Source organism: Psychrobacter sp. 1Y10 (assembly GCF_052259005.1).
Taxonomy (GTDB): Bacteria; Pseudomonadota; Gammaproteobacteria; order Pseudomonadales; family Moraxellaceae; genus Psychrobacter; species Psychrobacter saeujeotis.
Genome location: NZ_JBQQES010000012.1, coordinates 1 through 54,610 on the forward strand (window position 1 = coordinate 1; position 54,610 = coordinate 54,610).

45 protein-coding genes and 3 pseudogenes are annotated in these 54,610 nt (G+C 41.2%); 40 read left to right on the plus strand and 8 right to left on the minus strand.

Annotated elements, in window-relative coordinates; genetic code table 11:
* Positions 1 to 205: 205 nt before the first annotated feature.
* Positions 206 to 1,759 (minus strand): ATP-binding protein, encoded by a 1,554-nt coding sequence (locus ACTXGH_RS12895; protein WP_439296988.1) that lies wholly within the window; start codon positions 1,757 to 1,759, stop codon positions 206 to 208.
* Complete coding sequence (locus ACTXGH_RS12900) at positions 1,749 to 2,483, minus strand: heavy metal response regulator transcription factor (protein WP_025645672.1); 735 nt, start codon at positions 2,481 to 2,483, stop codon at positions 1,749 to 1,751. The genes ACTXGH_RS12895 and ACTXGH_RS12900 overlap by 11 nt, the downstream gene beginning before the upstream one ends.
* A gap of 227 nt (positions 2,484 to 2,710) precedes the next feature.
* On the opposite strand from ACTXGH_RS12900, the gene ACTXGH_RS12905 reads away from it, so the two are divergent.
* From ACTXGH_RS12905 to ACTXGH_RS12930, 6 genes are all read left to right on the plus strand, one after another.
* Positions 2,711 to 3,037, plus strand: a complete 327-nt coding sequence (locus ACTXGH_RS12905; protein ID WP_439296989.1) for a hypothetical protein — start codon at positions 2,711 to 2,713, stop codon at positions 3,035 to 3,037.
* 134 nt (positions 3,038 to 3,171) lie between these two features.
* Positions 3,172 to 3,450: a hypothetical protein gene (locus ACTXGH_RS12910; RefSeq protein ID WP_193006275.1), complete on the plus strand. Its 279-nt coding sequence runs from the start codon at positions 3,172 to 3,174 to the stop codon at positions 3,448 to 3,450.
* Positions 3,451 to 3,575: 125 nt separating this feature from the next.
* Positions 3,576 to 4,172: a c-type cytochrome gene (locus tag ACTXGH_RS12915; RefSeq protein WP_025645677.1), complete on the plus strand. Its 597-nt coding sequence runs from the start codon at positions 3,576 to 3,578 to the stop codon at positions 4,170 to 4,172.
* Between the two features lie 139 nt (positions 4,173 to 4,311).
* A complete protein-coding gene (locus tag ACTXGH_RS12920; RefSeq protein WP_025645678.1) occupies positions 4,312 to 4,941 on the plus strand; it encodes a DUF411 domain-containing protein in 630 nt (209 codons plus the stop codon).
* A gap of 67 nt (positions 4,942 to 5,008) precedes the next feature.
* Complete coding sequence (locus ACTXGH_RS12925) at positions 5,009 to 6,706, plus strand: copper resistance system multicopper oxidase (RefSeq protein WP_439260842.1); 1,698 nt, start codon at positions 5,009 to 5,011, stop codon at positions 6,704 to 6,706.
* A gap of 25 nt (positions 6,707 to 6,731) precedes the next feature.
* Complete coding sequence (locus ACTXGH_RS12930) at positions 6,732 to 7,733, plus strand: copper resistance protein B (RefSeq protein ID WP_443559230.1); 1,002 nt, start codon at positions 6,732 to 6,734, stop codon at positions 7,731 to 7,733.
* Between the two features lie 78 nt (positions 7,734 to 7,811).
* On the opposite strand, the pseudogene ACTXGH_RS12935 reads toward ACTXGH_RS12930, so the two are convergent.
* Both ACTXGH_RS12935 and ACTXGH_RS12940 read right to left on the minus strand, forming a co-directional pair.
* Positions 7,812 to 8,195: pseudogene (locus ACTXGH_RS12935) on the minus strand (transposase family protein); the annotation flags it as partial.
* An 8-nt stretch (positions 8,196 to 8,203) separates the two neighbouring features.
* Positions 8,204 to 8,644 (minus strand): helix-turn-helix domain-containing protein, encoded by a 441-nt coding sequence (locus tag ACTXGH_RS12940; RefSeq protein ID WP_439297437.1) that lies wholly within the window; start codon positions 8,642 to 8,644, stop codon positions 8,204 to 8,206.
* Between the two features lie 101 nt (positions 8,645 to 8,745).
* On the opposite strand from ACTXGH_RS12940, the gene ACTXGH_RS12945 reads away from it, so the two are divergent.
* The 27 genes from ACTXGH_RS12945 (at position 8,746) to ACTXGH_RS13075 (ending at position 42,259) form a co-directional block, all read left to right on the plus strand.
* The gene (locus ACTXGH_RS12945; protein WP_037059145.1) at positions 8,746 to 9,222 is read left to right on the plus strand and encodes a DUF305 domain-containing protein; all 477 of its coding nucleotides are present in this window, start codon (positions 8,746 to 8,748) and stop codon (positions 9,220 to 9,222) included.
* A 145-nt stretch (positions 9,223 to 9,367) separates the two neighbouring features.
* Complete coding sequence (locus ACTXGH_RS12950) at positions 9,368 to 10,711, plus strand: APC family permease (RefSeq protein WP_068037337.1); 1,344 nt, start codon at positions 9,368 to 9,370, stop codon at positions 10,709 to 10,711.
* A 129-nt stretch (positions 10,712 to 10,840) separates the two neighbouring features.
* The gene (locus ACTXGH_RS12955) at positions 10,841 to 11,494 is read left to right on the plus strand and encodes a methyltransferase family protein (protein WP_068037334.1); all 654 of its coding nucleotides are present in this window, start codon (positions 10,841 to 10,843) and stop codon (positions 11,492 to 11,494) included.
* Between the two features lie 112 nt (positions 11,495 to 11,606).
* Positions 11,607 to 11,885, plus strand: a complete 279-nt coding sequence (locus tag ACTXGH_RS12960; RefSeq protein WP_025645689.1) for a DUF5676 family membrane protein — start codon at positions 11,607 to 11,609, stop codon at positions 11,883 to 11,885.
* A 98-nt stretch (positions 11,886 to 11,983) separates the two neighbouring features.
* Positions 11,984 to 12,136 carry a hypothetical protein gene (locus ACTXGH_RS12965; protein WP_286708072.1) on the plus strand — a complete coding sequence of 51 codons (153 nt, stop codon included), beginning with the start codon at positions 11,984 to 11,986 and terminating at the stop codon, positions 12,134 to 12,136.
* A 115-nt stretch (positions 12,137 to 12,251) separates the two neighbouring features.
* Positions 12,252 to 14,870, plus strand: a complete 2,619-nt coding sequence (locus ACTXGH_RS12970; protein ID WP_439297046.1) for a copper-transporting P-type ATPase — start codon at positions 12,252 to 12,254, stop codon at positions 14,868 to 14,870.
* A gap of 80 nt (positions 14,871 to 14,950) precedes the next feature.
* The gene (gene tatA / locus ACTXGH_RS12975) at positions 14,951 to 15,235 is read left to right on the plus strand and encodes a Sec-independent protein translocase subunit TatA (RefSeq protein WP_011959992.1); all 285 of its coding nucleotides are present in this window, start codon (positions 14,951 to 14,953) and stop codon (positions 15,233 to 15,235) included.
* 55 nt (positions 15,236 to 15,290) lie between these two features.
* Positions 15,291 to 15,677, plus strand: a complete 387-nt coding sequence (gene tatB, locus ACTXGH_RS12980) for a Sec-independent protein translocase protein TatB (RefSeq protein WP_439261622.1) — start codon at positions 15,291 to 15,293, stop codon at positions 15,675 to 15,677.
* On the plus strand, positions 15,674 to 16,507 hold the full coding sequence (gene tatC, locus ACTXGH_RS12985; RefSeq protein ID WP_025645697.1) for a twin-arginine translocase subunit TatC: 834 nt from the start codon (positions 15,674 to 15,676) through the stop codon (positions 16,505 to 16,507). The genes tatB and tatC overlap by 4 nt, the downstream gene beginning before the upstream one ends.
* A gap of 175 nt (positions 16,508 to 16,682) precedes the next feature.
* On the plus strand, positions 16,683 to 17,975 hold the full coding sequence (locus ACTXGH_RS12990) for an ATP-grasp domain-containing protein (protein ID WP_071001775.1): 1,293 nt from the start codon (positions 16,683 to 16,685) through the stop codon (positions 17,973 to 17,975).
* A 101-nt stretch (positions 17,976 to 18,076) separates the two neighbouring features.
* Positions 18,077 to 18,406, plus strand: a complete 330-nt coding sequence (locus ACTXGH_RS12995; RefSeq protein ID WP_226945081.1) for a DUF6122 family protein — start codon at positions 18,077 to 18,079, stop codon at positions 18,404 to 18,406.
* 124 nt (positions 18,407 to 18,530) lie between these two features.
* Entirely contained in the window at positions 18,531 to 18,953 is a 423-nt protein-coding gene (locus ACTXGH_RS13000) for an ion channel (protein WP_201611663.1), read from the plus strand.
* A gap of 141 nt (positions 18,954 to 19,094) precedes the next feature.
* Positions 19,095 to 19,643 (plus strand): leucine-rich repeat domain-containing protein, encoded by a 549-nt coding sequence (locus tag ACTXGH_RS13005; protein ID WP_439297045.1) that lies wholly within the window; start codon positions 19,095 to 19,097, stop codon positions 19,641 to 19,643.
* Between the two features lie 701 nt (positions 19,644 to 20,344).
* Positions 20,345 to 21,052, plus strand: coding sequence for a hypothetical protein (locus ACTXGH_RS13010; protein WP_238038932.1), 708 nt, complete (start codon positions 20,345 to 20,347; stop codon positions 21,050 to 21,052).
* Positions 21,045 to 21,590, plus strand: a complete 546-nt coding sequence (locus tag ACTXGH_RS13015; protein ID WP_439297044.1) for a hypothetical protein — start codon at positions 21,045 to 21,047, stop codon at positions 21,588 to 21,590. Before ACTXGH_RS13010 ends, ACTXGH_RS13015 begins: the two co-directional genes overlap by 8 nt.
* Before the next feature lie 69 nt (positions 21,591 to 21,659).
* A complete protein-coding gene (gene brxC / locus ACTXGH_RS13020) occupies positions 21,660 to 25,124 on the plus strand; it encodes a BREX system P-loop protein BrxC (protein ID WP_439297043.1) in 3,465 nt (1,154 codons plus the stop codon).
* Positions 25,124 to 28,606: an Eco57I restriction-modification methylase domain-containing protein gene (locus tag ACTXGH_RS13025; RefSeq protein WP_439297042.1), complete on the plus strand. Its 3,483-nt coding sequence runs from the start codon at positions 25,124 to 25,126 to the stop codon at positions 28,604 to 28,606. Before brxC ends, ACTXGH_RS13025 begins: the two co-directional genes overlap by 1 nt.
* A 1-nt stretch (position 28,607) precedes the next feature.
* Positions 28,608 to 29,594, plus strand: a complete 987-nt coding sequence (locus ACTXGH_RS13030) for a DUF3644 domain-containing protein (protein ID WP_439297041.1) — start codon at positions 28,608 to 28,610, stop codon at positions 29,592 to 29,594.
* Positions 29,595 to 30,704 carry an AAA family ATPase gene (locus ACTXGH_RS13035; protein ID WP_427647597.1) on the plus strand — a complete coding sequence of 370 codons (1,110 nt, stop codon included), beginning with the start codon at positions 29,595 to 29,597 and terminating at the stop codon, positions 30,702 to 30,704. It abuts the gene before it with no gap.
* The gene (locus ACTXGH_RS13040) at positions 30,704 to 31,390 is read left to right on the plus strand and encodes a DUF4276 family protein (protein WP_439297040.1); all 687 of its coding nucleotides are present in this window, start codon (positions 30,704 to 30,706) and stop codon (positions 31,388 to 31,390) included. Before ACTXGH_RS13035 ends, ACTXGH_RS13040 begins: the two co-directional genes overlap by 1 nt.
* 134 nt (positions 31,391 to 31,524) lie before the next feature.
* On the plus strand, positions 31,525 to 32,415 hold the full coding sequence (locus ACTXGH_RS13045; protein ID WP_439297039.1) for a hypothetical protein: 891 nt from the start codon (positions 31,525 to 31,527) through the stop codon (positions 32,413 to 32,415).
* A gap of 70 nt (positions 32,416 to 32,485) precedes the next feature.
* Entirely contained in the window at positions 32,486 to 34,285 is a 1,800-nt protein-coding gene (locus tag ACTXGH_RS13050) for a DUF262 domain-containing protein (protein ID WP_439297038.1), read from the plus strand.
* Between the two features lie 42 nt (positions 34,286 to 34,327).
* Positions 34,328 to 36,652, plus strand: a complete 2,325-nt coding sequence (gene pglZ / locus ACTXGH_RS13055; RefSeq protein ID WP_439297037.1) for a BREX-1 system phosphatase PglZ type B — start codon at positions 34,328 to 34,330, stop codon at positions 36,650 to 36,652.
* Positions 36,653 to 38,701: a protease Lon-related BREX system protein BrxL gene (gene brxL / locus ACTXGH_RS13060; RefSeq protein ID WP_439297036.1), complete on the plus strand. Its 2,049-nt coding sequence runs from the start codon at positions 36,653 to 36,655 to the stop codon at positions 38,699 to 38,701. It abuts the gene before it with no gap.
* Between the two features lie 706 nt (positions 38,702 to 39,407).
* Positions 39,408 to 40,496 carry a helix-turn-helix transcriptional regulator gene (locus ACTXGH_RS13065; protein WP_439297035.1) on the plus strand — a complete coding sequence of 363 codons (1,089 nt, stop codon included), beginning with the start codon at positions 39,408 to 39,410 and terminating at the stop codon, positions 40,494 to 40,496.
* Between the two features lie 67 nt (positions 40,497 to 40,563).
* Positions 40,564 to 41,586: a PD-(D/E)XK nuclease family protein gene (locus ACTXGH_RS13070; protein ID WP_439297034.1), complete on the plus strand. Its 1,023-nt coding sequence runs from the start codon at positions 40,564 to 40,566 to the stop codon at positions 41,584 to 41,586.
* A gap of 43 nt (positions 41,587 to 41,629) precedes the next feature.
* Complete coding sequence (locus ACTXGH_RS13075; RefSeq protein ID WP_299329672.1) at positions 41,630 to 42,259, plus strand: hypothetical protein; 630 nt, start codon at positions 41,630 to 41,632, stop codon at positions 42,257 to 42,259.
* Between the two features lie 48 nt (positions 42,260 to 42,307).
* On the opposite strand, the gene ACTXGH_RS13080 is transcribed toward ACTXGH_RS13075, so the two are convergent.
* Complete coding sequence (locus ACTXGH_RS13080) at positions 42,308 to 42,634, minus strand: hypothetical protein (RefSeq protein WP_290190361.1); 327 nt, start codon at positions 42,632 to 42,634, stop codon at positions 42,308 to 42,310.
* A 250-nt stretch (positions 42,635 to 42,884) separates the two neighbouring features.
* Here ACTXGH_RS13080 and ACTXGH_RS13085 point away from each other — a divergent pair, with 250 nt between their 5' ends.
* The 6 genes and pseudogenes from ACTXGH_RS13085 (at position 42,885) to ACTXGH_RS13110 (ending at position 50,316) form a co-directional block, all read left to right on the plus strand.
* Positions 42,885 to 43,103, plus strand: a complete 219-nt coding sequence (locus ACTXGH_RS13085) for a helix-turn-helix domain-containing protein (protein WP_093071416.1) — start codon at positions 42,885 to 42,887, stop codon at positions 43,101 to 43,103.
* A 295-nt stretch (positions 43,104 to 43,398) separates the two neighbouring features.
* Positions 43,399 to 43,920 carry a hypothetical protein gene (locus ACTXGH_RS13090; protein ID WP_439297033.1) on the plus strand — a complete coding sequence of 174 codons (522 nt, stop codon included), beginning with the start codon at positions 43,399 to 43,401 and terminating at the stop codon, positions 43,918 to 43,920.
* Positions 43,913 to 46,222, plus strand: coding sequence for a hypothetical protein (locus tag ACTXGH_RS13095; RefSeq protein WP_439297032.1), 2,310 nt, complete (start codon positions 43,913 to 43,915; stop codon positions 46,220 to 46,222). Before ACTXGH_RS13090 ends, ACTXGH_RS13095 begins: the two co-directional genes overlap by 8 nt.
* The gene (locus tag ACTXGH_RS13100) at positions 46,215 to 49,361 is read left to right on the plus strand and encodes a tyrosine-type recombinase/integrase (RefSeq protein ID WP_439297031.1); all 3,147 of its coding nucleotides are present in this window, start codon (positions 46,215 to 46,217) and stop codon (positions 49,359 to 49,361) included. Before ACTXGH_RS13095 ends, ACTXGH_RS13100 begins: the two co-directional genes overlap by 8 nt.
* Positions 49,362 to 49,963: 602 nt before the next feature.
* Positions 49,964 to 50,161 (plus strand): annotated as a pseudogene (locus ACTXGH_RS13105) (IS630 family transposase); the annotation flags it as partial.
* Positions 50,162 to 50,262: 101 nt separating this feature from the next.
* Complete coding sequence (locus ACTXGH_RS13110) at positions 50,263 to 50,316, plus strand: hypothetical protein (RefSeq protein ID WP_439297048.1); 54 nt, start codon at positions 50,263 to 50,265, stop codon at positions 50,314 to 50,316.
* A 79-nt stretch (positions 50,317 to 50,395) separates the two neighbouring features.
* Here ACTXGH_RS13110 and ACTXGH_RS13115 read toward each other — a convergent pair whose 3' ends face one another.
* The 3 genes from ACTXGH_RS13115 to ACTXGH_RS13125 all read right to left on the minus strand — a co-directional run bounded on the left by ACTXGH_RS13115 (position 50,396) and on the right by ACTXGH_RS13125 (position 53,818).
* Positions 50,396 to 52,003, minus strand: a complete 1,608-nt coding sequence (locus ACTXGH_RS13115; RefSeq protein ID WP_439297030.1) for a hypothetical protein — start codon at positions 52,001 to 52,003, stop codon at positions 50,396 to 50,398.
* 46 nt (positions 52,004 to 52,049) lie between these two features.
* Positions 52,050 to 53,234, minus strand: coding sequence for a hypothetical protein (locus ACTXGH_RS13120; protein ID WP_439297029.1), 1,185 nt, complete (start codon positions 53,232 to 53,234; stop codon positions 52,050 to 52,052).
* A gap of 317 nt (positions 53,235 to 53,551) precedes the next feature.
* The gene (locus ACTXGH_RS13125; protein WP_443561760.1) at positions 53,552 to 53,818 is read right to left on the minus strand and encodes a hypothetical protein; all 267 of its coding nucleotides are present in this window, start codon (positions 53,816 to 53,818) and stop codon (positions 53,552 to 53,554) included.
* Between the two features lie 255 nt (positions 53,819 to 54,073).
* Between ACTXGH_RS13125 and ACTXGH_RS13130 the strand changes: the two are divergent.
* A pseudogene (locus ACTXGH_RS13130) lies at positions 54,074 to 54,352 on the plus strand (transposase); the annotation flags it as partial.
* Positions 54,353 to 54,610: the final 258 nt, after the last annotated feature.

The window sequence follows — 54,610 nt, forward strand, 5'->3', positions numbered from 1 at the left end:
TTTCTTGGTCATGGTAAACTCCTGTCAATACGCTTAGTTTACCAAGTTTAGTTGTACGGTTTCTTCAGCATAGCTCATCATAATCTAGCCTTATACACTATATGAATAATAGCATTCAGAGCCTTTCGACTTATCAAAATAAAATAGACCTATAGTAGGTCTACATATTATTAATATTTTGAACACTAGGATATTGAGGTGTATGCTACTTAGCAATCAATAATCCTACAGTAACTTCAAAACAATACTCATCTTTGTTAGTGATATTGACCGTCCCTTTATGAGCATTAGCAATAGCCTGAACGATAGATAAACCCAAACCTGATCCTGAATGGTGCTGGCTAGTTTTATCATGACGATAAAAGCGCTCAAACAATCGATCTGCTTCGCTTTGGTTTAGAGGTTTTTCTAGAAGGTTAGTAAAAGTTATCTCTAGCCAAGATTGCTTCGCGGTTTGAGTGTTACTTTGATCGTCTTCAAGCATCTTATAATTATTAACGGAAGTATTTGGAGTGTTGACAGTGGCTGATATTGTGACGACGCTATTACTAGCGGCGTAGTAGATCGCGTTTGATAGCAGATTAGCAAATAGCCTTTGTAATAAACCTTCATCGCCTAATACTGCCTTAAAATCTCCTAATTTTACAAAAGTTATTTTACGATCCTCGGCAATCATTTCAAAGTAATCTAACAGCTTATTGATTAGGACCTCAGTATCTACAGTAGTCACTTGCGAATCACTCAGTCCTTTTTGGGTTTTTGCTAGCAGTAGCATGTTGTTAATCATCGCCGATAATTGCTCTAAGGTGTCATGTTGCTGATGTAATTGTTCGACATATTCCTCTTCCTCTCTAGGCTTATTTAACATGACTTGCGTTTGCGTAATCAGCGTCGCTATTGGCGTGCGTAGCTCATGCGCGATATTGTCTGAAAATCGCGACAACGACTCAAAATTGCTTTCAAGCTTAGCCATCATCGAGTTATAGGATTCTGCTAAAGGTCTTAGCTCTAATGGCATATCACTAACTATTACTCTTTCGCTCAATTTTTCAGGATGAATACCTTTCATCCTTTGCACGATAGTGGATAAAGGGGCAAAACCCCAATACACGCTTAAGGCTGCTATTGAAACCAACAGTAGTGTGATGGCAAATAGGATCAGACTAAGTTGACGGTTAAACTGTAATAAATACTGATGATGCACGTCAATGGGTAAGGCGATAAGGGCAAGCATGTCATCGTCTCCAATAACCATAGCTCGATAACGTCTGTCTTTAATATTTATTACAAACTGTCTGTCATCATGATTTTGCTGTAATGATAATAGGTTAAAGTCGGCACTTAATTCATTAGCAAAGTTTTTGGGAGTACTAGATAGCAATCGCCCCTCTTTATCAGCAATGATAGTTTTTAGATCGTAATCTAGCGCTGATGAATGCAGGTGATCATCATTTTCTGTGGCTATTGTAGGAAGTAGATTTGAAGAAGCTTTCGAGCTTAGCGGTTGTTGAGTGTTTGATGGACTTTGAGGCTTAGGTAGTGTCTGAGAGGCTATTTGGTTATCCGCCTCTGTTACGCGCTTACGTAGATTAAAGGCTGCGTGGGTAATGATTTCAGCATCCATTTGCTCAAAATGGCCTTTAACAGAGTGCTGTACCCAGATATAGATTATCAACTGCGATAAAACGACAAACATCGTCAATAAAAACACAGTTCGCCATAGTAAGGGTAAGCGTCGATTGTCCAATCTATTTATCATATTGGCTATCTTCCGTTTCGCTGGCAGCTTTATTACTAGCTGAAACGTCGACAGCATCTAATCGGTAGCCCATGCCACGCACAGTATGAATTAGCTTGGTATCAAACTCATCGTCTATTTTTATACGCAGACGTCTTATTGCCACATCAATCACATTAGTATCGTTATCAAAGTTCATATCCCATACTTGTGAAGCAATGATTGAGCGTGGTAATACTTCACCGCGGCGCTCTAATAGAAACTGTAATAGGGAGAACTCTTTTGCGGTTAGTTTAATGGGCGTGTCTCCTCTATGTACAGTGCGCTTGGCAATGTCCATTTTGAGATCCGCTATTTGCATGAGCGTACTTTTATAGTCGGCTTGATTGGCGCGTCGTAATAAGCTTTTTATCCTGACTATTAACTCTGCAAAGGCAAAAGGTTTGGTCAGATAATCATCACCGCCAATCTCAATCCCCTTGATTTTGTCATCTAAATCATCTTTTGCGGTTAGAAATAACACTGGCGTATGCTTGCCAGCCGCTCGGTAATTACGTACTAGCTCAAAACCGCTAACATCAGGCAGCATAACATCCATGAGTATCACGCTAAACTCTTCAGTCATCATAGCATGGTAGCCATCTAAACCTGTCAGCTGATGATCAACAATGAAGCCTGCTTCACTTAAGCCTTTTTTTACATATTCGCCGAGTTTTAATTCATCTTCTACTAGTAGTACTTTCATAGTAATCCTTCAATATAATTATGATTTTATAATACCCAAATCAATATAAATGACAAAACGGACTGGTATCTGACAAAGATGTCATGCGCTCGTCATCAAATGGTCAGTCTTCGTTTGTTAATCTATACCTATAGTACATAGCGGCTCATTCTTGATACGAGTAGCTACTATGAATTATTACTACAGGTAATTAGTTTCAATATTTAATAATTTATTAAGGATGTTATATGAAAAGCTATCGTTCATTCAAAAAAGTGGTGCTGCTATCCGCTTCGATGCTTATCGGTATATCAGCAGCTAATGCGCATACTACCAATCTAAGCACTTCAATTATCGATAATTGCGATAACTTAACTACGTTTGCCAGAAATCTAGATCACAATAACGCGCAGATGTCTGATGCTCAAATGAAAAGCTATGTTGATGCACGAGTCGCTTGCGAAGTTCAGCATCAAGATCAACATCTGCAGTCTGAAAAGTATTTTATAAAAAAATATGGTAGCGATCGTGATAGAAATGCTGATGCCATACTAAATGAATACGTGCAGCATTAAAATATAAAAGTAGCAAGATGACAATATTGTCATCTTGCTGTCATCTCTCTGTCAGAATCAATAAGTTATGCTTTAGACTGAATTAATATCCTAAAGCTTTATGTACCCTCAACTAAATCAATTAAGGATTAACCATGTCACTCTTTAAATCAAAGTCTTTACCTAAAGCAATCGTAGCCACTGCCGTCGCTCTAGTCGTTTCAACCTCAGCTCTAGCACATGATCCTAAAATGCATGCTGAAAAAGATCAAATGAACTGTGAAAAAATGGAAAAGCATATGCAAATGATGCAAAAAATGGATCATAGCAAGATGGACATGAACGATCCCGCTATGAAATCAATGATGGCTAACATGGGTAAAATGAAACAAATGTATCAAAAGCACTGCGTAACAGATAAAAGTGACTCTTAAACATTGATTTTATAAATCCTTTATTACTGCTAGATAGTTTCATCAATCAGTAATAAGGGTTTGTAGGAAATATTTGTAGACGCTAAGAGTAGGGTATTAAAGAAAATGGATTTTAGGATAAACCCATGAAGTTTTTACTAGGAGTACTTTTCACTGTCGTGGTCGCTATTGTTGGTGTCTTTACTGTGGTTATGAGTGGTGTCATTAATATTGGCGCTGATCAAGGACATAGTCCATTGGTTTATAATTTCTTGGAGACGGCTCGTACCCGTTCAATAGCCTACGCTAGCAAGGACATTATTGTTCCAGATTTAGAAAAAGTAGAGATGATTAGCTCAGGCGGTGCCGATTACAAAGATATGTGCGCAGGCTGCCATTTGTCTCCTGGGGTAGAGAGCACTGATTTTAGTGAGAGCCTATACCCTAAGCCACCTAATTTCACTAATGCGCAAGTAGTTGATCGTTATAAAACGGATGCAGGAGCTCAGCAAAGTTTTTGGGCGATTAAGCACGGTATTATGGCATCAGGCATGCCAGCATGGGGTGCTTCTCATGACGACGATAGAATGTGGGCAATGGTCGCTTTTATTAGATCACTACCTGAGTTAAATGAGAATCAGTATACCATGCTAACCACTAGACTGGATGATGACATGATGGATATGTCACTGAATAGCGACATGATGGATATGTCAGAAGGTGGAGCTGGAATGCAGCATTAATTCTTCCATATTCCTTTATAAAAGCGCAGTGCTAAATAGTGCTGCCTTTTGGGATTTAAACTTTGCCTATACTACACTTAGTTATAGGGTATAAATCTTTAGAAGGTTCAACAGATAAGCAGACGCTTAGGAGTAAGTTATGAGACGCTATATAAATATAATGGGCAATGGACATAAAAAGGTATCAGCTTCTGCTCTTTTACTAGTAGCAACGTCAACAGTAATGGCTTGTAGTCAGCCCGATACTAGTGTTTCAAATTCTACTCAAACTGAGCCAACGCTTGCCACCAAAAGTGCTCAAATAGAGCAACCACAACCGCAAATGATGTCTGTCAGTGCTAATTCAGGTACTGGGTCGACAATTCTACAAAACGTCTCGGCTACAGTTTACAAAGATGCTAATTGTGGCTGCTGCAAAGAATGGGTAGGCTATGCCGAAGGTCATGGTCTAAGCGCAACTGCGCAAGACGTTACAGATTTATCTTTATTTAAAGAGCGTTACGGTGTCCCGCAGCAAATGCGCTCTTGTCATACCACCGTCACTACTAATGGTTATGTTTTTGAAGGTCACGTTCCTGCCAAATACATGGCACAGTTTCTAGCCAATCCGCCAACTGATTCCATCGGTCTTGCGGTACCGAGTATGCCAGTTGGTAGTCCGGGCATGGAATATCAAGATAAATTTATGCCCTATAAAGTCATGCAATTGAACAAGGATGGCAGCACTCAAGTGTATGCGGCTATTGAGTCGCCAGCGCAGCAGATGTAGTTCTATTAATAAGTTATCAGATATATAAGTTCAACTCTCATTTCATGGATTAACTTAGGTCAATATTATGAATAAAAACAGATTTAACCGCAGGCGTTTTTTGACAGGGTCATCCACCTTGCTCGGCGCGTCGATGCTATCCACACTACCGACGATGGCTAATAGTGCTTTAACTAAAAGCCAAAATGTCGTAGTCAATAGTGATAGAGCCGATCACATTGTACCTATACTAACGGGTAATGAATTTGATCTTTATGTCAGTGAGAAGATGATAACGGTCAACGGTAAGTCAAGCATGGCAACGCTGATAAATGACTCACTGCCTGCGCCAACGCTTAAGATGCAAGAAGGCGATACGGTCACCATTCGAGTCCATAATCAGCTGAATGAGTCGACCTCTATTCACTGGCATGGCCTCTTAGTGCCGTTTGAGATGGATGGCGTACCGGGTATCAGCTTTGATGGTATTCCTGCGGGTAGCACCTTCACGTACAAATTTAAACTGACACAGTCAGGCACTTATTGGTATCACTCGCATACTGGCTTCCAAGAGCAGACCGGTATGCGCGGGGCTATTGTGATTGAACCTAAAGGGCGCGAACGCTATCCTATCGAGGAAGACCATGTCATTTTGCTCAGTGATTGGACGCACCGTGACCCGCACAACTTGGTTAAACTATTAAAGCAACGCGCAGACTTTGATAATTATCATTTACCAGATTTTAAAAAGCTACTGTCCGATATTGCCGCAACAGATCTAAAAGCTGCTTTTGATAAGCGCAAAATGTGGAATCAGATGCGCATGATGCCGACAGACTTTACTGATCTGTCTGGTGAAAAAACCTTTACCTATCTGATGAATGGTAAAACCACAGCGGCTAACTGGACGCAACTTGTCAAGGCTGGACAGCCTGTCAAACTACGTTTTATTAATGGTTCAGCGCAGACGATATTTGATGTACGCATCCCCGGCCTAAAAATGAAAGTCGTCGCGACGGATGGGATTGATGTCAGTCCCGTCGATATCGATGATTTCCGTATTGGGGTGGCCGAGACTTATGATGTCATCGTGACGCCCACTAAAGACGCGCATACCATATTTGCTCAAAACATAGATCGGTCAGGCTATGTTGCGACAACGCTTGCTACCAAAAAAGGTGCTCGTCCTGCGATACCTGCTATGGACAAAATCGAATGGCTGACGATGGCCGACATGATGGGCGCCATGGGATCGAATGGCTATAACGCTAAACATGCCAAAACAGAATATGACTTTAAGTCCGATATGCGCGTTGATAGTCCGCGTATGAACCTTGATGACCCTGGTATTAATCTACGTAACATTGATAGAAAGGTTTTGAATTATAGTCAGTTGCGCTCTGTCGGCGATGAGATAATGGCAGAGCAGCGCAAACCCACCAGAGAGATTGAAATACATCTGACGGGAAACATGGAGCGCTATATTTGGGCTCTAGACGGGGTTATGTTCAAAGATGCCGCACCGGTCAATATTAAGCCCAACGAGCGCGTACGTATTACCTTAGTCAATGACACCATGATGAATCATCCCATGCATTTGCATGGTATGTGGAGCGATCTGCGGATGCCTTCAGGTGAGTTTCAAGTACGTAAGCATACGATAATGGTACAGCCTGCACAAAAGATAAGCTTTGATGTCACCGGAGAAGCTGGCAGATGGGCATGGCATTGCCACTTGCTCTATCACATGGAAGCAGGGATGTTTAGAGAAGTTGCCGTTGTTTAATAAACCTTCGAATATGAGCCTTATTATGAAAATATATAAAGTAGGTCTACCGTTTATTGGCATGTCATCTTTGATGCTACTAATGTCACCTTTAGCAAACGCTGCTGAGATGTCGAACATGGATCATGGCAGTATGGACATGTCTGGTATGGATATGTCAGATATGGATCACAGCAGCATGGATATGTCGGGCAATATGTCAGATATGGACCATAGTGGCATGGATATGTCGGGCGATATGTCAGGTATGGATCATAGTGGCATGGATATGTCGGGCATGGATCATGGCAGTATGGACATGTCAGGAATGCAAGGTGGCGAAGCACCAGCCGATGCTCGAAGCCCTGACTACTCGAACGGTGTTCCCTATGGTCGCTTTGGTAAGCCTGTGATGATGGGTAGCTTACCGTTATGGGGCGTATCAGTAGACGATTTGGGCTATCAATTTGACGATGATCAAATCAATTATGAGTTTGATACGTGGTACGGTACAGACAGCAACCGCGTAACGCTACGTAGCGAAGGTAGTATCCAAACTAAAGATGATAAAGAAATTGATAGCTTAACCTCACTATCTTACTGGAAGCCACTTAGTATTTTTTGGAATGGGGAAGCCGGTGTTGCTTATGATACCGAAAATGATAAATCTGCCGTGATGGCTGGTATTGCAGGCACTGCACCTTACTTCATCGAAACCGATGCTAGAGCTTATTTATATACTGATGGGCAAGTTCGTCTAGATCTAGGTGCGGAGTATGAGTGGCGCTTAGATCAACATTGGGTAGTGATTCCAGAAGTAGAGCTGACGGCATTTAGCAAAGATGATACAGATAACCATATTACTAAAGGCTTTAATGAGTTTGGGGCTGACGTTAGGCTTACTTACGAGATGTTAAGTCGTCAGCTCGCGCCTTATGTGGGTATCAGCTATGAGACCGCTTTAGGCAACGCAAGAGATTTGCGACGTCAAGAAGACGAAGCTGTTGATTCTAGTAGCGTTACAGCTGGTGTGAAATTTTGGTTCTAGTGTTAACCATGTAAGTAACAACAGTTTATAACACTAGCTCTAAAAAAAGGCACCTCTTTATTAGACCTCTTGCAAAAGTCATAGTTTAAGCTCGGAATTAATGATACCAGCAAATAGCTTCATTCTAAGATCGTAGCGCTGACGACGGTTGCGATATTTATGAGCCACGATTTTAAACAACTTGATTAAGCCTATTTTGTGCTCAACCACAATACGGAACTTTGCCAGATAGTGATTGGCCTGTTTGCATATCTCCAATAACTGACCACCACGAGGTTTCTTAAATGGTGTGAAAGTTTGCTTATGTAGATTTGCTATACCCTGATAACCACTGTCTGCTAGATAGTTAGTATTCTCAGGCAACCAATCAGGACAAGTATCTTTATACAGCTTAAAATCGTGGATTGACCCTTTACAGGTTTGCACATCGAGTATCAAACCAGTTTGCCAATGAACGATAACCTGCGCTTTTAAGGTGTGTTGTTTTTTCTTACCGCTGTAGTAGTCTCTTTGGTTTTTTTTGGACGCTCAATAGGGGTTTCGGTGGCATCGACAATGACGACTGACCAATTGATGTTCTCATCGACACGACTAGGCAGCTTTTTGGGCAATTCAAACTTACCTGAATCGATAAGTACGTCTTCTACTTTACGAATGATACGGCTAGCAGAAGACTCATGAATACCAAAGTCCATACTGATATGATAAAGCGTGCGGTATTCACGCCAATAAGTCAGGGCTAGTAGTATCTGCTCCTTAAGACTGAGCACACTTGGTCTACCTGATTTGGTCTTAGATGCTTCATGCTCTTGCATGGCCTCAAGCATGTTATAAAAGGTGGCTTTATGAATGCCAGTGTAGCGTTTAAAACCAGCGTCACTTTGTTTGAGTAGCTTATCTATGTTTGGCATATCTATTAAGTAAGTAGAGTTCAATAATATACGTTGTGTCTTATAATTACTTTTGCAAGAGGTCTATTTAGGTGCCTTTTTACTAAATTAAGGACAAGAATATGAATAACCATATGGATAATAAACAGAAGCAAATGAACCCTTATGTAAAGTTCACAATCATGATTTTAACATCGACAGTCGTGATGTTTATCATGATGTATTTTAATACTTATCAATGGGATCACGTTTATTTTAGCGAAACCAGAGCTTATATGGCGTTATATATGGGCGCTATGATGGCTATTATTATGCTCGCCTTTATGACCAATATGTATAAAAAGACTAAGGTCAATCTAATGGTTTATGGGATTAGTGTCGTGCTATTTGCCTTTGGTTTATGGGGCGTTAGATCACAACAAACGGTCGATCAAGTGGATTGGATGCAGGCGATGATACCGCATCACTCGATTGCTATTTTGACCAGTTCGCGTGCTGATATCGAAGATCCACGTGTACGTCAGCTTGCTGATGACATTATCGAAGCACAAAAGCGTGAAATCGGTGAGATGCAAGCACTTATTGATGAGTTGGAATAATATATTATGATACCAATAAGTAAGCTCTTCTTTAAAAACTATTTACTATATCGCGTCTTTTAATTCTAACTATACCTACTCCTTACTTCAAAAATAACCTGTAAAACTGAAGTTCTACGAAGAAATAGATTAAGGTCGAATAAGTATGAAGCAAGATAGAACGACTCGCTATCAGAAGGATAGTTTGACATTATCAGGAACAGTTATGCTAGGTACCGGTGTCATGATCGGTGCTGGTATTTTCGCTCTGACCGGTCAGATGGCTCAGATGACGGGTTCGCTTTTCCCACTTGCTTTTCTAGCCGCCGCAATCGTTGTTTCTTTTAGTGCCTATTCTTATATCAAAATCTCTAACGCTTACCCGTCGGCTGGCGGTGTTGCAATGTACCTGCATCAGGCATACGGAGATCGTTTACCGACTGGATTTAATGCCCTGCTGATGTATTTCTCCATGGTTATAGCGCAGAGCTTTTTGGCCCGGACGTTCGGGTCATACACTATGCAGTTATTCGGTGGCGATGACAGCGGTCGCATGGTATCCATCCTTGGCGCCGCGCTTATTCTTGCTGCGTTCTTTATCAATTTACTTGGTAATCGTTGGATTCAGGGGGTTGCATCGGTTATCGGTATTATAAAAATTGTCGGTATTCTTATATTCGGGTTGGTTGGTATCTGGCTAGCTGATAGCTTTGCAGTTGATTCTTCTACATTAGATGACACTAATACTGTTGGTGACTTTCTTGGCGCAACGGCGCTAGGCATACTGGCATTTAAAGGCTTTACCACGATTACCAACAGTGGCTCGGAAGTAAAAAATCCTCATCGCAACGTCGGCCGTGCCATTGTAATATCAATCGCAATATGCGTAGTTATTTACACTCTAGTCGGTTTCGCGGTGTCTAGTAATCTATCTCTTGCCGAAATCATCGAAACTAAAGATTACTCCTTGGCTGCCGCCGCACGCCCAGCACTTGGCGACTATGGTCTATGGTTCACAGTTGCAATCGCAATGGTAGCTACCGCTGGCGGCCTCCTTGCTAGCATCTTCGCAGTCTCTCGTATGCTTGCTATGTTGACTGAGATGAAGCTGGTGCCTCATCGTCATTTGGGAATGCCGGGAAGCGTTCAAAAACATACGTTGGTCTATACTGTGGTGTTGGGTTTAGCTTTTACGACGTTATTTGACTTATCACGAATTGCAGCGCTTGGCATTGTTTTCTATCTAATTATGGATATCGCCATTCATTGGGGTGTTTTGCGATACCTTCGTCAGGATATAAAGGCGGTGATGTGGGTGCCTATAGTGGCCATACTTCTTGACCTGTTGGTTCTCGGCGGTTTTGTCTGGATTAAACTAAACTCAGATCCATTCGTACTTGGCGTAGCAGTCGTCACTATTGTAGTGATTGCTGTGGCTGAGCAGGTTTACCTGAAATCTTCAGCGAGGAAAAAAGCTATCGAAAAAGATACGCTTGCAGACCATCATTGACAGTAACATCAAAGAGTTTACAGAAAATTGTTTGGTTAAAAATTGCATAGATTTAAGCGTCTGCTTACTATCTTCAAGAATTGATTTCATGCAATACGATATTCATAAAGACAACAGGGAAAGTAAGCTATGAATGAGTCATTTAATCACGCTGGAACTTGGGGTCTCGCACTAATTGTTATTGTTCTGATTTCTTGGTTCTTTTACCGTTATTTCGCACCAAAGAACTGGCGTGAATGGGCGGGTGCTGGTGTAGTTCAGGCTTTCATTATTGCACTTTACGCAGAAATGTATGGCTTTCCGCTCACTATATATTTATTAGTACGGTTTTTTGGTTTGGACAGCCAATATGTCAGCGCTAGCTTATGGTCGACCCTTGTTGGTTTAGGTGAGACAGGCATGATGATCTCAATGCTACTCGGCTATGCTATTGCATTTTTAGGAGTCGGTCTTTTTGCTCAAGGTTGGCGCCAAGTCCACAAAGCACGAGGGGAAAATCGTTTAGTAACTGATGGACTCTATGCCTACGTACGTCATCCTCAGTACACCGGGTTGTTTATTGCACTGTTCGGTGAGGGTGTGGTGCATTGGCCAACTCTGTTTTCAATCGGTCTGTTTCCAGTGATTGTGCTTGTATACACATGGTTAGCTCGACGTGAGGAACGGCATATGTTTGAAGAGTTTGGTAAAGACTACCTTGCTTACAAACAGCAAGTGCCAATGTTTATTCCTCAATGGGGTCAATGGCGTCAACTTGCCGCCGCCGCACGAGTTAAAAAGTAATATCAATACAGGATAAAGCTTTAATTCATACAAATCCTTAGAGTTAGCATGGTTAGATACGATTGGTTATCTTGAGCTTGAACCACATCATACAATAGTGAGGATTACTAAGATGGTCAAATCAAACTTAACAACAAGTACTTTAAGGATTGCCCCTGTTGGCAATAGTGTATCGTTGTTTCTACTTATTAGTTATCTATTATGCATAGGGTTTGGTTTACTCGCACCCGAACAGATAGCGATGCACGAAGCTTGGGCACCTCTACTACCTGGCTTTGAGTGGTTAACATGGACAGGTTTTCTAATTGGACTTGTAGAATCATATCTTTACGGTTGGTATTTCGCCATCTTGTTCGTGCCACTATATCGTTGGTTCGCCAAAGTGCGCTAAAGATATTGATATATTAACAGTCAGTAAACCTCTTCGGTTCGAGTAAAAATTAATTGAAGAGTTGGAGTGATCACAGTTTAGACTGAGGAGAAATCATAATGAATGGGTCAATGCACGGCATGATGAATGGATCGATGCACGGTATGGGTTGGGGAGAATCTATTGTCTCCTTATTGTTTACAGTACTGGTTTTTGCGGTACTGATATTGACTATTATGGCCTTACTCAAATATTTGCGTAATAAAGATTAAGTTCCAATTGAAACTTAATTTTCGAGATATCTAGATTAGTAATTAGATGAATAGCAATTAAAGGTTGATGATTGTGCTTTAAAAGCTTTATTTATTGTCTTCAAGGAGTGATTTTATGAAACATATTGCCGATGAAAAATCTATCAAAGGTGGTCAGTACGATAAAGTGCCAGAAAACTATAGTGGTACGGTTTATATCTGCCCGATGCATCCTGAGGTTAGAGATACTGAGAAGAGCGATTGTCCGATATGCGGCATGTTTCTCAAACCTGAAGACGAGGTTGCTGAATCCAACAGTAATGAGGGCAGTCATGCGCATTGTCATAAAGCGGATGCTAATAATAGTAATGAGTTAAAGTCTGTCGAAGGCAATAAGTACGACAAGATACCAGAAAATTATAACGGCACGATTTATATTTGTCCTATGCATCCAGAAGTAAGAGATGTTGAAAAAAGTGACTGCCCAATATGTGGCATGTTTCTTAAACCTGAAGACGAAGTTGCTAAAGATGATAGTCACGCTAGCTGTCATGGAAAGGATACTGATAGTAGCGGAGTAAAATCTGTTAAAGGCGGTAAATACGATAAAGTACCTGCTGATTACGATGGCACGGTATATACCTGTCCTATGCATCCTGAAGTGAGAGACGTTAGAAATAGCGGTTGTCCGATATGTGGTATGGCGCTTGAGCCCGAAACGCTTACTATCGGTGAAGAGGACACCTCAGAGCTTGACGACATGACTCGTCGTTTTTGGATATGTACCGTGTTGACTGTACCGCTATTAATATATGTGATGAGCGGTATGTTTGACTTAAACGTAGTTAATTTTAGTCAGTATGGTATCTCTTCAAAGATCTTACAATGGGCTGAGTTAGTGCTCGCGACCCCTGTAGTGCTTTGGGGCGCCGCCCCGTTTTTCGTCCGTGGCTGGCAGTCTATAAAAAGCCGCAATCTAAATATGTTTACCTTGATTGCGATAGGCGTAGGCGCTGCTTATATTTTTAGTATTGTCGCGACCTTTTTCCCCGATATTTTCCCAGACAGTTTCAGAGATGCCTCTGGTCAAGTCGGAGTCTACTATGAAGCGGCAGCGGTCATTGTGACCTTGGTGCTACTGGGTCAAGTATTAGAGCTCAAAGCTAGAAGTCAAACTTCAGGTGCGATTAGAGCTTTGCTTGAGCTCGCACCACCAACCGCAAGACGTGTCGATGAAAACGGTGAAGAAGTCGAAGTCTCGCTTGATGAGGTCGTCACTGGCGATAAGCTACGGGTTAAACCAGGTGAGAAACTACCCGTAGATGGTACAGTGATCGATGGTAATAGTAATGTTGATGAATCAATGGTGACGGGTGAGCCAATCCCTGTATCAAAAGTAGCAGGAGATACAGTGACTGGTGGTACGGTAAATGGCACCGGAACGCTATTAGTCGAAGCGGTCAATGTTGGAGCAGATTCAGTATTATCTAAAATTGTACAAATGGTTGCTGAAGCCCAGCGTAGCCGCGCGCCTATCCAGCGCTTGGTAGATCAAGTGGCGGGTTGGTTCGTACCTATTGTTATTGTCAGCTCTATCATAACCTTTATTGTCTGGGCGATATTCGGCCCTGAGCCCGCTATGACCTATGCTTTGGTTAACGCGATTGCGGTACTGATTATTGCTTGTCCTTGTGCCCTTGGTCTAGCGACGCCGATGTCCATTATGGTTGGTACCGGCAAAGGCGCGCAAAACGGCGTCCTCATCAAAAATGCTGAAGCGTTAGAGAGTATGGAAAAAGTCGATACCATTGTCGTCGACAAGACCGGAACACTGACCGCTGGTAAGCCCGAGCTTACCGCAATTGATGCGCAGGTAGGTCAAAATGAAGACGAGTTCCTCGCATTGGTAGCCTCAGTAGAAAGCGCTAGCGAGCATCCTTTAGCAGAAGCTATCGTTAGAGCAGCTCAAGAAAGATCACTCATTATTCCTAAAGCTACTGACTTTAATTCGACTACTGGCGAAGGCGTACAAGCCGTGGTCGATGGTAAGAAAGTCGCTATTGGTAACTCTAAGCTTATGGAAAGCCTAAATAGTTTTGATAATGAGCTGTCCACTAAAGCTGATGTCCGTAGAAAAGACGGAGAAACGGTAATGTTTGTGGCTATAGACGGTAAAGCTGCTGGTATTATTTCAGTTGCTGACCCTATTAAACCAAGCACTAAAGAGGCTATTTCACTGCTTCATGACGCAGGTTTAAAAGTTGTGATGCTAACCGGTGACAACGAAAAAACCGCGCAGGCAGTCGCCAATAAACTAGGTATTGATGAAGTTCATGCGGATGTCTCACCAGAGGATAAAAACCGTATCGTCAAAGAAATGCAAGACAGCGGTAAATTGGTCGCTATGGCGGGTGATGGTATCAACGACGCACCAGCGCTAGCGCAAGCTAATGTTGGTATCGCTATGGGAACCGGTACCGATGTGGCGATGGAGAGTGCGGGCATTACCCTGCTAAAAGGTGATTTAATGGGCATTGCCAAAGCTTATAAGCTTAGCCACGCCACCATGCGCAATATCAGACAGAATCTGTTTTTTGCCTTTATCTACAATGCACTTGGTGTTCCTATTGCCGCAGGTGTGCTCTATCCCATATTTGGGCTTCTGCTCAGTCCGATGATAGCAGCGGCAGCGATGAGCTTGTCGTCATTCTCGGTGATTGCTAACGCGCTGCGATTGCGCCGTTTGAAACTATAATTCTGGTACGGTAAAAAGTGTTCTAAAGCACACTGACACATACTGGTCTAAACAAGATCACAAAATATAAGGATACCGTTATGGGCAGCTTTTCTATTACACATTGGCTGATTTTATTGGTCGTAGTGGTGGTCGTATTTGGTACTGCCAAGCTTAAAAATGCAGGTAAAGATTTAGGCGGTGCGGTGAAGGGTTTTAAAGAAGCGGTCAAAGATGAAGAACCCGAGAATGCTCGCAAAAATCATGTGCTTAGCCATGAAAATAGTACGCCAGCTGCAAGTAATGATTTAAATACGCGTGTAGGTAATCAGGCTGATGATATGGAAATCAGCCCTATTTCCACTGATGACCAGCCTAAAGTATGAAGCGCGCCGCTTATAAATAGCGGCACTAAGTAGTCTATTAATATATGTGACTGTTATGTTTGATATTGGGTTTTCCGAATTACTCTTGTTTGGCGTCATTGCTTTAATCGTATTGGGCCCAGAAAAACTGCCGCAAGCCGCACGTACCGCTGGGCAATGGTATGCCAAACTGCGCCGTACAGTATCCACTCTACAATCTGAAATAGAAGCTGAGCTTGATCTAGCTGAGACACGAAAACAGATGCAAGATGAGCTGGCAAAGATTCGTCAGACCGAGTCGGATATGAAGCGCGAATTAGCAGAAATGCGTGGCAGTATGCAAAAGTTTGAGCAGTCACAGAACCAAAGCCTAGACGCTTCACATCAGTCAATCACCCCTTATGATAAAGACCATCAACAGAATACTACCTCTTCTTCAGCTATAGAGAAGGGGGATAAATGAGCTTATTTAAGCGCCAAAAAAGTCGCCAAAGAAAGTTAGCAAATACAGATGCTAAGGCGTCAGATGCTACCCATAATGTTGAGACTGATAATGTGCTGAATGTGCTTAGCGACATGCCTATTACTGAGCATTTGATTGAATTACGCAAGCATCTCATCAAAATATGCGTAGCCGTTTTGATCGTCTTCTTAGCATTGGTAGGGTTTTCGCGTGAGCTCTACAATCTTTTATCAGACCCTCTGGTTGCGCAGCTGCCTGCGAATTCGACTATGATTGCTACTGATATTACCTCGAACTTTATGGCACCTATTCGCTTGACGATTTTCGTTGCTGCCTTTGTAGTGATGCCGTATATTCTGTATCAAATTTGGTCATTTATAGCGCCTGGATTATATAAAAAAGAGAAAAAAATCACTATTCCAGTGCTGATATCTTCGATATTCCTATTTTATTCTGGTGTCGCTTTTGCCTACTTTGTGGTACTCAAAGGCGTATTGAAGTTCTTTATTTTATTCGCTCCGCAAAACGTTATACCTATGACCGATATCGACAGTTATCTGAGCTTTGCGCTAAAGTTATTTATGGTATTTGGACTCACTTTTGAGATTCCAGTGGTTACTTTATTATTGATAATGGTCGGTATCATATCCACTCAGAGTCTAGAGAGTAAGCGCCGATATATCATCGTCGGTTGTTTTGCTGTGTCAGCGGTAGTCACACCGCCCGATGGGGTGTCAATGCTATTGCTCGCGATTCCAATGTGGCTACTGTTCGAGTTAGGTTTGTTTTTAGCGAAAGTACTCATTAAAGAAGAGCGTAAAACCGTATAACCTTGCAAAGTAGCTAATTTATAAACTAGATATATTGCAAATTAAGTATCTTGCAAAATGACTATTTCGTAAAGTAACTATAAAAACAACCTTATCTTAAACATTTAAGACACTTTTTTTATTTTGGCTGTCCCCTAAACCCTATCAGTACATTCAACTTAGTAATGAGATTTAAATGGAATCCCTAATTAATAATAAAAACAAAACGAATGATAATCTGGCAAATCAGCTTAATCAAGAGTGCTATTGCCGTACTTTAGATCGTAAAGCGCTTAATAACAGCCTGCAAGATCAATTAGTAAACACAAGAGATAATCCACTAGGAGCCAATGAGCTTAATAAGCTGTTTTCAGCGACACCGGTGTTCGTCCCTAAGACAGAGATAGAAGCAATGGTGCGAATCATCGCAGCTATTGAGTCGACTGCTAGACTACCGTCATATCAACAGCAAGTACTGTCGTGGGCACCCAATATCGCGGCTTTCGATCCGGGGCCAATAGGGGCCTTTATGGGTTATGACTTTCACTTAGGGAGCGATGACCCCAAGCTTATTGAGATCAATACCAATGCTGGAGGCGCATTTTTAAACGTAGCACTTGCCCGCGCACAAAAACACTGCTGTCGCCCCTCAGAGCAAAGTGTTGCTACTACTAAAATGCTTGATGGGTTTGAAGAAGCGGTCGCTAATATGTTCATACAAGAATGGCAGCGACAATCGGCAACTAGCATGCCCAATCGCATTGCTATTGTGGATAATGAGCCCAAAAGCCAGTTCATGTATTTGGAGTTTCAGCTGGCCTGCCAACTACTTCAAGCTAAAGGCATTGATACCGTTATACTCGATCCGTCTGAGCTTAACTATGCTGATGGTGTACTGACAGCTCATAGCAAGCCCATTGATATGATCTATAATCGGTTAGTCGATTTCGCCTTTGAAAACCCCAACCACGCCGTGCTTAAAAGTGCCTATTTAGAGGGTGCGGTAGTAGTAACCCCCAATCCGCATGCCCATGCTATATTCGCTAATAAGCGCAACCTGACTTTACTATCCGATACGCAAACTTTGCAGTCGTGGGGACTAGGTGATGATGATGCAGAATATCTAAAAAAGTCAGTACCAACTACCAGAATGGTTACAAAAGAGGATGCAGCAGAATTATGGCGTACTCGGAGACAATTGTTTTTTAAGCCAGTAGCTGGTTATGGTAGTAAGGGCGTTTACCGTGGCAGCAAGATTACCCGCCGCGTATTCGAGACTATTTTAGATGAAAGCTATATTGCGCAGACCTTTATCCCTGCTACAGAGCGATCAATAAAGATTGATGATGTGGTGACGACTAGAAAGGTAGATATACGTCTTTATACCTATGCAGGACAGCTGCTACTAACTGCTGGGCGTATCTATCAAGGCCAAGCGACTAACTTTCGCACACCAGGGGGTGGCTTTGCGCCTGTTTTTCAAGTCTGAACATAGCATGAACATGTAGCTTTGGCTTCTTAAGTAACGTTTACTAGTTTAATTATTCTGCATACCAACTTATCAATAAAACATCATGCTGAATTGGAAAGATGATGATCCAAACCGTTATCCACTACTTCCTGCATTTTGGCATGCCGTTGATTATTGCCTATACTTTTTTTCGTGATGATTACAAACGAGTATATTTGATTCTTTTAGCAACCATGCTGGTAGATTTAGATCACTTGCTAGCAACACCTGTTTTCTTACCTGATCGCTGTAGTATTAATTTTCATCCATTACATACTTACTATGCAATGGCAGTTTATGCGGCTATGCTATTTCTACCAAAGCCCTATAGAATAATTGGTCTAGGATTGTTACTACATATGCTGACTGATTCAAATGACTGCGTAATGACCTATCTGAATAGACTCTAGTGCTTATGCGTAGTCGTTAGCTATAGTGAAAAAATTATACAGGATTAGTTAAAATAAATAGGGTAATCTTCCTTTAATGTCGTTCCTTCCTCAAAAAGGATAAAAAGTGATTCTGGCAATTATAATGGCAGCGATTCTAATCGCTGTCTGCACAGCAATACATTATGGCGTATTAAAATTCTCGTCACAGTTTGTGACGCCGTCGCGCCATCCGGGACACTGCCTTGGGGTCGCAGTTGCCTCAATCGTGCTGGCTCATATCCTTGAGGCACTGCTTTATGCGACTGGCTTTTGGGTTGCTGTGCATAACTTTCAGGTTGGTGACCTCGTCTCGTCCTCATCCAACGGCAGTGCCTCCCTTACCTTTATGGACTACTTTTACTTCTCGCTAGTTAACTACACAACGCTTGGGCGAGGTGACCTCATGCCTAACGGACATCTTCGATTTATGACCGCGATGGAGGCCTTCCATGGTTTCCTACTGATTACAATGTCCGGAACCTTTGTGCTGCAGATCATGAATGGTAAAAAACCCCTTGCAAATTAGCTAAAGACTATTTAGCTAAAGACTATTTAGCTAAAGACTATCTCGACTATGTGTAGCATAGGGCTGCATAAACCTATGTCAGGATACTAACGTTATTCTGGCATAAGAAAAATAGTTCAAGTTGTTATAAGGAATAAAGCTATGAATCCAAACAATAATAACTACCATCAGGACATTCATCAGTCTGATACTTCTAATAAAACATTAAATACTAATGACAACTGGATTGAGAAAATATGGGCGTGGGCAGATGAGTTTGAGCTCAAGCATTCTGAAATTCCTCGTAATAAAGAATCACTGTTAGCCCTAAAAAAGCTAGAGATCTTAGAGCCTGAACATGATGAGCAACACTCAAAAGACGTCTATAGAATAGCCTATCTACCCGATGAGCTTACCAACCTTACAAATCTAGTAGATATAACTATCAGTGGCATATGTTCAAGTCATTTACTGCCCAATATCGGTAAGCTCACTAATCTAACCAAACTGTCTATTAGTCACTCTAAACTTGTCGCATTACCTGAGAGCATCGGGCAACTGAGTTATCTTACTGAACTCTTTATTGATCAAAGTGAACTCGAAGCGCTACCTGATAGTATTGGACAACTTCATAACCTTACTAAGATGTTCATTGGTCGCTGTCAGATTCAAACCCCAATATCAGACACGCCACCTGAGTATTTGTTGTAAGGCTGTAATTCCCTCTAAGCTATATGATAAAAGGCGTAAAAGCAATTTATTGTGTAGGACTATTTTAACTGCTTGTTTCTTTATTCTATTAAAGTTAATAATGCAATACCCTAAAAATCGCCGATATCCTCACCTAAGAAGCAGATCGTATCTAATTTATAATAATGAATAAAGGTTTAAAATTGAGTCGAAATATATGTAATGTACATTCATATTGCTCATAAAATGATAAGCGATGTTAAGTGAATCGCCTGGACAATATGAAAGTGTATTTTACCTGAGCAGCCAGCAACGCCTAACCAATTAAGATTGTTATGATATTGCTTTTTAAACTCAAAAGATAATATATAGCCAATTGTAATACTCTGTCTATCATGACTGCAGAGTTTCAGGTACGCACCAGCCTTAGAGTCAACGGTTTGAAAGTTGACCACGTAGAAAGATAATCAGCTCATTTGCTACACGTATTCAAGGTTTCAATCTATAACGCAATTTGAATAATGTGGAAAAGACCTAGTGGTTTATTGATAAAGCGTTATACCAGGGTATAATGACAAACAATTTTAGGGCCATTAACTTACAAAGATGATTGACACAACTTCTTCATTATTCAATGAGAGCTTATAGTTATGACTACAAAAGAAAATCAACAAAAATTTGGCTTTAAATTCGGGCAAAATGGTGCACATTCAGCCCGCACTATGATGTTCTCGGAGCTGACACAACTATTTGAGGGACAACCAGTAAATGCAAAACCTGACGATTATCGTGATGATATTGAGCAGGCTAACGTTTTACATAAACCTACCAGTAAGTCGCGCACCTTGACTTGGCGACATCTCGTCGATTTGTATGGCATGGATACAGAAATTACACTTTTTCGAATCTTCCGACAATTATGGGAGAGTGATGCTAGCGCACGCCCTTTACTGGCGTGTCAGATGGCATTGACGCGTGATCCTATATTAGAGATGTCCAAAGCCAAAATATTATCTCTGCAGTTAGGTGAACACTTGCCAAGAGAAGATATGGAACAGGCTATTAGTGATCAGTATCCTGACAGGTTCAGTGCAGCGTCGCTCAAATCTCTAGCGCAAAATGTTAACGGCACATGGACAAACGCAGGTTATTTGCACGGACGGAACAAAAAGCATCGAGCTGAGCCTGACGTGAGGCCGGTTAATGTGGCATTTGCTCTATTACTCGGCTATCTACAGGGAGCGACCGGAAATCGGCTGTTTAATACCGAATGGACTAAAATCCTGGGTTGTCGTCAGGAACGTTTGGTCGAGCTGACAAGGCAGGCAAGCTACAGTGGTTTAATTGATTTCAAGCACTCTAGTGAGGTGATGGAAGTGACATTTCCTAACTATTTAAATGAGGAAGAGGAGTCATGGATATATGAGTAATCGATTGAATCGCCTGATTCAAAGCTATTCTAGTTATATTAGTATTCCCTGGATGAGAGGATTGGCAGATGAGCAGCGTGTACTGTTTGCCGTCTACCACAAAGAAGATGAACTAAAGCTACGAGCGCGTACTGAAGAGTTCCGTTTGGCGACTGAAAGCGCAGGACATACTTGGTTAGAGTTGGATATAACGCGCCTGTTTCCTCAATGGATGGCAGAACAAAAATACCGTGAAGACTATTTTGAAGATCCAGAGTTTTTGAAGTCTAAGTATAAGGTATTTACTCGACAGTCTGTGGAGCTGTTAGCAGAGCGTATTCAAAATGAAGCTGATGAAGACACCCTGGTGGCTCTAGTAGGGTGTGGCACATTATTTGGCTTAGCTTCCGTATCGGACTTTGTAAAGCAATTAGCTCTTCATGTACCAGGTCGCTTACTGGTATTGTTTCCAGGAGAGTATATTGATAACACCTATCGATTGCTAGATGCTCGCGATGGCTGGGGTTATCAGGCCACAGCGATTACAGCAGAAAACTAATATATATTAATAATATACCTACCTGTCTTACTTTAGATCAGCGTAATGTTTGCAATGGAGCTTGAAGAAATGTTGAACCGTGAAATTTATCAGTTAGATCCGACGCTGAACCGATTAGAAAACAATGGTGTTGCAGAAGTAAAAGATGATCAGTCCAATCAAGCTCTTAAAACTTTGCGTTATGAAATACAGACATTCGTCTGTGATGGTGAGTATGAAGCTGGATTAGATAAAATTTTATCTGCCTATCTGACAAACCTAAACAGTGATCATGAGCAGCCAGGAGTCTGGATCTCTGGTTTTTTCGGTTCAGGTAAGTCGCACCTGGCAAAGATGCTTAGAGCTTTTTGGATTAACCAAGAATTCAATGATGGAACTAGAGCAAGGGATATTGCTGATTTGCCATTAGAAATTAAAGATCAATTCAAAGAGCTGAGCAGTGTTGCTAATCGATATGGTGGTCTTCATGCCGCATCTGGAACATTAGGGTCAGGTGCAAATAATAATGTGCGCATGGCACTACTTAATATTATATTCAAATCTGTTGGACTTCCAGAGCAGTACCATCAAGCTCGCTTTGTAATGTGGCTCAAGAAAAAAGGTATTTTTGAGAGTACTAAAGCAAGGGTTGAAGCTGAAGGAGACTACTGGGAAGATGAATTAGAAGATCTTTATGTCTCTCGTAGTATTGCTGGAGCATTGCTGGAAGAAGATAATACGCTAGGCGAAGACTTTAAAGAGGTGCGACAGCTTCTTCGTGAACAGTATCCCATTGCCTCAGATGTTACTAACCAACAGATGGTCGATGCAATTTATGATGCTTTGGCATCAGATGATGGCTTCCCCCTGACTCTGATTGTATTAGATGAGGTGCAACAATATATTGGCACTGACGCTGAAAAGGCGCATCAAGTCCAAGAAATGGTTGAAACTTGCTGTAAACACTCTAAGTTTAAAAGCAAACTGCTATTTGTCGCCACTGGTCAAAGTGCGTTATCGGGGATGGCAAACTTACAACGTCTACTTGGCCGCTTCCAGATTCCGGTACAGTTATCTGATACTGATGTAGAGTCGGTTATCCGCAAGGTTATCTTACAGAAAAAAGCCTCAGTTAAACCTCAGCTAGAGGAGATGTTGCAATCCCATCTAGGAGAAATCGCTCGGCAATTACGAGGTACAAAAATTGAACATCATCGTGATGATGAGAAAGTGTTACTGGCTGACTATCCATTATTGCCGGTACGTCGTCGTTTTTGGGAAAAGGTCTTACGTATTGTAGATACCACAGGCACAGTGTCTCAGCTACGCAATCAGCTTAAAGTGATTCATGAAGCCGCTCAAGCCACAGCAGATCAACCATTAGGTCATGTTGTACCGGCTGACTTTATTTATGATCAAATCTCAGTAAATCTTTTACAAACAGGTGTAATCTCTAAAGAAATCACGGAAACCATTGGTCGTTTTTCTGCGGGTGATGCTGATGATAGGCTTAAAGCTCGCATACTTGCTTTAATATTACTAATCGGGAAGCTACCTACTGATCCAGCAGCTGACTGTGGTGTGAGAGCGACCTCTGATATGCTCGCGGATTTACTAATAGCAGATTTGAATAATGGTAAGGATGAAATTCGTACTGCTGTACCTAAGTTGCTAAATGAATTGACTGAAGAAGGTCTGCTAATGGTCATGCAGACTAGTGTTGGGTCTGAGTATCGATTACAAACTCAAGAAAGTGCTCAGTGGTATGACACTCTGCGTCAGGAGGAGGCAGATCTGCGTGGTAATATGCAGCGCGTTGAAAATATACGCGTGGACTTGCTGCATAAATCTATTCGTCAGGATATTAGCAAGATTCGTCTAACTCAAGGTAAGTCTAATGAGATGCGCCAGCTGATTGTTAGTTTTGATTTGGAGCTGCCAAGTGATGCCAGTGAAAAAATCTATGTTTGGATACAGGATGGTTGGAGCCTTGATGAAAAAAGCTTTGTCTCTGAAGCGCGTCGCCGCCAGCCTAGCGAGCCGACAATTTTTGTTTATATTCCTGCGCGTAATCGCTCTGAGTTAACCAATGCAATCATTACAGAGAATGCAGCATCTGCCACACTAGAAAAGCGCGGTATCCCTAATACTGACGCAGGTACGGATGCTCGTAGTGCGATGGAAACTCGCCACCGTGATGCACAAAAGCAAGTTCAAGCTTTATTGAATGAAATCTTTGCTGGCGTGCAAGTGTTGCAAGCTGGCGGCAGCGAAGTTGAAGGCAGTAGTATTGCAGAGCGTGTTGAGACGGCTGCTAAAGCCTCTTTGGTGCGTCTGTATCGTGAGTTTGATGTTGCTGATAATACAGGATGGGGTAAGGTCTATGATCGAGCTCGCAAAGATGGCGGACAGAATGCATTAGAAGCTGTAGGTTACTCTGATGAGCCTGAGCAGCATCCGGTTTGCGCACAGATCAAGCGCTATATAGGGGTATCTAAAAAAGGTAGTGAGATTCGAGAACATTTTTCTGCCGCTCCTTATGGTTGGCCGCAAGATACTATCGACGGCGCTCTATATGCATTATTGGCTAGTGGTATTCTCATTGCTAAAGGTAATGGAAACCATCCCATCTCTGTAAAAGAGCTAGAACGCAAGCAAATCAGCCAAACTAATTTTCTACCAGAAAGTATTACTATTCGTCCAGTAGATATGATTAAGATACGCGGCTTAATTAGTGCTAGTGGCATCTCGTGCCAGCCTGGTGAAGAAGCGGCTAAACTAGATTCGCTAATAGATAAAGGTCGTACATTAGCAAAAGAAGCGGGTGGTGATGCGCCTTTGCCTGAGCGCCCAAGCTACCGTTTGTTTGACGAGATTGCACAGCAATCTGGTAATGCTAAGCTCAAATATGTTCTAGATGAGCAAGATGCCATCAAGCAATCACTCCAACAATGGACTGAGACTGCTGATAAGATTCAAAAAAGACGACCCGATTGGTTTGTGCTAAAAGACTTATTAGACCAGAGTCAGGGCCTGTCATTCCAAGCTGATATTCAAGCTGAAGTAAATGCCATCGAAGCCAATCGATCGTTACTCGATGAGCCTAATCCAATTACTAATCTTAAAAAGCAGTTGGTTGATAAGTTACGAGAAGCCGTACAATATCGTGTGGATAGCTATCTTGAGCAGCACGCCAAGTATTTAGCTCAACTGGAAGATGATAGCTATTGGCAGCAGTTGGATGAGACTCAGAAGAATGAGGTTCTTAATAAATTCAAGCTAACGACGTTTAATGAGCCTGCTCTAAATGACGCTGATGCCATTCTCGATGCTTTGAATGAGGTTAATTTCGAGCAGTGGAGAGATCGTACAGATGCGCTTGCCAGTAATTTTGATAAAGCACGTATGGATGCGATACAGAGATTGCAGCCTAAGTTACAGCGTATTACGTTGCCACGAGCGACCTTTGAGACAGAAGAAGATGTTGATACTTGGTTGGCTAAAGTTAAAACTCAAATTCTCAATAAACTTAGTGATGGACCGGTGACTTTCTAATGATGACAACTCGACAACCTCTTGATAAAGCTTTGCGTCGTACGTTAGAGGCAACAGTGATTAAAGCCCGTGATATTGCTGAGCTAGCGGCAACTCAAGCACTCAGCCGTCTGGGTGTGGGTGATGCAAAACCTGCTGATTATTTAAATGATGAACAACGCAAATTGCGTGTCCGCTTGCGTGCACGTGGTCGTCAATTAGGTGACATTAAACAAGATAGCGGCAGACAAGCCATTCACAACCTAGTCACCGAAGTGGCTTATGAGCATTGGCACCGCATGCTATTTGCTCGGTTCCTTGAGCAAAACAACTTGCTCATGTACGACGAATACACAGCGCTCACCTTGGCTGATTGCAACGAATTGGTGCAAGACCCAGATACCGCCCGTGATGATTTAGAAAGACGCTGTGGAAACGGTTGGGAGCTGGCAGGCGTGCTGGCGTCAAAGATGCTGCCGCAGATTTTCCGTATCGACTCCCCAGTGTTTGAGTTGGAGTTTTCTCCTGAACATCAGCGTAGTCTAGAACAACTCGTCACTGGCTTATCCTTAGAAACTTTCCAAGCTCAAGATAGCCTTGGCTGGGTATATCAGTTTTGGCAGAGTAAGCGCAAAGAAGAGGTGAATGCGTCTGAAGTGAAGATAGGCGCAGATGAGCTATCTCCTGTTACCCAGCTATTTACTGAACCTTACATGGTGAGCTTCTTACTTGATAATGCCTTAGGTGCATGGTGGGCTGGCAAGCGACTGACTGAGAGTGATTGGCAACATGCCAGCAGTGAACAAGAGCTACGCAATAAAGCCGCTATACCAGGCGTATCACTTGAATACCTACGCTTTGTAAAAGACGAGCAAACCAAACAGTGGCAACCCGCTTCTGGCACTTTTGATGCCTGGCCAGATGATCTCAGTGAGTTTAAAGCCATAGATCCATGTTGCGGGTCAGGTCACTTTTTAGTGGCTATTTTCCTCATGCTTGTGCCAATGCGTATGCAACTTGAGAGCCTCAGTGAACAACAAGCTATTGATAAAGTGCTCAGTGAAAACTTACACGGGTTAGAGTTAGACCAACGCTGTGTGGAGCTGGCGGTCTTTGCATTAGCACTAGAAGCTTGGCGATATAAAAATGGTGGTGGATATCGTAAGCTACCAGAGTTGCATTTAGCCTGTAGTGGTCTATCTATTTCTGCTGCCAGAGACGAATGGAAAGCGCTAAGCCGAAATGCTGGTAAGCAAAACCTAAGTATTGCTTTGGACTGGATGTATCAAACCTTCCAGGATGCGCCAGTGTTAGGTAGTTTGATTAACCCGCGCCGTAGTGATGCGGTAAAGATTGCTAAGTGGGATGAGCTGCAGCAGTTACTAGAAGAAGCATTAGCAAAAGACCAAGGCAAGGCTAATCAATCTGATAGCAGTGAGCAAACAAACCAACTAGAAGCAGGGATTGTGGCTCAGGGCTTAGTAAAAGCGGCTGAACTATTAGGCAGTCAGTATACTTGGGTTGTTACTAATGTGCCTTACTTGGCGCGTGGTAAACAAGATGATACTTTGAAGAAGTATTGTGAGCGTTACTACCCTGAAGGTAAGAAAGATCTAGCCACGGTTTTTCTTGATCGCTGTTTAGAATTTTGTGTTGAAGGTGGTACTGCAAGTATTGTCTTACCACAAAACTGGCTATTTCTCGCTCATTATCGAAAGTTTCGTGAGAAGCTTTTACATCATGAAACTTGGAACTTAATTGCTCGTCTTGGTGCGCAAGCATTCCAGACCCCAATGTGGGATTTCAATGTACAACTACTTACTTTAAGTCGAGGTAATGCAACTGGTCAGTTTAATGACTTATTAAATAGTAGCGAGCAAAAAAAATGGATTCGTGGATTGGATGTGTCCAAATTTCATACTGTTACTGAAAAAGCCGCTGGGTTATTAAATGGTGATGTAAAAAGTGTAGAACAGGGTAAACAGCTCAAGAATCCTGGTGTAGCTGTCGTTTTAGAGGATTTGAATGGTTCTAATCTTCTATCTACAATGGCTGCGTCTTTTCAAGGGTTAAAGTCAGGCGACGATGGAAGGTTTCGTAGAATGTATTGGGAGGTTATTGACATTTCCCCTCGATGGCTTTTTTTACAAAGCACAGTTAGTAAGAACACATTTTATGGTGGACTTGAGTATATTGTTGATTGGGTAGAAGATGGACATGCTTTAGCTCGTAGACAAGGTCTTGCTGCATGGGGAAATAAAGGAGTGGCAGTTTCACAAATGAGCTCATTACCAATTGCCCTTTATATTGGAGAAGCTTTCGATAGTAACGTTTGTCCAATAATTCCTAAAAACTCTAAAAACCTTTCAGCACTATATTCCTTTGTTGAATCAGGTGTCTTTCAGAATGAAATCAGAAAAATCGACCAGAAAGTTGCTGTTGCTAATGCCACTATGATTAAAGCTCCTTTTGATTGCTCTTTTTGGACAAAAGCTTGTAATGAGCAATATTCTAATGGCTTGCCACAGCCTCATACTAACGATCCGTCCCAATGGATATTCCATGGTCATCCCTGCGGCTCTGTTGTATGGGATGAAAAAACAAAATGGACAGTGAATGGTGAACTACGAGTTGATGACAGCGTTCTGCAAATTGCAGTAGCCAGGCTGCTGGGTTACCGCTGGCCTGCTGAGATTGATGATGAAATGGAATTAGCCGCTGAACAAAGACAGTGGGTTGAGCGTAGCCAAGAGCTTAACCAATTTACTGATGACGACGGTATCGTTTGCCTGCCAGCAGTACGCGGTGAAAAGGCAGCAGATCAGCGTTTAGAGGCGCTATTGCAAGCCGCGTATGGAGAAGCTTGGACAACACCTCTGAAGAACAGTTTATTGGAAACAGTAGTTGGTAAGTCTCTCAACCAATGGCTACGTGATAAATTCTTTGAGCAGCACTGTAAGATGTTCCAGCATCGCCCTTTTATCTGGCATATATGGGATGGACTAGCAGACGGCTTTAGTGCTTTGGTTAACTATCATGTGTTAGATAAAGCTGGCTTGGAACGACTGATTTATACATATCTAGGTGACTGGATACGTACCCAGCAAAGCGGGATGGCTAGTGGCGAAGACGGCGCGCAAGAACGTCTCGCTGCCGCCGAAGCACTCAAGCGCGAGCTCGAAGCTATTCTTGAGGGGGAGGCGCCTTACGATATCTTTGTACGCTGGAAGCCCTTAGCAGAGCAGTCTATCGGCTGGAATCCTGATCTTAACGATGGTGTGCGTCTAAATATCCGTCCATTTATGAAGGCTCGTGATGTTGGTAAAAAAGATGCTGGCGTGTTGCGCTGGAAGCCTAACGTTAAATGGACCAAAGACCGTGGTAAAGATGTTGAGTCTGCACCTTGGTACACCTTAGGTTTAGAGTATGAAGGCAAGGAGGGTGATCGAATTAATGATCATCACTTGATGTTGGCTTACAAGCGCGCGGCAAGAGAGGGCTAAAGTGCAAAAAAGAACGAGACGCGTTGGCTCAATTAGGAATGAACTAATTCATAAATCACGAGAGGCCGCACTTGCTGCGGTCCAGATTTTTAATAATCCGAATATTACGTTTAAGTCCGAATCATATCTTGTGCTAATGAATATTTCCTGGACCTACCTGATGCATGCTTATTACAGAGGGAAAGGGATTGAATATAGATATTATAAAGAAGCTGGTAAATCAAGAAGATATGACAAAACTAAGCATGGAGCCTATAAGTATTGGGAGCTTGAGCGCTGCTTAAACGACAGAAACTCACCTATTGATAACAACGCTTCTAATAATTTGCGTTTCCTAATAGGGCTCAGACATGAAATAGAACATCAAATGACGACGAGAATTGACGATCTTTTAAGTGCCAGGTTTCAAGCGTGCGCTATTAATTATAACCAATACATAAAAGAGCTGTTTGGTGATGAGCATTCAATTGAAAAACATCTGTCGTTTAGCTTGCAGTTCTCTAGCATATCCATTGAGCAAAAGGAGATGCTAGAGGAACAAGCTGACTTGCCAGCTAATATTAAGGGTTACATACAGAAGTTTGACAGTGTTCTTAGCGACAAAGAATTCGATAACCCAAGTTATTCCTACAGGGTGTTATTCGTCCAAAAAACAGCGAATAAACGTGGACAGGCTGACAAAGTCATTGAGTTTGTAAAAGCGGATTCTGAACTAGCTGAGAAAGTGAATAAGGACTATGTTTATCTAAAAGAGACTGAAAAGAGTAAGTATTTACCCTCTAAAATCGTCGAGATAATACAAAAAGAAGGTTATTTGAAGTTTAAAATGCACCATCATACAAATCTGTGGCAGTCCAAAAAAGCAAAAGAAGCTCAAAAAGGGTTTGGTGTTGAGGTTGCAAACACTTGGTATTGGTATGAAAGCTGGTTAAATAAAGTAAGAAAACACTGTAAAGATAACGCTGGCAAGTATAAAGGTAGTAGCTAAATGAGCACAGAAAAATCCATTGATTACTTAACCATCAAAGGCTTCAAGTCTATCCAAAGCTTGGATAGATTGCGCTTGAATTCGCTAAACGTGTTTATCGGGGCAAATGGCGTAGGTAAAAGCAATTTTGTTGATTATTTTCGTATGCTAAGCAAGATGGTTGAAGGCGGCTTGCAGCATTGGACTACCCAACAGGGCGGTGCTGATCGTATTCTTAGCTATGGTATAAAAGAAACAGAAAGAGTGCAGTCTTTTATTGAGTTTGGGTTAAATGGATATCTATTCGAACTTGAATCGACAGTTGAAGGAAATTTCTCTTTCTTCAAAGAAAAGCTTTATTTTGATGGGCCATTATATGGTGAGAAGTGGATATCTTTAGGTTCTGGACATAAAGAAGCAAAACTTAAGCATCGCTATGAGTCATCCAGTAAAGGTAGTGAAGCTGATTACTGCTACAGTTCTATAGCTAGCTGGAAGGTCTTTCATTTTCACGACACCAGTGATACTGCTGGTGTTAAACGCTGGGGCTCAGTACAAGATAATGATTATCTGTTCTCAGATGCCTCTAATTTGGCTGCTTACTTGTATCATCTATCATCAGAGCATCCTCAGGTGTTGAAGCAGATACGTCGTACTATACAGTTAGCAATTCCTGTGTTTGATGACTTTGTATTCAAACCACGTGAGTTGGAAACGCAGGAACAACAGATCAACCTGCAATGGCGACAAAAAAATAGTGATTATGTACTCTGGCCTAGTCAGCTATCAGATGGCTCGATTCGATTCATTTGCTTGGTTACTGCGCTACTACAACCTGATCCGCCTTCTACATTGGTGATTGATGAGCCAGAGCTTGGCTTGCATCCGTATGCTATTACTTTGTTAGGAGCCTTGTTGCGTTCAGCTGCTGAGCGTATGCAAGTAATCGTCTCAACCCAGTCAGTTGCATTACTGAATGAGTTCAACATTGAAGACCTGATCGTTGTGGATCGTGAAGACAGCGGGACGGTCGTCAAACGCCTAGATGAGGATGATTTTGCCAGCTGGCTTGAGGATTATACAATTGGTGAGCTCTGGCAAAAGAACATTTTGGGCGGGAGACCTTCATAATGATTAGGGTTCATGTGATTTGTGAAGGACAAACTGAAGAGATGTTTGTCAAAGAGTTATTGGCTCCTACATTTCAAGCAAAAGGTATATCACTTGTGCCTGCCTTAATAGGTAGACCAGGACATAAAGGTGGTAATTTCAAATTCGACCGTTTACAGGCTGACGTAAAAAATCGTTTACTTGGTGAAAGAACGGCATATTGTACTACGTTTTTCGATTATTACGGTCTTCCCCAATCTTTTCCAGGTAAAGATGTTCATGATAGCCAAGTTGATATAGTTACCAAAGCTACAAGTGTACAAGATGCAATGACTGCAAAGCTCACACGCCTAATTGGTGATAATGCTATGCGTCGCTTTATTCCTTTCGTACAAATGTATGAATTTGAAGCTTTATTGTTTAGCGATCCTATTGCCTTTGCTAGAGGAATTAGTAATGAGCATCTGAGTCAGAATTTGGCTGATATAGCTGAGCAGTTTGATAGCCCTGAGCATATCAATAATAGCCCTCAGACTGCCCCAAGTAAGCGAATAGAAAGTTTGATCAGAGGATATGAAAAACCTGTAATGGGTACACTTGCCGCTTTAGAAGTAGGGTTGGACAGTATGCGCCAAAAGTGCGAATTATTTGATAATTGGTTGAAGCAGTTGGAAAGACTTACTGTCGTACGAAGTAATAACACTTAACCCTAAGGAGTATCATGAAAATTATTGATTTACTGGCCAAAGAATTACGTGCCAGCGCTAAGCACAACTTGAATGTTCAAGTAGCTCCCAGTGTAATTCTTTGGATCGATAATCAGCGGCAGGGAGCTGAATAAATGAAGTGTAATTGGCCTGACTATGATCCATCAGTAGCTTTTTTTCCTGTCGAACTGAAACCTGTATTTATACAATCGTCTCGGCAGAGTGGAGACTTATTTGGTTATCATGCATTGCCGCGTCATTTTGCAGTAGTAGAGAGCGAAAGCGACTATGTTTTTGCGGTAGTGACTGAGAATTATAAATTAGTGACTAACCAGCAAGCATATGAGCTTGCAGCAGAAGCACTTAAGGTAGTATTTGATTTCACAGCATTGAAGGATATGGCATGCCTAAAAATAATAATGCCTAAAACACGCTCTTTTTGTCACATAGATCTGATACATAAGGAAAGTAGTTTTGAGCCATGGAAAGATGATCAATGGATACCTTTTATCCGTATCACCAACAGCTATAATCGAACGCATAGACTATGTTTTGAGATAGGTTTCTGTCGTCTGACTAACCTTAATGAAGTTATTTTTGAGAGTAAGAGTGTAGAAATTAGTTTTGCTCACACTAAGCAATTGCATGACATTATGCTTCGCTGGCATGAGAATATTGGAGAAATTAAAGAGCTAGAAGTTGAGTTTATTAATCAGCTGAGAAACCTCGAACGTTTTCATGTTCCTAGGCGTTATATGTTGCCGCTGGCATGTAAGGTGTTTGGTATACAGCTCAATCCTAAGAAATCTATCAGCTCAAATAGAATTAATGATTTAATCCTATTTCGTAACGATATAGATCGGCTTACTAATGACTATTTCCATACTCTAGGCGAGCAAGGTTATGCTGCTTTGAATGTACTAATGGACTATGCTATTCGGCCAGTTGGAGTAATGTCTCCTGAAAATAAGATAGATACCAGCGTAGAGCTGGCGATTGGATCAATGATTTCTCACAGCAAATAGAGAGTCGAGAATTCTCTTTTGAAAACTACCTTAAAGACTATATAACAACTTCCAAGATGATTAACGAATTATGATTAAGTCTGTTTATAACTACCCAGTTTCTACCCTGCTCGATATTGAAAGCGATGTAATATACGTTATCCCACGCTATCAACGTGAATATACTTGGAGTCGTATACAGTGGGATGCACTGCTCGATGATTTATTAGATAACGAACTTCATTACTTTTTGGGCTCAATTATCTGTATCAATCAATCTCAGGATTCTTTAGCAATTCGGGAGCTCGAGTTAGTAGACGGTCAACAACGTATGACGACAATATCGATTTTGCTGGCTGCCATCTATGATATTTTCAATAAGCAGCCGAATCTCGTTATGGAACAAAAGATTGAGCTCTACAATCTAAAGCATAAATTAGCTTTAAAGAAAATGCCAAATCAACCACGTCTAGTACCTCAAGTACAGAATAATAATCAACAAGATTATTTTTCGGTATTGGATAGTATAGGCATTCTTCAAGATATAGAGATGGCTGCACATGCAGGTAATCGCCGAGTGTTTAAAGCGTACCGGCACTTTCACTCTCGCATTAACCAGTATCTTGAGCACAGTGATAATCCGATTATTAAACTTCAAGAATTATTAGAAAAAGTAAATACAGCAACTTTAGTGAAGATTGAAGTAGCAAGTACTTCTGACGCCTACACTTTATTTGAATCGCTAAATAACCGTGGCGTGCCGCTTACCGCCATCGACCTTATCAAAAATAAGCTACTTGCTGTACTAGAGTCTCAAGATAAAGGTAGTATTGATAAACAGTATAATCGTTGGAAAAAAGTGATTGATGCTTTGGGTGACGACTATGCAGTGCAAGAACGGTTTTTCCGCCAATATTACAACGCTTTTAAGCCCAGTTTAAAGCAGATAGTCTCTGTACCGGTAGCCACCAAGTCAAATCTGATTAAAATATATGAGAAGCTAATAACCCAAGATGCTGAAGGTTTTCTGCAGACAATGATTCGTATGTCTGAATACTATGCGCACATTGTAAGTTATCGCGCTGTGCCCAATCAGCCTAAATTATCTTCGTTATTACTATCATTAGATCGTATCCAAGGTAGACCAGCATATCTACTACTAATGGTGCTATTTGAATGTAAGGCTGATCTTAAACTGCAAGACATTCACTTAGAACAAACAGTAGAATTTCTAATCTCCTATTTCGTTCGCCGAAACGCGACTGACTTACCACCAACCCGAGATCTCACTCGTATTTTTATGGATGTGGTTGAGAGTATCATGACATTAAAAGGTGATGAAGTGGTTAAGCATATTCAAACTAGACTCAAAGCCGAAAGCGCTAGTGATGAGCAGTTTAAGAAGAGTCTCAAAGGACCCATTTACGAGGATAATAAAGCAGTCTGTCGTTTCGTTCTATGTGCTTTAGAAGAAAGTCGTATGACTCGTGAGACTCAAGTGGATCTATGGGCGCTTAAAGGTAAAAAGTATATCTGGACTATTGAACATATTTTTCCTCAAGGCGACAACATACCGATTGACTGGGTAGAAATGATTGCTAATGGAGATACAGAGCTTGCTGAGGAGTATCGTCAAGCTTATGTACACTGCTTGGGGAATTTAACCATCTCTGGTTATAACAGCACGCTAGGTAATAAGAATTTTGAAGATAAGAAAAACCGAGTAGATAAGCAAGGGCGTAAAGTTGGCTATAATAATGGACTATATTTAAACGAATCACTAATTGAACAAGACAGTTGGTCTGTTCAAAAAATTGAAGATCGTACTGATAGACTAGTCGCCGAGATAATGGAAAAGTACCTATTAACAGTATCAATTGCCAGTATCTAGTAGTGTTATAGCAATGCCTGTTTATCTCTTTATAGGAAGATTATGAAAATTATTGATTTACTAGCCAAAGAAGTACGTGCCAGCGCTAACTATAACTCAAATGTTCAAGTAGCTCCTAGTGTGATTCTTTGGATTGATAAACAGCGGCAGTGGGAGTCAGCACTACCTTTGTTGCAAGCCGCTATGCCTGAGCTGATCGTTCTAGGAGACTATGCTCCTGAGAAAAAAACAGGTCCTGCTATCTGGATTAAATGTGTTGTTGATGGCGCTCTTTCAGAGGTTGAGCTTCCTACAGATCGAACTCCTATTGTTTACTTGCCAGGCATTGAGCGCCGAGACTTACGAGCCATTGCTACTTGTCCTGAAGCGCTGATGCCTTTAGCTGAACTGCAATACCGTGGTAGCTGGTGGATATATAATAATTCTGGACGTGATTGGACCGTAAATGCTTTTTTGACTTCAGATAACGGTGGTGTTGGTCTTGATGTTGCTAGGGATGACAAAAGCCAGCAGGCAATGTTACGTGTATTAAATGAGATTCTTGAAAGCAAGCGTGAGGATTTGGCGAACCGCCGTCTTGAGGCTTCAGACTTTAACAAGCTGGTGTCTAGCGATCCAGTTCGTGATTTACTCAGTTGGATGAACGATGAAAAAGCTTGCCGTGAGCGCTGGGATGAGGCGCGCTGGCAAGCATTAGTCGGTATTTGTGAAACTGAATATCATTTAAATCCCGAGCAAGATGGTGAGCTGACAGCCGCTGAGCTGTTGTGCCAACGCCAGGGAGTTTGGGAGGGAGTGTGGCAGCGTTATGTTGAATCCTGTCATCATTACCCTTCTTTGCCCGAGCTATTACTAAAGGTTCAGGGTGATCTTGTTGCTGATGGTGCAAGTTACCCAGTTATAAACCAAACTGAAGAATCTGCTTTAGAAGAATCATTATCTCAGCTACAAACACTTAACTCAGTCGAGATACGTCAAGAGTTAGCTGTACTAGAACAGTATCATGCCGAACGCCGCGACTGGATTTGGTTTAAGCTAGATATGGCCCCGCTGGCGGGGGTGCTCGAGTACTTGAGTGGTGTTGCAAACATGACTCAGCAGGGTTTTTCTGGCACTGATCCTGAGGAAATGGCTACATTATACCGTGATGAGTATTGGCAGGCGGATGACCTAACCCTCAAAGCCTTGGCTTATCCTTTAAGGTCCAGTCAGCAAGCTTTAGTACAAAAACTGCTTGCCCTCATCTATACGCCGTGGCTCGATGAGGTTACCTATAACTTCCAAAGTTTAGTAAAAGAGAAAGGCTATCCCGGTACAACTCAACTCAACAAGGCGACAGCTGATTATGCTGATGCGGGAGAGGTGGTATTCTTCGTTGATGGCCTGCGTTATGACTTGGCACAGCGTCTTGTTGAACAGTTAAAGCCATTGGGAGAGGTTGGACTTGCCACTAACTGGTCGGCATTACCTTCAGTTACTGCAACGGCTAAAGCTGCTGTCACGCCAGTACACGATCGTCTAACCGGTAGAGGAACCGACCGTGATTTTGAACCAAGCCTACTGGATGAAGATAAAAGCTTCTCTGCTTATTACTTAAGAAAATTTCTGAAAGAAAAAGGTTGGCTCTACCTTGAAGAGGGTGACTCAGGAGATCCGGCATTTAATGCATGGGTACAAAGCGGCGATATAGATAAGGAGGGCCATGTAAAAGGTCTTAAACTTGTAGGAAGGGTTGATAGTTTATTAGATGAAATAGTTGAGCGGATTGAAGAGTTGCTGGCGGCAGGATGGCGTAAAATTAGAATCGTAACGGACCATGGGTGGATGTTGACTCCTGAAACGATGCCGAAGGTGGAGCTACCTAAACACTTAACAGAGACTCGTTGGGGACGATGTGCAGTAATTAAAGATTCAGTTGCCAGTGGCTATTTGCAGGTAGGTTGGTACTGGAACAGCCAAGTCAGTATCGCTATGGCCCCAGGGGTTTCGTGTTTTAAGGCTGGCTTGCATTATGATCATGGTGGCTTGAGCCTACAGGAGTGCTTGACACCGGTGATTGAAGTTCTTAATGAACAAAGCTCAGCCTCAGCTGCTAAATCATCGATTACAGCGACCTTATCAGATTTGCGTTGGATTGGGTTTCAGTGCAGAGTGCAAGCTGATAGCGACTCTGATGGAGTTGTCGCAGTACTACGAATACATGCGGCTGACTCAGACTCTGAGATTAGTAAGCGTAAACCCCTTAAAGAAGGTAAATGCACGCTCATGGTGGATGACGAATATGAAGATACGTCAGCTATTCTTGTACTGCTAGACGAGCATGGCAATGTGATAGCAAAAAAACCAACATTAGTAGGAGACATGTAAGTGGAATTAGATGCGCTAGACCAAAAGGCTGCAGATTTCTTTGAGGGCTACATCGTTCGTAAGGATCTTGTCCGTACATTTGCTCGCCAGTTCCCAGTACCAACTTATGTGGTTGAGTTTATGCTGGGTCGTTATTGCGCATCAACTGACCCAGATGAAATAGAGGAAGGTCTTGAAATTGTCCAGCGTCAGCTGTCTTCAAGAACAGTACGTGCAGGAGAGGAGGAGCTATTCAAAGCACGTGCCTATAAGGATGGATCAGCCAAGCTTATTGATATCGTTAGTGTCAAGTTTGTCGAAAAAGAGAATGGTTACCTTGCCAGCTTACCTAGTTTAAACCTTACTAAAGTACGTATACCGGACAAGATTGTTGATGATAATGAGCGTCTTTTGACAGGTGGGTTTTATGCTGAAGTAACGCTTGAATACGACAGTATTATTGCAGAAGAAAAAGGCAATGCTTTTGGTATAGCTGAATTGCGACCCATTCAAATGTCAAAACGTAACGTGCTAGATGTGATGAATGAAGCTCGCACAAACTACACTAGTGATGAATGGCGTGATTTCTTAATTCGCTCTATCGGCTTGGAACCAAGCGCTTTATCACAACGGGCTAAAGATGCCATCCTGCTGCGTATGGTGCCATTCGTTGAGCGTAACTACAATATGGTCGAATTGGGGCCACGTGGTACAGGTAAAAGCCACTTGTTTCAGCAGGTTTCACCCTATGCTCATCTGATTTCTGGTGGTAAAGCAACAATCGCTAAGATGTTTGTGAACAATGCTAGTGGGCAGCGTGGTTTGGTCTGTCAGTACGATGTAGTTTGTTTTGATGAAGTCAGCGGAATATCCTTCGATACTAAAGAAGGTGTCAATATCATGAAAGGCTACATGGAGTCGGGTGAGTTTAGCCGAGGTAAAGAAAGCATCCGTGCAGATGGATCATTGGTGTTTGTGGGTAACTTCGATGTGGATGTAGAGCATCAGCAACGTGTGGGCCACTTATTTGGTCCTTTACCTGCTGAGATGCGTGATGATACGGCATGGATGGATCGTATTCATTGCTACCTGCCAGGCTGGGATGTCCCAAAAATGAGTAAAGAGCTAACTACTGACCATTTTGGTTTAGTTAGCGACTTCTTTTCTGAATGCATGACTCGCCTGCGCTTTCAAAGTCGTGTATCTGCTATGCAGAACCGCGTGTATTTAGGTGGTGCGCTCAGTGGCCGTGATAGCAATGCAGTTAATAAAACAGTATCAGGGCTCCTAAAGTTAATGTATCCAGATGCTGAGCTTAGCGTATCTGATGAAGACTTGGAATGGGCAATTCGTTTGGGGCTTGAAGTACGCCGCCGGGTGAAGGAGCAACAGAAGCGCGTTGGTGCTGCTGAGTTTCGTAATACCCATTTCAGTTACACTATCGGTGATGATGGAATTGAAAAGTTTGTTGCTACAGCAGAACTGAGAGCTAATAACGAGATAGGTGATGACCCATTAGAACCAGGACAGATTTGGACTATTAGTGAAGGTGGGTCTGAGATTGACGATAACGCTGGTCTGTATCGTATAGAAGTAAACGAAGGGCCTGGCTCTGGAGTGAAGATTCTTAATAATCCAGCACCAGCTGCGTTCAAGGAGTCTTTACGTTACGCTGAACAGAACCTCTATGCGCGCTCCATGCAGCTGATAGGGGATCGTGATCCTAGAGCTCATGAGTTCACAGTACAACTGAGGGCTTTCGATGCAGCTAAAAAAGGCTCTAGGATTGGTGTGGCAGCGTTAGTTGCTATGTGTAGTAGTATACTGAAAAAGTCAGTAAAAGGCGGTCTTATATTGATAGGAGAGATAAATCTGGGTGGCTCTATTGAACCTGTCACCAATGCGGTCAATATTGCCGAACTAGCAGTAGAAAAGGGTGCTAGTGTGCTACTTATGCCTGTTACAGCTAGGCGTCAGCTGTATGACTTGTCAGATGATATGGCTACCAAAATCGATATACAGTTTTATCAAGATGCGCGTGATGCACTGTTGAAAGCTATAGTAGAGTAAACCCTAACATTACTCAAACCACCTGAGTATTTCGTAAAATCTTAAAAGCGCCTCTAAGTAATTTCTGATTTGACTTAGCGGCGTTTTTTTGTACTAGGTTATGCTAAGCACGTCGTTATTTTTTCCACTAAATCTAATAATAACAAACCCTAAAAAATGACGATATTAACACCTAAGCAGTAGAGCTTGCCCAATTTTATATACTGATAAAAGTCGATATATACTTCATTCTATATACTACACATCCATAGTCCTCGGGTAACCCTCCTAACAATTGATCATGATTATTGAAGCAAACGATAGAATTTAGAATAGTATATAACCTAGAAAACTAATTGGTAGGCAGTTTAATATACTTATCTTAATGATAATCACTGATGAGCGAATGGATATGACAGCGGTTTTAAGTAATGAGGATGAACCTCTTATTGAAACAATAGCCCACGCGTGCGCCATTGCTTTTCAAGGTAATGCCAGCAACGGACTGCAGTAAGACTATTTTTCTTTCTAGATCATTGGTATCAAGAGGATTTAAGGGTGATGGCAGTGACATCAGTACAAGCGCCATTTTGTCTTGCCGTATCGGGTGGCGTTGCTAGCTCTAACAAGTCACAGCACTGCTCAAAGGCAGTTGTCAAAGCAATTTATGATAGTTCACTTTTAAGATGACAGTTTGATAGATTCGATAACCTATAGAGTAGCTCATATGTCTACACACCCAATCGCAACCTACAAAAAATCAGCCCGTTTGTTTGCGCTCTATCAGCGCTTGCCACGTAGTAAAGACAAGGCAATATCACTCACAGAGCTAATGAATGTTTATGGCAATAATCCTAACCATTACGCAAACGAGCGTAAAAATTTAGAGAACGACCTAGCGAGTCTCAATCAAATATTCAATGACGTCTTTTACAGCGACGCTTTAATGCGTCTGCCAGCTTGGGGACGGAATATCAGCGGACAGACGGCAAGGTTTTATATTGAGCCAAGCTTTAGTATTGATGTCATTAATGAGCAAACGGTGTTATTTTGGCAAATGCTTGATAAATATACCGCAAATTATTTACCAACGTCTTTCAAGCAAAGTATTAGCGATAAGTTGACCCAGTTAGATCGTCAAGATAAGACCAGCTTCAATCAAAGCAGACTAGGGCAGTGGCAAAATCATCTCATTACCCTGCCCAGTATCGTACAAGCACCAAAGCTTGATAGTGACGTGCTCGCTAGCATCCATCAGGCGCTATTACACAACAAGCAGCTTCAAATCAGCTATCAAAACAAATGGCGTAACAGTCCTACAATCAGGGTAATCTATCCTAAAGGACTTATTTTTATCGACAATATGATCTATCTTACTGGGTTTAATCCAACGAGTGATCATATCGATGATAACGTCCTGTTGAAGGCACATCGTAATTTTGCAGTTAATCGTATTGAAGCAGCTGAAGTAACAGAGCAGTTGGTACCGGACTGGGTAGAGCGCAATGCTTTTACTCTTGAGAATCTACGTAAGCTAGGAAAGCTTGAATTGAATAATGGTTTGAAAATCGGACTGGTTCTAAAGGTGCAAAAATATGCCTGCCAGCATTTATATGAGCGGCCGTTATCATCTACTCAAACGATTACGGTTATCGATGACACTTGGAACGAAGTGCGTGCAACAGTTGCCAATACGCAGCGCTTGCAAGACTGGCTAGTCAGTATGTCGCAGTTGGCAGTGGTGATTGAGCCTAACGAGTTAAAAGCGGTTATTTTAGAGCGTTTAGAAAGCGGGATGAAATTATATACAAAATAGTTGATCAAGAATTTTGCTAAAGTACTAAAAGACAAATGCATTTTTTTAATGTCATCAAGGAGCTAGAATGACCACACCTAACTTATTTAAATTTGCCACCTCTGAGTTATCACAAGACGCCTTTATCTGCTGGCTTCTATCGTGGGCGGACAAAGACTATCAGACAGGAAGCGATAAACATAAAGCGCTCAATAAGATAGCAACCAGTGTATTGGCGTTATTCTTCGATAAAGCGAACAAATCACTACCGAGCCATATTGATGAAATAGTAGTGAAGCGTCAAGTGAATAACATTGATGTCCTTTGTATTATTAACGACACTTACTGCGTATTAATTGAAGATAAAGTAGGTAGTATTCAGCATTCTAATCAGTTGGTTCGATACAAGCAGTTTATGATTAATGATCATAAAGTTACTTTCACAGAAGATGAGATAATCCCAATTTATTTACAAACGCATGATCAAAGCAACTACAAAGCTGTGTTAAAGGATGGCTTTTATCCAGTAACTAGAAGAGATTTATTAGACCTCTTTAATAGTGAACAAAATGCGGCACTGCAAGAGAGTGATATATATAGCGATTATCTTAACCATCTGCAGTCTATTGAAGAAGCAGTGCAAAGCTTTCAATCAAAACCCGTCAAAGAATGGAAAAAACGGGCTTGGATTGGCTTTTTTCAACATTTGCAGTCTTATTTAGGAGAAGGTAATTGGAAGTATGTCGCCAATAAGTCAGGAGGGTTCATGGGTTTTTGGGCATTCAAGAAAACGGTAGATGACATCGCTATCTATTTACTACTAGAACAAGATAAGGTTTGCTTTAAAGTCTCTGTTCCTAGTGGTAAGGGGTATAGCAAAACTAGGAATGAGCTTTATAAATTATTTAAGACAGAAGCGTCTAAGTTCGATTTAAAAGTGAGTAAGCCGAAGCGCTTTGGTTCAGGCAAGGATATGACCTTTGCTGTACTAGACACAGATATCTTTGATGGTGAAAACTTCATAGATATACAGCAGGTTAATAGACTGATGGATGAAGTACAAAAATTCATTAATCATACGATAAGTCAGTATAAAAATAAAAACGAGTGATACTTTTAGTGTCATAACATTTAGAGTAACAAAAGGTCTAATCATGAAATATCAGCTCGACGAATCGAAAGTAGATGACATTCCATGTGTCGCCTTATACCGACCAAATAAAGGCCATTATTCGCCATCTGTTATCGCCTGTTTTATGATCAATGACGGTTGGAATGAGCAAGCACTACTAGCGCTAAAACAGAAAGTAGATGCTGATATTTTAGTAGGCTTACAGACAGATGATCATAAGTATGAACGCTTGGATATTATAGAGGGGGTTGTTAGATGTCAGCCTGATGAAGTAAATGATGTCATTGAACTGCTAGATGTAAAGTCTGCAAGTACTATCATCGGTATAGATGTAGCAGACGTTATAAGCTTGTTTGAGTGTGGTTATTCATTTCAGTTTGTTCAAGCAAGTGCCACAGGTGAGTCTGAATCAGATTTAATAAAAACAACCACACATAAACTTGTGAAACAACTTTCAAAAGCTCATGATACTAGAGGATTGTTTGTTGGAATGGAGAATGTTGAAAGTCTCCCACTAGATGTCTTTTCTTATATATCAGAAGCTGTTGAAGCGTTATTATTTACTGATGATGTATCTATTTATTACAGCTCAAGTATGATTGATGAACCTGATTGCTTTCGTTTAAAGGCAGTTTATGCTGAAGAAAAGTAAAGCCACATGTAATAAACATATGGCTTTGGCTGCTACTATCAATTGAAGCTAGTTATATTTGCTAATAGAGTCTCCGCGCCACATAGCATGCTCACATACTGCGCAAAACCAACTCTCTTTTGCCCGCATATAAGCAATATCGGCAGGTACTTCAATAGGACAGGCGTTTCCGCAATATTCGCAGCACACATCATCTAAGCATGCGTAGCATTGGCTTATGGTGTCAAATAACGTATGGGTACTAATGCTATATTTTTGACAAAGTAAACTAACATAATCCACATAGCTGATTTTATGATTATAGGCCCAATAATCCTCACAGACCCGTTTGTCCCAAGCGTTTTGTGTCATGCTCCATTCAATGCTGATGCCCACAACGTACTCCTTTTTAATGATCTGATACCTACGGCTAGCATTACCTTTTTATAGTAATGATATCTATTGAACCAGTCGCACCTACCATCATTAGCCAGCTATTGAGCAGCAAGATAGGTATATGACATAATAAAGCGTTAGTCAGCATAAAATAGTTTTTGACGGAAACTTAGTTATTGCCAACGAGTATTATTCTAGCAGAAAAGTAGTCACTGGCAAGTATTTTTTACTTACCAATAAGGATTTTATTGTGATTTCTTGTAATCTCCCTGTACTTCTAGCAGAAAGACGACTTCGAGTTGCCGATTTAGTAAGGATGACGGATATTAGTAAATCGACACTTCATAGGATTTATAACGATGAGACGACTCGTATAGAGTTCGATACGCTAAGCAAATTGTGTGAAGTATTAGAGGTGACACCATGTGAGATATTAAAATACATACCTGATGAAGACAGTAAAAATTAGGTTTTATAAATAATGTAGTTGAATCTATATATTCATTCTAAACTCTAAAAAATAACGATATTATTACCTGATAAGAAATATTCATAGCTCTCACAAATAATAGCATAGCTATTATTTGTGAGAGCTTTTTTAATGACTTTGCACTCATTTACAGCCAATATATTTTTTAATAAATATAATTAAATCATCCACTTGTATAATGTTATGTTATAACGTACTATTAATGAAATAATGATTCTTAGAGCAGTATATAGTGAAAAATAAAACTCTTCGCTCAACTCAAAAGCTGTTAATTTTGAGCTCAGAAAATCTCACCATTCACCCTGATGCAAACACTGCTTTTATGGTTTGGCAACAGCATAGACTGCCTCTGAGTCGACCACAGCTGGCAGGCTTAGATGACTATTATCGACCAGTATTACGGTTATGTGTGCTTGATAAAGACAATTATCAGTTCTTCAATAACTTTGCACGAATCGATGAGGTAATGAGGTTTGAAAATAGCTGGCGTCAGCCTTGTCTGATTGCGCTTGAAAGTCGTCATGATATTAAGCGGCTGGCGTGGTGCGAGGTTCTCAATCTATCTAGATTTGCTGGCGTGAACCATCCAGCCTTATTTCAAGACATATATCAAAGTGCGCCAAAGCAGCTTGTGTGTGAGCTGATGGGCGTGCATCGATTAACTGTTAGCAATTACTGTCAGTTTGCAGGTATCAGTCAAAGCAGCTATGAGTATCAACAGTGCAAGGCAGCATGTGATAAGACTTTATTAGGTTTGCCTAAAAATATGAACTGGATGGGTGGTGTACATGGCTGATACTAAAGCATTTGTTGACGTGACTGATAGGCGAGTATTAGATAAGATCGTTCCTGTAGGTTCGCCGCATTATGTCCAAATGCAAGCATTGGTTATTGATATTGTCAGTTTGGTGCCAGACGCTGAGCTTGATCTACTGTGTTCGACATCATGTGTTAATGCTAGTTTTAGGGGCATCGATTGTACTGAAGTGATCCAGCAGACTGTAGGGCAGGGTAAGACAGGAGAGTGGGCGGTTACATACATGCTGCTCGTATTTTATCAAGCATATGGTGCTGTCAATAGCGGTAGTGATGCTTGGCGGTTTATAAGTGGCTATCTCAAGATCATGTTTATGATTGCGGCTAGGCACGATAAGCATTTTGCTAAAATCGACAAATTGGGCGTTCGTATTCGCATGGCACTAAGACCTGCTGATCCGCAGCGCGATATCCTCAGCCAGCTAATTTGTATTCATGCAAAATATGATCGGTTATCTGATTGTTTGAATGATATCAGAAAGTATGAAGCGCTGATCAAACAAGAGGAAGCTACGGGTAAAATCGCTAATCAGCATCTTGCCAGTAAAATTGGTCAAATCAGGTTGGCTTATGAAGTGGTCATCAATAATAAAGCCTTTATCGGTAAAACCTATAATAAGAGTCACAGAAAATCAAAACAGTCCCAAAAAGTAATCAATACAACAACGCTCATTGATGGCGAGCCATTACAGAAAAAATTGTTTGGTACGAAACAATCAAAAAAGCACAGTAATGTGGCAATCGCTGAAAATATTGCCGATAACGATGAAGTACCATTGCTAGACAATGACTTTAAGCCCGCCATACAAATCGCTAAATCCTCAGAGCTACAGCAATGGCGATTAAGAAACAATCACCGACATGCCAGCCGTAATCAGTTTCATTTCCCAACCAATCACCGCCAATTGAGTATCACTGGCTATCAAATGCTATTTGCAATGCTATGGCAGCGCTTTATGAGCGGACATACAGGAAATAGGACGGGCTATGCCGTACTGCTATTGTCACTATTAAGCGGTATTAGTATTGACAATATAATTGATGATTGGCAATGCAGTCGTAGTCAGCGTCAGTATTTTGTTTATGACCGTATCCGTAAAATCAGTAGTATTGCTATCAAGATTGATGTGACCACCAATACCCGAAGTCATCTGCTTGCTCACAGGCAAAGCTATGGTAGCGTATTCAAGCGAGCATTACCTGAAGCGCTGCAGATCATGTTAGAGGATAAAGTTACTGTTTCACTTGATGATGTCAAACTAGCCATCACTGAAGTTAAGAATCAGCTCAACCTGCCAGCTTTGAGTACTCAATATATCGAGTCTGGATTGTTTGTAGTGGTTAAAAATGGCCTTAGTAAACCGCTACATGCTGACATCCTCACAGGTGTTGATGTAAGGCACAGCTCGCCGCTGTATTACACCAGCATCAAAACTGCTGATCTAGAGCAAACCTATATAAAAGCAGTAGCACTGCTAAGCGCATACTGTAACGACAAGCAAAAATCGTTATTGATAGATGAGTGTAGTGTGCCAATGAATGGTCAAAAACGCTATATTGGTAGTGATATGGCGCTTGAAACGTCCACGTGTGAGCAATTTTTTAACCAACTGGCTATGAGCGCTGAGAGCTATAATGGGCGGCTTAATCACAGTATCGAGCGCTATATTGCACAATTTAATAGCTATAGCACCTGGCTGTGGCACATTATTATGATTCAAACCGGTATCCGTCCGGTTAAACACGCACCAGGGATGCTTAACCAGCTTGATTTTAAGCGACGCATACTGTGGGTGTCTGATAAAGAAGAGCGTCACGGTCAGTCTGATGGTAGACTTATTCCGTTAAGTCAGTTTTTAATCACTGCTATACAAAACTACATTGATTATATCAAGCAATTTGCCGCCATTTATAACCCTATCTGCCCCAAAACGCCTTATCCCATCGATGCTACTTTGCAATCAGAGCAACCGCTCATTCAAATTTACCAAAAAAATCCAAAACGCTTTATCGGTATCACGCCAAGTCGCGTCCGCTACCAGCTGCAAGACTTTTTTAGTCATCAGGATAATTGGCTGCGCCATCAACTTCGATCCATGCTCACAGGGCGCGTGCCAGATTACCTGATTTGTGCGCTTTACGGTCATGAACATCCGGATCAAGAATTCATGCATCCGATGTCATCAAGCTTTATCAATCAATTACACCAGATCAGCCTGCACCTAGATGCAGTCGCCAATGATCTTTGCCTAAAACAAATTGAGGTTCGCTTGTATGGATAATATCAGTGCTCATAAACTGCGACAGCTTAATAGAGAAGAATCTAAAAAAAGTGTTAAGCGTGACGCTAAAAAATTAATCGAAGAATATATCAATCAAAATTCTATGCAGCCGCCTTGTCAGCTGCAGCATCATTATTCAGCAATTAACCAGTTGCTAGAAGGGACGTTCGACACCGCTCAAAACTTCCAATTGGCTCGGCGTGGTTTTTTAGAGTTTGTTCGTGATTATAATAAAACTCATCAGATATATCTTAATGAGCCTGTGGTACCGATACTGGCAACTCGTGAGCGCTTGACTATTAACTATGATTGGTTTGTGAATGGACGTGCTGTGGTAGACAGTAGTACGACAATGATAGAGGTTTGGCAACGAAAACGGCGTTTCTCAGTGAATGACTTGGTTGAAGGGGTGCTGTATTGCAGCATCATGTATGGTGGTATTAATGACATTGAGGTACTAAGAGCGTTATACGATTGGCTGTTTGGTGAGCGTCAGATGTATCAGATTGACATGCCAGCGACTGATGAAAAAAGTAGGGCAGAGTCAGTGGCTGTGATACCGCTTAGAGTGCGTGATGATAATTATGGCTGCGCGGCTGATGACAGTGAAAGCTTACACCGTTTTGTTGATTATATTCCTGATGATATGAGCTTGTGTTTTTTATATGCTCTAAAGGATAAAGAGTTAAACACTGCCAAGATAAAGCCATTTAATACCATAATTAGCGATATCTCAAAAACGCTTAAACTCACTAATAAAGATATCGATCGCCCGCAGCACTCACTGCTCATAAAATATGCTAACTACCATTGGCGACAGCTAGAGGGTAGCCTGATTGATGGGGCGCTTTCCGTGGTAAAAAAAGGAGATATAAAGACGACAGGTTTGCCTACTGATAAGCTAATCCATTATAACCGAGAGGACATTAAGTCAAATCCTGTACCACTAACGTGGTCTGAACTGTTTAATGCCAGCTATCAATCACCGATAAAGTCGAATAGCCAAGGCGGTACCATAAACTACCCTAGTTTTAGTAAAAATCTGATCAAAGAAGTTCAAGAGGCACTTAAATTAACCAGAAATGACGCTATTTCCACTATCACAATATTAAAAACAGTCGCTAGCCAGCCCAATGTTCAGCGTCTACTGAGCTGGGCGCTATCTTTACTTGGTGATCATAGCATTCGACTTAATACCATCAGTAAATACTGCGGTTGTATCGGTCGTGATTGGCTCATGCTAACCATGGATGAGGACGTTAATCAGTGGGAAGGCAGTGACTTTGAGGAAGTTTATGAGCAGATTATTCAAAGTAAGGTTAAGGACGGTCGAAAGCCATCTTTATTTAGTAAGTCATCAGAGTTTGATGATACGTCTAGTGGTATAGATAATGATAACAATACTGCCGGTCAACCGCTCTCTCATCTTGATCGCCTAAAAGACAGCCAGAAATTTACTTATGGGCGTCTGAAAGCATTTCACGATCACCAGCGTATACACTTTGATGCGCCTTACGTTTATTTTCCATGGGGCAATAATCGGCAGGTAGTAAAAGCTGAGATAGTGTCACCACGTGTGTATCATGCGATGAAAGATTATATTCAGTCATCAAATTTAGATTTTGAGAAAAAGCAATTATGCTTTGTGGTTCTAGCACTTGCTTATCGCACTGGTATGCGTATCAATGAAATCATTGGTACTAAGGTTAACGACATTACAGATATAGGGTTTATCAATGGCCAAGTGATTGAAGCGCCAAAAATAATCCTCAAACCCAACCGCTATCGTAGGCTTAAAAGCAGCAGTGCCAAACGAGTGATACCGATAGACAAGCTTTTCAAGATTGATGAGTTGCAACCGTTCATCGCATTCTATTATCAACAAAAAAGGTTAAAGCGCCGTTATTTATTCTCACAAGGCTCGGGCGATCAGCCGTTGCCGCCAGTATTTTTCAGTAATATGATGAAAATAATATGGGATCGCTTATTAAATAATCATGACTTTACTTTTCATAGCTTTCGGCATACCGCAATTAGTCAATTGGCACTAGTATTAAGTGGATCGCCACTAGCGCAGGTGATGACAGATTATAACGCTACTCACTGTAAGGCCATCTCGAAAGGGGTTCTTGCTCATAATGAAGCTCAAGGGTTATGGTTTGGGCTGGCTAGCTTCGCTGGGCATCTGACACCTGATACTACGTTTGAGCACTATATCCATACAGCGCATCTGCTGGCGGGTTGGCAAATGAGTCAAGCTAAGCTTGCTATGCCTATAACCGTATTTGAGATGGTGACAGGTATTGGTTACCAGACGGTGAATAGGCAAGATGGCAGGGCATATAATGCCAGTACTAAACATATGCATCTTGATAAGATGCGTGGATATTTAATCAATCATATTGCGGGCAAAGAGTTTCTATTTTCTTATAACAGCACACCAGCTAACATGGCTTGCCAGCAAGCCCCGCAAAATGATGCAGTAGATACTCAGCTGTCTATATTTATTCATCCAAAAATTTATGATGTGATTGGACTGTTGGAAGAGCTTCAAAAAATAAGTGTTGATAAGAGAGCAGGGCGGTTGGCAGAGATCGCACTTCGTCATGGCATCACTGTCAATGATGCTAGAAAAATTTACGATAAAGCCAGTCAGGTTTTTACTGATGATAGATTGCTTTTGAGTGCGCCGACGGGACATAAAAATCAAGAGATTTTAGTCAAAGCGTTTGATCGTATGTATCAAATGTCAATTGATACACCTGATAAGCTACAGTTATTTTTGGATATATTTGCAGATAAAAACAATTTAAATACTTCATCAATTCATTTCGGTATGAAGGAGACCCAGCTTAAAATGCTACAGGAGTTCATGATAGTTGGTTGTCAGCTTATTGATGCCAGTCATTGGCAAGTTAGGGCACATAGCGAGCAAGCAGTGCGTAATGTTAAAAAGGAGCTATGGCTCGATAGCTCAATACGTGTTGGTGCTCGTAAGAGTTTTCATGGTTATGAGGTTAGGGTAGTACAGAAAAAACGTAAACATTCTGATGGAAATTTAGCTATGACAGATAGTTACTATGCATCTTCGGGTATACTGAAATATTTAGGGTATCTACTAGTCATAACGATTAATTAATTTAGTCATACATTTAGATAAATGAGATTTTTCATTACATTTTTGTCCCATCTGTCCCAAGGTGTTTTCATGCTGTGGGAAAAAAGCCAGCCCTTATACTGTCTAGGTTGTCCCACTTGTCCCGACTGTCCCAATAGTTTTAGTTATTTCTGTCAAAACACCTTTTATACGAGTTCCTGTAGATATAAAAAATTCATTTAATAGCGTAAATCATGACTTATTCAATCGACTTTCGTAAACAAGTATTACGTAGCATTAAAGACGGTATGACTATTCGAGAAGCCGCTAACTTTTATCATCTTAGGTCAAGCCCTATTCACAGCTAGCAGCAGGACTTATCTCGTAAAACAATCAGAAATAAAGCACCGACTAAAATATCTAATGAGGTGCTATCAAAAGATGTCGCACAGCATCCAGACGATTATATGTATGAGCGATAACAGCGTTTAGTTTTGTAGCAAGTCAGGCATTGAGCTGGCTCTAAAACGCTTTAGCATTAGTCAAAAAAGGCCTTAGCGCATCCAAGAGCGTGTCTGATAAAAAGAGCGGAATATAAGAGTAAGCTTAATAGTTTTATGCTTCAAGGCTATCCCATTATCTGTATGAATGAAAGTGGCTTTGAGGCTGAAAATGTTCGTCCTCACGGCTATGCAACGATAGGCAAATCTTGTATTGATCACTATAACTGGCAAGCGAAAAAGCGTACCAATGTCATTAGTGCCTTGTATGAAAAAGCACTACTTGCACTGGATTACTTCGAGAAAAACATCAATGGGCATGTATTTTATGACTGGTGCAAATACACACTTATTCCAAGTTTAACAAGACCATATGTAATCGTGATGGATAATGTGACTTTCATAAGCGCGTTCAACGACTACTCAATAGACATGATCATTGTCTGTTATTTCTACCACCCTATAGTCCTGATCTGAATCCTATCGAAAAGAAGTGAACTCAAGCGAAATCTCTACGCCAAGGCTGGATAGAAAATAATCTCACTAAACTTTTTCATGATGTAGGATGTTCCAGTTTTATTGTGGATTGACTATACGCCCTGAATCCAATTTCATAATTTCATCAAAGAGGCAGATCATCCCCAATAAAAGCTGATCGAACTCAGAAGAGTAATCCCCATCATTAATTTTCAGCTTGGAAATGGTCTTTTCGTATTCGGTGCCTTTTCTATGCGCAACACCAGTTGATCTAACCGATTGAACTCCTCTCAACAGACTGGATAGAGCGGATAAATTTGGGGATTTTAAGCGTTCAAGAAGAGTTTCGATTAATGATATTGATTTGGTCGAATTATCTGTTACTTCAAGGTGGTTCCTAAGAGACTTAATGTTTATTGAGTCTATAGTTACTTTGGTAAGAGCAAGCACTTGCGCATCAAACTCTGATTGATCGTTGGTTAGCATTGATCGTATAGACTCATAAAAATGCTCATCTTTAATTGAAAGCGGTAAGAAAAGATACCACCCGTATTTTTTATTCCAATATTCTTGAATATCTCTAAATTTTTGCTTGAATCTGTGCGCTGGATTTTCTGCATCGTAGAAATTACCTAGGAAACTCCGCTCAAAATTTGTTCTACTTATTTTTCTTTCGTCGGGTATTAAATTAAAGCTCTTCCAATAGACCTGCTCCTTGCTAGGTAGGTCCTGACCTAGATCACCTAAAAATACTGACACATGATTTGGTGAGTTGTTGTCAAATCTCAATCTCCACGCGCCTGTTCTATCTAAATACCCATCTGTAATTTTATAGTCAGAAGAACTATAGTATTTCTGCATAACTTCCTTTCGAAAAAATACAGGCGTTAAGTAATGTGGAGAATCTGGATTGGCACCGAAATTATTAGCTAATTCATCAGGGTTACAAGAATATATTTCAGGTTCATCAGTATCACCACCAATAATGAAATTCTGATACTCTTTCTCTTGCTCAAATGGCCATACGCCACACTTTTCCACTGTCTCACACCTAATTAATTTTTTTCCTACTATCCTAGAAAAAGATGTGTATCCAGCCGAATAAGAGTCACCCGAATAGATCGTATATGTAAGTGACTCATTCTTTATGTCATCAGAAAAGCCCACGCTTTCATGGTAGTGCTGAGTAAGCTCAAAGTATAAGAGTAAGTTCATTTGACGGGCAGCCATAAAAGAGCGTAAATATCGCCTTCGAATTTTTACTTCATTGTGTTCGATCTTTATAACTTCAACTTCGTCGCCAACTTCGTCAAAACTAGTAAATGAACCACTTTCATTGTCATGGTATAAATTATGAAAAAGGCGGAACTCTTCAAGTATTTCAATGTAATCTTCTTTCCTACCGTGAAAATCACGAACCAGAACTGGTCTCAAAAAGTCATCGTCTGGATTAGTGTAGTAAGTAGTAATTTCTTCACCATTCTCATATGACATACTAAAACCTGGCCCTCCACTACCTACCATCAAATCCCAGCCGGGCCTTTCCATTGTACGTTCTGATTTTTCTTTCTTAACAAGTGCACAATACATTGTGCCATCATGGGCTGTATTGTTGATCGGCTCGCGCTTATAAACGGTGATCCAGATTTCTTCGCCGTGCTTATTGGATAAAAAATCGATAAAGTCTTCAAAAAGGTTGTGTGACATATTTAAAAATCCTTTCTTGTTCTAAAGTAGTGTCTTGTTATGCATTTTATGGCCTCTTAGCCCAAGATGCATTTTCAAAATAGCCTAGCTCTTTTTGTATTTTATTTACTTGTTCTTCGAAATTATCATCCCATTCTGGAATGTCCACATAAACAATATCATGAGAATAACCAACCACTGACGGGCCTAGCTTATCTCTGGAAATACCAACTACAATTTTGACGTCAGGAAGTCGACCTCTAACAACTAAGCATCTTAACCCTAGCTCTTGAACCCGAGCTTCTCGATCACTACTTGGCCCTAAATGGAATACAAATGCTGTATTTTGGTGTGCCAGTACTACTCTGGCAGCAATTTTTAACTCGGGTTTTTGCAAAAATTCAGAAAAGGCATCAACTAGATTTGCTCGATGATCACGGGGCTGGAGAGCCATTTGGATAAGAGCATGTTGGCTATCAGTGACCTGATTTGCGCCATATTCAAACATACCGTCTGTAAGAAGATCACCAATAAAGTGCTCTATTAGCTTATCCCAAAAATACGAATCCTTATATGACTCCTGCATAGATTTATAGTCATCAGAGTCTATGAATCCTTTAAAAACTGTATCGTCAATTATTAGCAGGTCAGCTTCTCTATAAGGGAATGAATAGTTGTTTAACAAATAAATTGCTAATAAATCTTCTATTCCTCCGCCGCTGAAAATTATATTAGCTCTTCTTGTTAAATCCTCAACTTCGGTCAAAAAATTAACAAAATCTGTGATCGTATCCAGTAGACCAAAAATTGCTCCAAGACTGAACTCATCGCAGACATGCACGATACCATTTCCTAAATCACCTGACTGTGTTGGTATTTTACGCTGTGAGCCAAGTGATACTGATACTCGATGTACGATTCGATTTTCTTTTGGAGGCAATTCGACTTGTCGGCCATCGTGCCTAGTGAATTCAACTGAAGAATTCAACCATCTTTCAGCGCCCCATATTTGAGAAGCCGATTTATCTATTGCAGCCTTAGTCCACCTTTTAAAGCCTGCTTCATCCCCTGTATCTTTGTACTTAATATCTTTTACAGAAATGATGATGATGTGTTTACCACAGACAATTAAGCAATCGCAAAGCTCTTTTCCTTTTTTTCCAATCGGATTTGGATGAGTCCAAAGATTGAGAAAAGCTCTCTCACATATAGAGTTCACAAATTTTTCTGATTCAGTCAATCCTTCGGACATAACATTCTCTTTGTTTGGTAACTAACATTCATGTTTTCAGCTGTTTCGGAGCGAGTGGAACTAGTCCAACAATATACGCCTACAGTGCCTTTTTACAGCTCACTTATATTTAGTCCCAGCAATCACAATCTTCACCACAGCAACCTTGTATATAACAGTTTGAATCAATAGGCGGGGAACTCAAATCTTTGGCTTTATATGGGGTTCGAGAAACACCTTCAAGTAACTGTTTATTTTCCCAAGAAAAAATAACACCAATATTTCGTTCACTACAATAGTAAGAATACATATATTGATTGAACCTATCATATAGAAAGTCATGTACTAGATTTCTCATTTTGATGAACTTTCTGTGGCTCGACACCATGTTTAATCTTAAAACCACAAAGTAGGGTGTAGAACGGATTTTGACTACAACCAGCCCTAGTCGCTAATGATTTAGTAGTGAGTCCAATTTTAGCAATATTATCTTGTCTTATATCGATACCTATATATATCCATCCAACCGTAGACATCTGCTGTTTCAAGTTTTCACGATGTATGTACTCATGCTTATAATCACCTTCCCACCATTCCTGACTCATGACGAAATTAAACCTATATAAATAATCGTAATTCTAAAGGCTAACTCAAAATGTTAGACCCCACAACAATAATTTATAAACCCAATATTAATTCTAAAATAACTAGAGCGTGTCATCAATTAGCGGAGATATTTCAGAATAAGCTACACTTAGATCATATTTAAAAATATGAGATCGGATGCTATGACAAGACGACATGCCCAATGGGAGCGAATTAAAACATTTCTACCATGACAACCAAATGACGTTGGTGTTACTGCAAAGGATAACCGATTATTTATAGAAGCAGTTCTGTACTGCTATAAGACAGGCATACCTTGGCGTGATCTACCTAAACGTTTTGGTGACTTTAGAGAGATTTATACTCGTTTTAGCCGTTGGTCACAAAAAGGCGTATGGGAACAGGTTTTTAATCAGCTATCTGAACAATCCTATGATGAATATGCCATGCTAGATGCCACTATTGCAAAAGCCCATCAGCACAGTGCTGGAAAAAAAGTGATCAAGCCATTGGGTGAAGCCGAGATGGTCTAACGACTAAAATACATACCCGTACAGATACGCTAGGCAATCCTACGGGTTTTTATTTAATAGATGGCTCAGCTCATGACCTGTGTGGCCCAGATGAACTACTCGATATCAGTATTAGCCAAACTTGGCTTGCCGATAAAGCTTAAGATGCTGATACCCGTGTCATTGAACGTATTAAAGCAGTATGAACCGCCCCGGGATTGTCGGAGACTCAACATTCTGAGAGAATACAACGATGAAAACACGACACTACACCCCCGA

Coding starts and splice junctions, on each gene's coding strand:
- ACTXGH_RS12895 (WP_439296988.1), bottom strand. CDS start 1,759: ATGATAAATAGATTGGACAATCGACGCTTACCCTTACTATGGCGAACT.
- ACTXGH_RS12900 (WP_025645672.1), bottom strand. CDS start 2,483: ATGAAAGTACTACTAGTAGAAGATGAATTAAAACTCGGCGAATATGTA.
- ACTXGH_RS12905 (WP_439296989.1), top strand. CDS start 2,711: ATGAAAAGCTATCGTTCATTCAAAAAAGTGGTGCTGCTATCCGCTTCG.
- ACTXGH_RS12910 (WP_193006275.1), top strand. CDS start 3,172: ATGTCACTCTTTAAATCAAAGTCTTTACCTAAAGCAATCGTAGCCACT.
- ACTXGH_RS12915 (WP_025645677.1), top strand. CDS start 3,576: ATGAAGTTTTTACTAGGAGTACTTTTCACTGTCGTGGTCGCTATTGTT.
- ACTXGH_RS12920 (WP_025645678.1), top strand. CDS start 4,312: ATGAGACGCTATATAAATATAATGGGCAATGGACATAAAAAGGTATCA.
- ACTXGH_RS12925 (WP_439260842.1), top strand. CDS start 5,009: ATGAATAAAAACAGATTTAACCGCAGGCGTTTTTTGACAGGGTCATCC.
- ACTXGH_RS12930 (WP_443559230.1), top strand. CDS start 6,732: ATGAAAATATATAAAGTAGGTCTACCGTTTATTGGCATGTCATCTTTG.
- ACTXGH_RS12940 (WP_439297437.1), bottom strand. CDS start 8,644: ATGCCAAACATAGATAAGCTACTCAAACAAAGTGACGCTGGTTTTAAA.
- ACTXGH_RS12945 (WP_037059145.1), top strand. CDS start 8,746: ATGAATAACCATATGGATAATAAACAGAAGCAAATGAACCCTTATGTA.
- ACTXGH_RS12950 (WP_068037337.1), top strand. CDS start 9,368: ATGAAGCAAGATAGAACGACTCGCTATCAGAAGGATAGTTTGACATTA.
- ACTXGH_RS12955 (WP_068037334.1), top strand. CDS start 10,841: ATGAATGAGTCATTTAATCACGCTGGAACTTGGGGTCTCGCACTAATT.
- ACTXGH_RS12960 (WP_025645689.1), top strand. CDS start 11,607: ATGGTCAAATCAAACTTAACAACAAGTACTTTAAGGATTGCCCCTGTT.
- ACTXGH_RS12965 (WP_286708072.1), top strand. CDS start 11,984: ATGAATGGGTCAATGCACGGCATGATGAATGGATCGATGCACGGTATG.
- ACTXGH_RS12970 (WP_439297046.1), top strand. CDS start 12,252: ATGAAACATATTGCCGATGAAAAATCTATCAAAGGTGGTCAGTACGAT.
- tatA (WP_011959992.1), top strand. CDS start 14,951: ATGGGCAGCTTTTCTATTACACATTGGCTGATTTTATTGGTCGTAGTG.
- tatB (WP_439261622.1), top strand. CDS start 15,291: ATGTTTGATATTGGGTTTTCCGAATTACTCTTGTTTGGCGTCATTGCT.
- tatC (WP_025645697.1), top strand. CDS start 15,674: ATGAGCTTATTTAAGCGCCAAAAAAGTCGCCAAAGAAAGTTAGCAAAT.
- ACTXGH_RS12990 (WP_071001775.1), top strand. CDS start 16,683: ATGGAATCCCTAATTAATAATAAAAACAAAACGAATGATAATCTGGCA.
- ACTXGH_RS12995 (WP_226945081.1), top strand. CDS start 18,077: ATGATGATCCAAACCGTTATCCACTACTTCCTGCATTTTGGCATGCCG.
- ACTXGH_RS13000 (WP_201611663.1), top strand. CDS start 18,531: ATGGCAGCGATTCTAATCGCTGTCTGCACAGCAATACATTATGGCGTA.
- ACTXGH_RS13005 (WP_439297045.1), top strand. CDS start 19,095: ATGAATCCAAACAATAATAACTACCATCAGGACATTCATCAGTCTGAT.
- ACTXGH_RS13010 (WP_238038932.1), top strand. CDS start 20,345: ATGATGTTCTCGGAGCTGACACAACTATTTGAGGGACAACCAGTAAAT.
- ACTXGH_RS13015 (WP_439297044.1), top strand. CDS start 21,045: ATGAGTAATCGATTGAATCGCCTGATTCAAAGCTATTCTAGTTATATT.
- brxC (WP_439297043.1), top strand. CDS start 21,660: ATGTTGAACCGTGAAATTTATCAGTTAGATCCGACGCTGAACCGATTA.
- ACTXGH_RS13025 (WP_439297042.1), top strand. CDS start 25,124: ATGATGACAACTCGACAACCTCTTGATAAAGCTTTGCGTCGTACGTTA.
- ACTXGH_RS13035 (WP_427647597.1), top strand. CDS start 29,595: ATGAGCACAGAAAAATCCATTGATTACTTAACCATCAAAGGCTTCAAG.
- ACTXGH_RS13040 (WP_439297040.1), top strand. CDS start 30,704: ATGATTAGGGTTCATGTGATTTGTGAAGGACAAACTGAAGAGATGTTT.
- ACTXGH_RS13045 (WP_439297039.1), top strand. CDS start 31,525: ATGAAGTGTAATTGGCCTGACTATGATCCATCAGTAGCTTTTTTTCCT.
- ACTXGH_RS13050 (WP_439297038.1), top strand. CDS start 32,486: ATGATTAAGTCTGTTTATAACTACCCAGTTTCTACCCTGCTCGATATT.
- pglZ (WP_439297037.1), top strand. CDS start 34,328: ATGAAAATTATTGATTTACTAGCCAAAGAAGTACGTGCCAGCGCTAAC.
- ACTXGH_RS13065 (WP_439297035.1), top strand. CDS start 39,408: ATGTCTACACACCCAATCGCAACCTACAAAAAATCAGCCCGTTTGTTT.
- ACTXGH_RS13070 (WP_439297034.1), top strand. CDS start 40,564: ATGACCACACCTAACTTATTTAAATTTGCCACCTCTGAGTTATCACAA.
- ACTXGH_RS13075 (WP_299329672.1), top strand. CDS start 41,630: ATGAAATATCAGCTCGACGAATCGAAAGTAGATGACATTCCATGTGTC.
- ACTXGH_RS13095 (WP_439297032.1), top strand. CDS start 43,913: ATGGCTGATACTAAAGCATTTGTTGACGTGACTGATAGGCGAGTATTA.
- ACTXGH_RS13100 (WP_439297031.1), top strand. CDS start 46,215: ATGGATAATATCAGTGCTCATAAACTGCGACAGCTTAATAGAGAAGAA.
- ACTXGH_RS13115 (WP_439297030.1), bottom strand. CDS start 52,003: ATGTCACACAACCTTTTTGAAGACTTTATCGATTTTTTATCCAATAAG.
- ACTXGH_RS13120 (WP_439297029.1), bottom strand. CDS start 53,234: ATGTCCGAAGGATTGACTGAATCAGAAAAATTTGTGAACTCTATATGT.
- ACTXGH_RS13125 (WP_443561760.1), bottom strand. CDS start 53,818: ATGAGTCAGGAATGGTGGGAAGGTGATTATAAGCATGAGTACATACAT.